The 57,671-nt window shown below is 46.5% G+C and carries 54 protein-coding genes (1 of these 54 running past the window's edge); 36 read left to right on the top strand and 18 right to left on the bottom strand.

Features of this window, described 5'->3' with window-relative positions:
• The 7 genes from sufD to AC1XTG_RS10795 form a co-directional block, all read left to right on the top strand.
• Positions 1-18, top strand: partial view of a Fe-S cluster assembly protein SufD gene (gene sufD, locus AC1XTG_RS10825; RefSeq protein ID WP_484842004.1) — the 3' portion only. 1,302 nt of this gene lie to the left of the window's left edge; 18 of the gene's 1,320 nt are visible here — the last part of the coding sequence; the start codon falls outside the window, past its left edge; its stop codon occupies positions 16-18.
• 81 nt (positions 19-99) lie between these two features.
• Complete coding sequence (locus AC1XTG_RS10820; RefSeq protein ID WP_484842003.1) at positions 100-1,326, top strand: SufS family cysteine desulfurase; 1,227 nt, start codon at positions 100-102, stop codon at positions 1,324-1,326.
• Positions 1,327-1,370: 44 nt separating this feature from the next.
• A complete protein-coding gene (locus tag AC1XTG_RS10815; RefSeq protein ID WP_484842002.1) occupies positions 1,371-1,751 on the top strand; it encodes a DUF5618 family protein in 381 nt (126 codons plus the stop codon).
• Between the two features lie 11 nt (positions 1,752-1,762).
• Positions 1,763-2,194 (top strand): SufE family protein, encoded by a 432-nt coding sequence (locus AC1XTG_RS10810; RefSeq protein WP_484842001.1) that lies wholly within the window; start codon positions 1,763-1,765, stop codon positions 2,192-2,194.
• 28 nt (positions 2,195-2,222) lie between these two features.
• Positions 2,223-2,534, top strand: a complete 312-nt coding sequence (locus AC1XTG_RS10805; protein WP_056282901.1) for an SUF system Fe-S cluster assembly protein — start codon at positions 2,223-2,225, stop codon at positions 2,532-2,534.
• 174 nt (positions 2,535-2,708) lie between these two features.
• Positions 2,709-3,137 carry a BrxA/BrxB family bacilliredoxin gene (locus AC1XTG_RS10800; RefSeq protein ID WP_056282904.1) on the top strand — a complete coding sequence of 143 codons (429 nt, stop codon included), beginning with the start codon at positions 2,709-2,711 and terminating at the stop codon, positions 3,135-3,137.
• 87 nt (positions 3,138-3,224) lie between these two features.
• Positions 3,225-4,334 carry a vWA domain-containing protein gene (locus AC1XTG_RS10795; protein ID WP_056282907.1) on the top strand — a complete coding sequence of 370 codons (1,110 nt, stop codon included), beginning with the start codon at positions 3,225-3,227 and terminating at the stop codon, positions 4,332-4,334.
• Positions 4,335-4,337: 3 nt separating this feature from the next.
• Here the strand turns inward: AC1XTG_RS10795 and AC1XTG_RS10790 are convergent, their stop codons facing one another.
• Together AC1XTG_RS10790 and AC1XTG_RS10785 are read right to left on the bottom strand one after the other, a co-directional pair.
• Entirely contained in the window at positions 4,338-6,812 is a 2,475-nt protein-coding gene (locus AC1XTG_RS10790; RefSeq protein WP_484842000.1) for a PIG-L family deacetylase, read from the bottom strand.
• A 29-nt stretch (positions 6,813-6,841) separates the two neighbouring features.
• Entirely contained in the window at positions 6,842-7,468 is a 627-nt protein-coding gene (locus AC1XTG_RS10785; protein WP_484841999.1) for a 4'-phosphopantetheinyl transferase family protein, read from the bottom strand.
• Between the two features lie 61 nt (positions 7,469-7,529).
• Here AC1XTG_RS10785 and AC1XTG_RS10780 point away from each other — a divergent pair, with 61 nt between their 5' ends.
• From AC1XTG_RS10780 to AC1XTG_RS10710, 15 genes are all read left to right on the top strand, one after another.
• Positions 7,530-9,212, top strand: a complete 1,683-nt coding sequence (locus tag AC1XTG_RS10780; protein ID WP_484841998.1) for a C45 family autoproteolytic acyltransferase/hydrolase — start codon at positions 7,530-7,532, stop codon at positions 9,210-9,212.
• Between the two features lie 26 nt (positions 9,213-9,238).
• Positions 9,239-10,501: a flexirubin biosynthesis putative acyl-CoA ligase FlxY gene (gene flxY / locus AC1XTG_RS10775; RefSeq protein WP_484841997.1), complete on the top strand. Its 1,263-nt coding sequence runs from the start codon at positions 9,239-9,241 to the stop codon at positions 10,499-10,501.
• 33 nt (positions 10,502-10,534) lie between these two features.
• Entirely contained in the window at positions 10,535-11,149 is a 615-nt protein-coding gene (locus tag AC1XTG_RS10770; protein WP_484841996.1) for a hypothetical protein, read from the top strand.
• Between the two features lie 23 nt (positions 11,150-11,172).
• A complete protein-coding gene (locus AC1XTG_RS10765) occupies positions 11,173-11,805 on the top strand; it encodes a hypothetical protein (protein ID WP_484841995.1) in 633 nt (210 codons plus the stop codon).
• 134 nt (positions 11,806-11,939) lie between these two features.
• Entirely contained in the window at positions 11,940-12,665 is a 726-nt protein-coding gene (locus AC1XTG_RS10760; RefSeq protein WP_484841994.1) for a YdcF family protein, read from the top strand.
• Between the two features lie 9 nt (positions 12,666-12,674).
• Complete coding sequence (locus tag AC1XTG_RS10755) at positions 12,675-13,739, top strand: methyltransferase (protein ID WP_484841993.1); 1,065 nt, start codon at positions 12,675-12,677, stop codon at positions 13,737-13,739.
• A 34-nt stretch (positions 13,740-13,773) separates the two neighbouring features.
• The gene (locus tag AC1XTG_RS10750; protein ID WP_484841992.1) at positions 13,774-14,256 is read left to right on the top strand and encodes a hypothetical protein; all 483 of its coding nucleotides are present in this window, start codon (positions 13,774-13,776) and stop codon (positions 14,254-14,256) included.
• A 25-nt stretch (positions 14,257-14,281) separates the two neighbouring features.
• Positions 14,282-15,193 carry a hypothetical protein gene (locus AC1XTG_RS10745; RefSeq protein ID WP_484841991.1) on the top strand — a complete coding sequence of 304 codons (912 nt, stop codon included), beginning with the start codon at positions 14,282-14,284 and terminating at the stop codon, positions 15,191-15,193.
• Positions 15,193-16,335 (top strand): dialkylresorcinol biosynthesis protein DarB, encoded by a 1,143-nt coding sequence (gene darB / locus AC1XTG_RS10740; protein ID WP_484841990.1) that lies wholly within the window; start codon positions 15,193-15,195, stop codon positions 16,333-16,335. The genes AC1XTG_RS10745 and darB overlap by 1 nt, the downstream gene beginning before the upstream one ends.
• Before the next feature lie 13 nt (positions 16,336-16,348).
• Positions 16,349-16,747 (top strand): flexirubin biosynthesis protein DarG, encoded by a 399-nt coding sequence (DarG, locus tag AC1XTG_RS10735; RefSeq protein WP_484841989.1) that lies wholly within the window; start codon positions 16,349-16,351, stop codon positions 16,745-16,747.
• 4 nt (positions 16,748-16,751) lie between these two features.
• Positions 16,752-17,783 carry a BtrH-related acyltransferase DarH gene (darH, locus tag AC1XTG_RS10730; RefSeq protein ID WP_484841988.1) on the top strand — a complete coding sequence of 344 codons (1,032 nt, stop codon included), beginning with the start codon at positions 16,752-16,754 and terminating at the stop codon, positions 17,781-17,783.
• A gap of 3 nt (positions 17,784-17,786) precedes the next feature.
• Positions 17,787-18,545 (top strand): ABC transporter ATP-binding protein, encoded by a 759-nt coding sequence (locus AC1XTG_RS10725; RefSeq protein ID WP_484841987.1) that lies wholly within the window; start codon positions 17,787-17,789, stop codon positions 18,543-18,545.
• Between the two features lies 1 nt (position 18,546).
• Positions 18,547-19,824 carry an ABC transporter permease gene (locus AC1XTG_RS10720; RefSeq protein WP_484841986.1) on the top strand — a complete coding sequence of 426 codons (1,278 nt, stop codon included), beginning with the start codon at positions 18,547-18,549 and terminating at the stop codon, positions 19,822-19,824.
• A gap of 35 nt (positions 19,825-19,859) precedes the next feature.
• A complete protein-coding gene (locus AC1XTG_RS10715) occupies positions 19,860-20,126 on the top strand; it encodes a phosphopantetheine-binding protein (RefSeq protein WP_056282955.1) in 267 nt (88 codons plus the stop codon).
• 1 nt (position 20,127) lies between these two features.
• Positions 20,128-21,324 (top strand): beta-ketoacyl-[acyl-carrier-protein] synthase family protein, encoded by a 1,197-nt coding sequence (locus AC1XTG_RS10710; protein ID WP_484841985.1) that lies wholly within the window; start codon positions 20,128-20,130, stop codon positions 21,322-21,324.
• On the opposite strand, the gene scpA is transcribed toward AC1XTG_RS10710, so the two are convergent.
• Positions 21,321-23,465, bottom strand: a complete 2,145-nt coding sequence (gene scpA / locus AC1XTG_RS10705; RefSeq protein WP_484841984.1) for a methylmalonyl-CoA mutase — start codon at positions 23,463-23,465, stop codon at positions 21,321-21,323. The genes AC1XTG_RS10710 and scpA overlap by 4 nt on opposite strands.
• Positions 23,462-24,850: a methylmalonyl-CoA mutase family protein gene (locus tag AC1XTG_RS10700; RefSeq protein WP_484841983.1), complete on the bottom strand. Its 1,389-nt coding sequence runs from the start codon at positions 24,848-24,850 to the stop codon at positions 23,462-23,464. The genes scpA and AC1XTG_RS10700 overlap by 4 nt, the downstream gene beginning before the upstream one ends.
• A 248-nt stretch (positions 24,851-25,098) precedes the next feature.
• Between AC1XTG_RS10700 and dnaA the strand changes: the two genes are divergently transcribed.
• Positions 25,099-26,526: a chromosomal replication initiator protein DnaA gene (gene dnaA, locus AC1XTG_RS10695; RefSeq protein ID WP_031527630.1), complete on the top strand. Its 1,428-nt coding sequence runs from the start codon at positions 25,099-25,101 to the stop codon at positions 26,524-26,526.
• Between the two features lie 44 nt (positions 26,527-26,570).
• Positions 26,571-27,548, top strand: a complete 978-nt coding sequence (locus tag AC1XTG_RS10690; protein WP_484841982.1) for a GNAT family N-acetyltransferase — start codon at positions 26,571-26,573, stop codon at positions 27,546-27,548.
• On the opposite strand, the gene AC1XTG_RS10685 is transcribed toward AC1XTG_RS10690, so the two are convergent.
• Entirely contained in the window at positions 27,535-28,302 is a 768-nt protein-coding gene (locus tag AC1XTG_RS10685; RefSeq protein WP_484841981.1) for a DUF3108 domain-containing protein, read from the bottom strand. The two genes, AC1XTG_RS10690 and AC1XTG_RS10685, sit on opposite strands and share 14 nt — an antisense overlap.
• 47 nt (positions 28,303-28,349) lie before the next feature.
• Positions 28,350-29,402 (bottom strand): aminopeptidase, encoded by a 1,053-nt coding sequence (locus tag AC1XTG_RS10680; protein ID WP_056283544.1) that lies wholly within the window; start codon positions 29,400-29,402, stop codon positions 28,350-28,352.
• 181 nt (positions 29,403-29,583) lie between these two features.
• Between AC1XTG_RS10680 and AC1XTG_RS10675 the strand changes: the two genes are divergently transcribed.
• Together AC1XTG_RS10675 and recA are read left to right on the top strand one after the other, a co-directional pair.
• Positions 29,584-31,083 carry a hypothetical protein gene (locus AC1XTG_RS10675; protein ID WP_484841980.1) on the top strand — a complete coding sequence of 500 codons (1,500 nt, stop codon included), beginning with the start codon at positions 29,584-29,586 and terminating at the stop codon, positions 31,081-31,083.
• Between the two features lie 213 nt (positions 31,084-31,296).
• Positions 31,297-32,367 (top strand): recombinase RecA, encoded by a 1,071-nt coding sequence (gene recA, locus AC1XTG_RS10670; RefSeq protein ID WP_056282976.1) that lies wholly within the window; start codon positions 31,297-31,299, stop codon positions 32,365-32,367.
• Positions 32,368-32,441: 74 nt separating this feature from the next.
• Here recA and AC1XTG_RS10665 read toward each other — a convergent pair whose 3' ends face one another.
• The 6 genes from AC1XTG_RS10665 to AC1XTG_RS10640 all read right to left on the bottom strand — a co-directional run bounded on the left by AC1XTG_RS10665 (position 32,442) and on the right by AC1XTG_RS10640 (position 39,580).
• Positions 32,442-33,977, bottom strand: a complete 1,536-nt coding sequence (locus AC1XTG_RS10665; protein WP_484841979.1) for a P-loop NTPase family protein — start codon at positions 33,975-33,977, stop codon at positions 32,442-32,444.
• Positions 33,978-33,992: 15 nt separating this feature from the next.
• Positions 33,993-35,564 carry a ribonuclease Y gene (gene rny, locus AC1XTG_RS10660; protein ID WP_056282982.1) on the bottom strand — a complete coding sequence of 524 codons (1,572 nt, stop codon included), beginning with the start codon at positions 35,562-35,564 and terminating at the stop codon, positions 33,993-33,995.
• 121 nt (positions 35,565-35,685) lie between these two features.
• The gene (gene zapA / locus AC1XTG_RS10655) at positions 35,686-35,997 is read right to left on the bottom strand and encodes a cell division protein ZapA (protein WP_031527638.1); all 312 of its coding nucleotides are present in this window, start codon (positions 35,995-35,997) and stop codon (positions 35,686-35,688) included.
• Positions 35,994-36,338, bottom strand: coding sequence for a hypothetical protein (locus tag AC1XTG_RS10650; protein ID WP_056282986.1), 345 nt, complete (start codon positions 36,336-36,338; stop codon positions 35,994-35,996). Before AC1XTG_RS10650 ends, zapA begins: the two co-directional genes overlap by 4 nt.
• Positions 36,339-36,382: 44 nt before the next feature.
• Entirely contained in the window at positions 36,383-38,812 is a 2,430-nt protein-coding gene (gene pheT / locus AC1XTG_RS10645) for a phenylalanine--tRNA ligase subunit beta (protein ID WP_484841978.1), read from the bottom strand.
• 123 nt (positions 38,813-38,935) lie between these two features.
• A complete protein-coding gene (locus AC1XTG_RS10640; RefSeq protein WP_056282991.1) occupies positions 38,936-39,580 on the bottom strand; it encodes a DUF1684 domain-containing protein in 645 nt (214 codons plus the stop codon).
• A 185-nt stretch (positions 39,581-39,765) separates the two neighbouring features.
• Between AC1XTG_RS10640 and AC1XTG_RS10635 the strand changes: the two genes are divergently transcribed.
• Both AC1XTG_RS10635 and AC1XTG_RS10630 read left to right on the top strand, forming a co-directional pair.
• Complete coding sequence (locus AC1XTG_RS10635; RefSeq protein WP_031527642.1) at positions 39,766-40,143, top strand: response regulator; 378 nt, start codon at positions 39,766-39,768, stop codon at positions 40,141-40,143.
• 6 nt (positions 40,144-40,149) lie between these two features.
• Positions 40,150-40,920 carry an MBL fold metallo-hydrolase gene (locus AC1XTG_RS10630; RefSeq protein WP_484841977.1) on the top strand — a complete coding sequence of 257 codons (771 nt, stop codon included), beginning with the start codon at positions 40,150-40,152 and terminating at the stop codon, positions 40,918-40,920.
• A gap of 11 nt (positions 40,921-40,931) precedes the next feature.
• Here AC1XTG_RS10630 and AC1XTG_RS10625 read toward each other — a convergent pair whose 3' ends face one another.
• On the bottom strand, positions 40,932-42,182 hold the full coding sequence (locus tag AC1XTG_RS10625) for a DUF819 family protein (protein ID WP_484841976.1): 1,251 nt from the start codon (positions 42,180-42,182) through the stop codon (positions 40,932-40,934).
• Positions 42,183-42,362: 180 nt separating this feature from the next.
• On the opposite strand from AC1XTG_RS10625, the gene AC1XTG_RS10620 reads away from it, so the two are divergent.
• Positions 42,363-42,854 carry a (2Fe-2S)-binding protein gene (locus AC1XTG_RS10620; RefSeq protein WP_484841975.1) on the top strand — a complete coding sequence of 164 codons (492 nt, stop codon included), beginning with the start codon at positions 42,363-42,365 and terminating at the stop codon, positions 42,852-42,854.
• 34 nt (positions 42,855-42,888) lie between these two features.
• Entirely contained in the window at positions 42,889-45,051 is a 2,163-nt protein-coding gene (locus AC1XTG_RS10615; RefSeq protein ID WP_484841974.1) for a xanthine dehydrogenase family protein molybdopterin-binding subunit, read from the top strand.
• A gap of 84 nt (positions 45,052-45,135) precedes the next feature.
• Here the strand turns inward: AC1XTG_RS10615 and AC1XTG_RS10610 are convergent, their stop codons facing one another.
• From AC1XTG_RS10610 to AC1XTG_RS10600, 3 genes are all read right to left on the bottom strand, one after another.
• On the bottom strand, positions 45,136-46,695 hold the full coding sequence (locus AC1XTG_RS10610; protein WP_056283009.1) for a vanadium-dependent haloperoxidase: 1,560 nt from the start codon (positions 46,693-46,695) through the stop codon (positions 45,136-45,138).
• Between the two features lie 10 nt (positions 46,696-46,705).
• Positions 46,706-47,548, bottom strand: coding sequence for a hypothetical protein (locus AC1XTG_RS10605; protein WP_484842319.1), 843 nt, complete (start codon positions 47,546-47,548; stop codon positions 46,706-46,708).
• Positions 47,549-47,727: 179 nt separating this feature from the next.
• On the bottom strand, positions 47,728-48,282 hold the full coding sequence (locus AC1XTG_RS10600) for a hypothetical protein (protein ID WP_484841973.1): 555 nt from the start codon (positions 48,280-48,282) through the stop codon (positions 47,728-47,730).
• Positions 48,283-48,470: 188 nt separating this feature from the next.
• On the opposite strand from AC1XTG_RS10600, the gene AC1XTG_RS10595 reads away from it, so the two are divergent.
• Positions 48,471-48,989, top strand: a complete 519-nt coding sequence (locus AC1XTG_RS10595; protein WP_056283016.1) for a DinB family protein — start codon at positions 48,471-48,473, stop codon at positions 48,987-48,989.
• Here the strand turns inward: AC1XTG_RS10595 and AC1XTG_RS10590 are convergent.
• Positions 48,984-51,002 (bottom strand): thioredoxin domain-containing protein, encoded by a 2,019-nt coding sequence (locus tag AC1XTG_RS10590; protein ID WP_484841972.1) that lies wholly within the window; start codon positions 51,000-51,002, stop codon positions 48,984-48,986. The genes AC1XTG_RS10595 and AC1XTG_RS10590 overlap by 6 nt on opposite strands.
• 9 nt (positions 51,003-51,011) lie before the next feature.
• Positions 51,012-52,643 carry a T9SS type A sorting domain-containing protein gene (locus AC1XTG_RS10585; protein WP_484841971.1) on the bottom strand — a complete coding sequence of 544 codons (1,632 nt, stop codon included), beginning with the start codon at positions 52,641-52,643 and terminating at the stop codon, positions 51,012-51,014.
• A 128-nt stretch (positions 52,644-52,771) separates the two neighbouring features.
• Here AC1XTG_RS10585 and AC1XTG_RS10580 point away from each other — a divergent pair, with 128 nt between their 5' ends.
• The 5 genes from AC1XTG_RS10580 (at position 52,772) to AC1XTG_RS10560 (ending at position 57,596) form a co-directional block, all read left to right on the top strand.
• Positions 52,772-53,227, top strand: coding sequence for a hypothetical protein (locus AC1XTG_RS10580; protein ID WP_484841970.1), 456 nt, complete (start codon positions 52,772-52,774; stop codon positions 53,225-53,227).
• Between the two features lie 80 nt (positions 53,228-53,307).
• Positions 53,308-54,621 (top strand): MFS transporter, encoded by a 1,314-nt coding sequence (locus tag AC1XTG_RS10575; RefSeq protein WP_484841969.1) that lies wholly within the window; start codon positions 53,308-53,310, stop codon positions 54,619-54,621.
• 186 nt (positions 54,622-54,807) lie between these two features.
• Entirely contained in the window at positions 54,808-56,625 is a 1,818-nt protein-coding gene (locus tag AC1XTG_RS10570) for a glycoside hydrolase family 2 protein (protein WP_056283550.1), read from the top strand.
• 96 nt (positions 56,626-56,721) lie between these two features.
• Complete coding sequence (locus AC1XTG_RS10565; protein WP_056283028.1) at positions 56,722-57,285, top strand: HD domain-containing protein; 564 nt, start codon at positions 56,722-56,724, stop codon at positions 57,283-57,285.
• A gap of 17 nt (positions 57,286-57,302) precedes the next feature.
• Positions 57,303-57,596: a hypothetical protein gene (locus AC1XTG_RS10560; RefSeq protein ID WP_484841968.1), complete on the top strand. Its 294-nt coding sequence runs from the start codon at positions 57,303-57,305 to the stop codon at positions 57,594-57,596.
• The last annotated feature ends 75 nt before the right edge of the window (positions 57,597-57,671 follow it).

Raw genomic sequence — 57,671 nt, 5'->3', positions numbered from 1 at the left:
AAGCTGGCTACCAAATAAACGTCCGCAATCAGACCGGACACAGCTTATTGTTGCCCAGCTCAATTTTTTGGGTTGGGTATTTTTCTTAAAAAACATCTCATGAATACTCCTTTTGATATATCATCCATCCGGAAAGATTTCCCGATCCTCAATGAGGTAGTAAATGGAAAGCAGCTTGTGTATTTCGATAATGCAGCCACAACGCAAAAGCCGCGGGCTGTACTGGATGCGATTTCAGGCTATTATGAGCACTACAACGCGAATATCCACCGCGGTATCCATCACCTGGCCGAGAAAGCGACTTCTGCATTCGAGCAATCCAGAACTCGTTTGCAGGCGTTTTTGAATGCGCAGTTTTCAGAGGAGATCATATTTACTTCCGGTACTACCGATGGGATCAATCTTGTTGCTGCTACTTATGGTCGCAAATTCCTGAAAGAAGGCGATGAAGTGATCATTTCAACAATGGAGCACCACTCCAACATTGTTCCCTGGCAAATGCTTTGCGAGGAGAAAGGCTGCATTCTCAAAGTGATCCCGATCAACGACGAGGGTGAATTACTGATGGATGAATATGAAAAGCTGCTTACGGAACGCACCAAGTTTGTATCAGTAGTGCACGTTTCCAATTCGCTGGGAACGATCAATCCGGTTAAAGAGATCATCGAAAAAGCACATGCGGTAGGAGCGAAGGTACTGCTCGATGGCGCGCAGGCGAGCTCGCACCTGCACCTGGATGTACAGGATCTTGATTGTGATTTTTATTCATTGTCCTTGCATAAGATCTATGGCCCCACGGGAATGGGGATTTTATATGGTAAAAGGGATTTGCTCAATGCAATGCCGCCTTACCGTGGTGGTGGCGAGATGATTAAGGAAGTAACATTTGAGAAAACAACCTATAATGAGCTTCCGTACAAGTTTGAAGCCGGTACACCGAACATTGCGGATGTAGTTGCCGCAAAATATGCGATCGATTATGTGGAGACATTGGGGAAAGCAAATATTGCTGCATACGAGAATGAGCTCCTGAAATATGCTACCGAGGCAGTACGTGAGATTGAAGGCTTAAAGATCATCGGACAAGCCAAAGAGAAGGTGAGCGTGCTTTCGTTTGTTATTGACGGTATTCACCACCAGGATATCGGCGTCTTGCTGGATCAGCAGGGAATTGCCGTGCGCACGGGCCACCACTGCACGCAGCCATTGATGAGCCGCTTCAACATTACCGGAACCTCCCGCGCATCTTTTGCTGTTTACAACACGAAAGAGGAGATCGACCTTCTGATAAAGGGTCTTCATAAGGTGAAAAGAATGCTTGGATAATGTTGTAGATTACTGCCTCATCAAATTTACAAATACACATATCTATGAAGAATTCAGTTCAGGAGGCAAAGCGTTACCTCGATAATGCGAAGGAAATTTTAAGGGAAAAAGCAAAGAAAGAGGATGGTTTTTACCAGGATAAGAAGTATGTGAAGTTGGCTGGACATGCCGCTTATACGGGAATACTGGTTGCGTTGGATGGATTACTCGGCGTGAAAGGAAAAGGGAGAAAGAGTATCGACTGGTATTTGCAGGAGATCGGGAAATTGGATAAGAAGGCGTTAACATCTTTTCATACCGCGTACGACACGCTCCATTTATCAATGGGCTATGATGGAAATCAGTCAGCCGATATTTCTGCAACTGGCTTGAAGCTGGCTGAATCGCTGATTAACTGGGTAGAGACCAAAACTGCTGCCGCGTAATAATATTTACAATGACGATAAACGAGATACAAGACGAACTAATTTCTGATTTTGAATTGTTTGATGATTGGGAAAGCAAATACGAGTATATCATCGATCTCGGAAAGCAATTCCCTCCTCTGGAAGAACAATACAAAACAGAGGATAATATCATTAAAGGTTGCCAGTCCAGGGTTTGGCTTAATGCTTACATGGAGGGCGATTTGTTGAAATTCGAGGCGGACAGTGATGCGATTATCGTGCGCGGTCTTGTTAGTATGCTGGTAAAAGTGCTTTCGGGACATACGCCGGAGGAAATCGCGAATGCTGATCTGTACTTTATGGAAAGGATCGGCTTACACCAGCACCTGGCGCAGACAAGATCCAATGGACTCGCGGCGATGTTGAAACAGATGAAAGCCTACGGATTCGCTTATCAGGCCAAGTCTGTCAATGCAGAATAATTGAAATCATCAGATAATAACAAAAACAATGTCAGATTCAGAATTGCGGGAAGAAGTAATTAGGGCTATTAAAACTGTTTATGACCCGGAAATTCCCGTGGATGTTTATGAACTCGGCCTGATTTACGATTTGAAAGTATTTCCGGTAAATAACGTGTTCGTTTCCATGACATTAACTTCTCCATCATGCCCCTCTGCAGGTACTTTGCCTGGTGAAGTGGAGCAGAAAATCCGCGAGGTGGAAGGTGTGAATGATGTTAGCGTAGAGCTGACTTTCGATCCGCCTTATACAACCGAAATGATGTCAGAAGAAGCAAAGTTGGAGCTGGGGTTTATGTAGGTTACTTCGGCCGTCGGCTTTGAAATTAAGGAAGAAACTGACCGTCTGTTCTCGGCTTTAATAAAGTAATAAATTGGAAACAGCTATTGTTGCTGACATTAAAATAAAAGAAAAGTGGCTGACAGCCGACAGCTGAAAGCCGAAGTCAAAAAATAACCATAAAAATTAAAGAATATGTATCCACCGCAATTAGTGGCCCCAATGAAAGCCGAACTCGTAAACGTTGGCTTTCAGGATCTTACAAGTGCTGAAGAAGTAGACAACTTCATGCAAAACACAAAAGGAACTGCACTTGTAGTGATTAACTCAGTGTGTGGCTGTGCAGCAGGTGCTGCTCGTCCTGGTGTGAGAGCGGCATTGTCTCGCAGCGAAATCAAGCCTGACCATCTTGCAACTGTATTTGCAGGAGCAGATTTGGAAGCAACTGCGAAAATGCGCGAATATACATTGCCTTATCCGCCATCATCGCCGGCAGTGGCGTTGTTCAAAGACGGAGAGCTGATCCACTTTGTAGAGCGTCACCACATTGAAGGCCGCTCTGCTGAGATGATCGCTCAGCATTTGCAAATGGCGTTCGAAGAGTTTTGTGCTGAGGAAGCATAGTTAAGAAGATCAGAACATTGACATTCGGCTACTTTCAATTAACTTGGAAGTAGCCGAATCTTTTACAGCCTTTTTATTTTTACAATCATGCGCGGACATCGTTTTTCCAAGTTCATACCCGCCGAGCAAGGTGCTAACAGCAAGTTCGAGCAGCTTTTCGACATTTTTCAGCAACTGTTACTCATGACTTCGGGTGACGTAAGCGAAGCTATGTCGTGGCTCAGCGAGCTTGACAGGCAATATAATCTGACGAACGATTCTTACGGAATCGGCGACTTTTTTGACGATCTGAAAAAGAAAGGCTACATCACCGAAGAGCGGCAGGAAGGTGAAAACAAGCTGATCATGACGCCGAAGGCTGAAAAGAGCATTCGGAAAAGTGCATTGGACGAGATATTCGGCAAACTAAAACGGTCGAAATCGGGCGGTAACCACCATACCCCGCATTTGGGAGTGGGGGATGAACTTAGCAGCGACGTGCGCCAGTTTCAGTTTGGTGACACACTTGATCAGATTGCAATGACGGAGTCGATCAAAAACGCACAGGTGAACCACGGAATCGGCGATTTTATGCTGATGGAAAATGACCTGGAAGTAGTGGAGCGCGAGCAGAAAACTACGACAGCGACTGTGGTCATGATCGATATCAGTCACTCTATGATCCTTTATGGTGAAGACCGTATTACGCCAGCCAAAAAAGTCGCATTGGCGCTCGCTGAGTTGATCAGAAGCAAATACCCGAAAGATTCGCTGGACATTATTGTCTTCGGAAATGATGCCTGGCAGATCCAGATCAAAGATTTACCTTATCTCGAAGTCGGGCCTTACCACACCAATACAGTTGCAGGCCTTGAACTCGCAATGGATATTCTGCGCCGCAAAAAGACACGGAATAAGCAGATTTTCATGATTACCGACGGAAAGCCAACTTGCCTCAAAGAAGGAATCCGGTATTATAAAAATAGCTTCGGACTAGACCGTAAGATCATCAACAAGACACTTACGCTGGCTGCGCAATGTCGCAGGCTGGATATCCCCGTTACTACTTTTATGATCGCCACCGATCCTTACCTCAAACAGTTTGTTCAAAATTTTACGCAGGTCAACAATGGCCGTGCTTATTACAGCAACCTGCAAGGACTGGGAGGATTTGTACTCGAAGATTTCCAGCGTAACCGCCGCAAAAACGTGAAATAGTACCTATTTTTTGCCAACTGAAATCATATTTGCGAACAGGCGGTAAGCGCCGGTTACACCCGCAGGAAGTTCACGGAAAAAGGAAAGGCCAGTATAAATGTAGTGGCCTTTTCCATATTGCGCATAAAGCAGGCTGCCTTCTTTCGCACTCTCGGTTTCATCATTGGCCGAAAACAATGCCTTATAATTCTGCTTGTCCCAATCCTGGGCAAAATACAGACCGCGTTCCTGGATCCAGCCTTCAAAATCCTGTTTAGTAATCTTATTAGGGAAGTTCAGAATTGGACTGTCTGGCTGTAAAAACCGCATTTCTGCATCTTCTTCTGTTACCCGCTCGCGCCCAAGCTCAATTTTGAACGGACCGATTTCTTTAACTTTCTGTCCGGGTATAGTGTATTGTACTACCATTGTACCTCCATTCTTCACGTACTCCATCAGTTTGCCCTGGTAATTCGTGAGGTAATCTTCGGTATTGTATGCACGTACACCAACAACGATCGCGTCAAACACACTCAGGTCTTTCGACAGTCCATTTGCATTCAGCATCGTGACCTGGCAATCCATCTGGCGCAATGCGGTAGGAACATCGTCGCCAGCCCCTGCAATGTAGCCGATGTTTTTGGCAGTTGTTTTTACGTCAATTTTCGCCAGTTTGGCCTCTGAACCAGGGAAAATCGTTTGTGACGGAATGTGACGGTACGCGATCGTGCGGATAGATTTATCAAAAGTCTCGCCATTTACTGTTGCAACAGCTTTCAGCGAAACTTCCTGGTTAATGATCGGCGGCGTGATGATAAATGAAAAGTATTGCTGCTGGTACTTATTGCTCAATGTAAAAGTGGCAGATTCAGGTACAGACTTCCACCCAGCTGGTATCTGCGGTTTGAGTACCCCGCTCACATTGCTTTTCTGTGCCTCCACTACCATTGTTACCGTTTTTGGCTCGGCCGAAGCAAAGATGTACACTGGCTCTGCAATCGTCGTGGTAACTGCCGGCCGGATTTCGAATGGACGGTAAATTTCTCCTTCTGCCGGATCGGCAAACTTGTAAATCCAGGGCCGTGGAATGGAAAAGAGCTGGCCGCCGATTTCGAATGTAAAAGTGGTAACTGTCTCAGGCCGGTTCTCCGGGAAGCCAATATCTTCTTGTTTGTCAATCTGGAAAACTCCCTTTTCAATGGGTTTTTCAAGCCAGTACGGCTGACTGAGTTTCAGTGTCTCGGGCAACTTTGTTTTTATCCCAAAATTATTAAGCTCATTTTCATTCAGCGAAAGGTTCAGCAGGCTGTCTTTGTCTTTGCCGATCCAATTCATTGAAACCAGCTTAACAGGGTAATCAGATCTTTTGATCACGGATACATTTACCGCAGCTACGTCGCCCGCAACTGCTGAAAAGTCGGCCGGATTAGATTCAAACCAAAGTCCGGCACACTGAATGATCAGTTCACGTATTTCTTCCTTTTTCGTTTTTACGTAAATATTTGAAGTGTCCAGCTTGTTCAGCTCTGCATTGATTTTCAACAGGTCAGGAATGGAAGCAGAAGGTTTGTTGACTGCAAAATTTCGGATTGTCTGTGTTAACAGTGCCTGCACTTTTTCACTTCCCTTCACTCTTTTCCAACTGATATCCACATCGTCGAAAAGTGATTTCTGAGCGGGCTGACCTACTTTATGAAGGAAAAAATCAATGCGCTCGCCCCGCTGAGGCGAGCTGCCGAAGCCCTGGCTCTTGTGCTGACTTCTGCTTTCCGCAGCGATTTCGGTATAAGATTTTCCCAAAACCGGATTGTAACCACCGATTTCAATGGAAATAAACGGGCTTTTTTCACCCGTAGGTTGCTGGTTAGTAAAGCCGGGCGTATAGGTATTCCAAACCAGGCGCTTTGTCTGCCAGGTTTTTACAAATTTCAGCTGATCGGGATATGCATTCGGGTCGGCTGCCAGTTTGAAACCTTCCTCGGCGAGGTAAGCGGAAGTCTGGTGGTGCCCGTGGCCAGCCCGTGGGTCAGGTGGAAACCGGGTAATAATGACGTCGGGACGAAATTTCCTGATCATCCAAACCACATCTCCCTGCACTTTTTTAGCATCCCAGAAATTTAAGGTTTCATCCCGCGTTTTGGAAAAACCAAAATCGTAAGCTCTGGAAAAAAACTGCTGTGCGCCGTCAATGCGCCTTGCTCCGAGTAATTCCTGCGTTCTGATCACACCGATATTGTAGCCCTGCTCTGCACCTATGAGGTTTTGTCCGCCGTCGCCCCGCGTTAAAGACAGGTACCCGGTTCGCACCATCTGATCTTTGGACAGATAAGAGAGCATCAATGTATTCTCATCGTCGGGGTGGGCCGCAATGTAAAGTACGGAGCCAAGTACATTGAGCTTTTTGATATTCTGGAAAATCTCGCTGGAAGAGAGGGTGGGGTTTTGAGCAGAGACTGTAAAGAAGGTAAATGCAAGAACAATCGTAAAAAATCGGCGCATAGATGGTTATGTTAAGGCTTGGGTCCGGATTATAGTGTCCAGGTCAGTACGTAATCTTCAAAGGTATCGTAAGCTACTGGAAGTGTCTGGTATGTACCTTTACTTGCAAGCAAAACTTCAAATCTGCCATTTTGGTTGCTTTTGAAAGGCTTTATCGTAATGTGTTTTTTCAAATCGAGCTCTGCGTCGCCGGCATACTTGAATGCGGATTCCTTGGCTGACCAGATCAGGTGCAGCAAAAGATTGTCAGCTGCATTGATCCATTGTTGCTCTTCTTCATTCAAAAAATAGTCAATTCCTTTTGAAATGGAAGGTTTCATTCGCTGGATATCTGTACCAACCAATTGTTCGTCAGCCAGATATATAGCTGCAAAATCACCTGAATGCGACATTGACAGCTGGTAAGAACTATCTGGGATATGCGGTTTCCTGTTGGTATCGTACCTGACAACCGGCGGCCGCGAAGTAAGTTCCTGGATCAACATGCGGCAGGCGAGCCACTCTTGCTTTCTTTTGTCTTTTGAAATGCTTTTAAGTTGTGCAAATGCCTCCTCGGGAAGGTTAACCAGGCTCCGAAGCTCCTGCCAGGTTTCGGTCATGTGCCAAAGTCCAAGCCGGGCTTTCGGTGAAATGGTTTTTATACAACAAATTGGCATTAATCGTTAATTTTGATCATAAAACAACTGCGTATCTATTGTCTACGCATTGCATTTCCTTATGTGGCCTAAAAACAAAATAGCCAGATCCGTTCTTAAAGCGCTTTCCATTTTCCTATTGGTGATCGGAATATTATTCGGGCTCTTCCTGTGGCGGATCAATCTTCCTGCCCCAAAAATTGAAAGTAATAAAACTCCTGAAAGTTACAAACGTATACAGCTCGGGAAGGACCATTATGCAGTAGGTAACTGCTGGCTGAAAAAGAATAAGCACGGGATTTGGGAAATGTACCTGGAAGGTGCGCCTTACGAACGCGGACTGATTTACGGCGTGCTTGCAAAGGAGTTAATGGAAAAACAAGAAGTGCATTTTGTAGGACAGATCAAGGAATTGATCCCGAGTTCCATGTTTTTGCAGGTACTGAAAGGATTTGTAGGCTGGTTTAACCGGGACATTTATAAATACATTCCCGAGGAGAATCAGCAGGAGATTTACGGAGTATCCCAGTCGTTTTCGGATAAGTTCAACTACATAGCTCCCAAATATTACAGAATTATGAACTACCACGCGGCGCATGATATCGGTCACGCGCTGGCAGACATGAATGTGGTAGTAGGCTGTACTTCTTTTGCGGTCAAAAATGGTTTGTCAAGTGACTCGACTTTGTTGATCGCGCGCAACTTTGACTTTTATATGGGAGATGCATTTGCCGAGGACAAGCTGATCGTCTTTATGAAGCCGGATAAAGGATATAAATTCGCCTCTTACTCCTGGGCCGGGTTGACGGGGGTAGTATCCGGAATGAATGAAAAAGGGGTGACTGTTACATTGAATGCATCCAAATCGGATGTTCCATTTACTGCTAAAGAACCTATCTCCATTCTGGCGCGGGAAATCCTGCAATATGCTTCCAATATTGAAGAAGCAACGAAAATTGCTCAGCGAAGTGAAACGTTCGTTTCGGAGTCGCTGCTGATCGGTTCCGCGGCTGACAAGAAGGCGGTTATTATTGAAAAATCGCCCCAGAAAATGGATGTATATGAATCAGGAAAAGACTACCTCGTTTGCGCCAACCATTATCAGGGCAGCACATTTACCAGCGATTCGGTAAACATCCAGAACATTGCTACCTCAGATTCCAAGGCGCGGTTTGATCGTATGACACAGTTAATGGAACGTTCTTATCCGCTGGACGTGAATGAGGCCGCGGCTATTTTGCGGGACAAGAACGGGATTGATGACAAGTTTATCGGATATGGAAATGCAAAATCGCTCAATCAGCTGATCGCACACCACGGTATCCTTTTCAAACCCGAACAAAAAGAAATGTGGATCTCAACGCCGCCTTACCAGCTCGGTGCGTTCATCCATTACAATCTGAATGATGTTTTTGCAGGCAGGATCAACGTGGAAAGTGCACAGATGATCAGTGAAGACCCATTCCTGAATTCACCGGAATACCGCAAATTTGAAGCATTTAAAGAAACACGGCAGAAGATCACGAAGTTTGTGATGATGGGGATCCCATTTGAGCTGACACCTGCTGCGGAGAAAAGTTTCATAGCGAGTAACCCTAAAAGCTATGTAACCTATGTAGCCCTGGGCGATTATTTTAAAGCCAAAGAAGAAAATAAGAAGGCAGTAAGCTACTATCGGCAGGCGCTTACAATGGACGTGGCTTCGATCCGCGAAGAACATGGCATTGAGCAAAAAATATCGGAATGCAAAAAAAGCAAGCGATAAGGGTTCTATTATAAAAGAGATAGTTAATGAGTCAAATAGCATACCGTGAGGCGCAGGATAACCGCCTGAAATATTTGTTGTCTTACGTAAGTGACCATTCCCCTTATTACCAGCGGGTTTTTCGGGAGCACGGTGTTGATATTGAAGCTGTGTTTAAAATTGCAGATCTTTCTTCACTTCCATTCACAACGAAAGATGATCTGGCGGCTGCAAATGATGATTTCCTTTGTGTACCTAAAAGCAGGATAGCGGATTATGTAACAACCTCCGGTACGCTTAGCGATCCGGTCGCATTTTACCTGACAGATTCGGATATTGAAAGATTGGCTACAAACGAAGCGGAGTCTTTCAGATGCGCAGGTGGGAGTGAGCGCGATATTTACCAGTTAATGACCACAATCGACCGCCGGTTTATGGCCGGGCTCGCCTACTGGATGGGGGCGCGGAAAATGGGAGCGGGTATGATCCGCGTCGGGCCGGGTGCACCTTACCTGCAATGGGAGTCAATTCAGCGGTTTTCTCCAACCGTTATCATTGCGATACCTTCGTTTATTCCAAGGTTAATAGATTATGCACTTGCCAACGGGATTGATTTTCAATCTTCAAGTATTCAGTCGATCATTTGCATTGGCGAGCCAATCCGCAATCCTGATTTTACATATAATGAACTGGGAAAAAGGATCACTTCTCAATGGAATGTTAACTTGTTCTCTACCTATGCATCCACAGAAATGGGTGCCGCATTTACGGAATGTGGCGAAGGAAAAGGCGGGCATTTAAATCCGGACCTGCTAATTCTTGAAGTAGTGGATGAGCAGGGTAAGGCAGTGGAGGAGGGTGAACTAGGGGAAGTAGTTGTTACAACCCTGGGCGTGGAAGGTATGCCGCTGTTACGTTATAAAACGGGAGATCTTTGTCATGTATATTATAGTCCGTGCGCATGTGGCCGCACCAGTCCGCGGCTTGGCCCTGTTGTGGGCAGGAAGCAGCAGATGATCAAATTCAAGGGTACAACCATTTTTCCGCCCGCTATTTTCGATGTCCTTGATATGGTCAGGGAAATAGAGCTGTACCAGGTTGTGGTATCTAAAAACGAGTTTGGGAATGATGAGATAACTGTACTGCTGGCCATGCATTTACACACGCCGGCGTTCCGTGAAATGCTCCATTCCTTATTTAAATCGCGGCTCAGGGTAACGCCCGTTTTTGAGTTTATAACCGCTGAAGAACTCTCCTTCCGAATCTTCCGCCAGGAAAAACGCAAACCTGAAAAATTGATATATATTTGATCCTCTATTATTTAAATATACATCAATCAGTCCATGAAAAAGTTCGTTTTTGCATCCGTAGTCGCTATGGTTGCCCTGAGTTCCAATGCTTCAATCGCCCAGAGAGTAGAGGCGCGTTCCGGAGATGTTGCCGTTTTATCGGGACAAAAAATTGTTAATATAGAGTACGATTATTCCAGCTTCGGAGTAGGGAAGTTTGCCACTGAGCAGGAATATCTTGATAAAAAAGCCGCTGAGTACAATGCGAAGGAGTCGGGTAAGGGAGATGCCTGGAAAAAAGCCTGGGTGGACGACCGGAAAAACCGCTTTGAGCCTAAGTTTGAAGAACTGTTTAACAAAGGAATGGAAGACAAAGGTTTGCAGGTTGTACAATCCCGTCCTGACGCGGCGTATACTATGATCGTGCGTACCAAGTTTGTAGAGCCCGGCTTCAATGTGGGTGTAATGCGCAGGAATGCATATATCGATTATGAAATTGACGTAGTGGAATCCAATAACAAGTCTGGCAAGGTTGCTGAGCTGGCGATGAGGAATGTACCAGGCGCTGTGGCTTTCGGAATGGACTTCGATACCGGCGCACGTTTGGCTGAATCCTACGCCAAAGCAGGAAAATCGCTGGCTGCATTTCTTGAAAAGAAACTTAAGTAGTTATTCACTCAATATCTCAGGTTATGAAGAAGTTAGTACTTTTCGCGTTGCTGTTGTGCAATGCCGCCGCTGCTTGGGCCGATCATACCATGGCGGAGCTTTTTGCGGGGAAAGCAAAAGTCGTTTTTCTCGGACTTGATTTTACGCAGGCCAAGTACGTGGGTTCGGTAGGTTTCACAGATCCAACGGCGATCCAGAACCAGCACATCGTGAGCTGGAACAATCTGATCGAAATGGAGCCGAAAAAATTCTCGCTTCAAAAAGCATTCAATCTGAATGACGGTCAGTATGTTTCCAAGGTTGAGGATATGGTGAAGTTCAACAAGTCAGTAAATGTGGCTGAGAACATTACCGAGACAGCGAACAGTATCACAGAAGATCAGGTCAGAAAATCGGTGGCCAAATACGCGCTCAGCGAGAACGACGGCATTGGTATTGTGTACGTTGTCGAAAATCTGAGCAAGACTGCCGAGAAAATGACCGCCTGGGTTACATTCATTGATCTGAGCACAAAAAAGGTGCTTTATACCGAGCACGTTGAAGGAAAAGCAGGCGGTTTCGGGTTCAGGAATTACTGGGCCGGCGCCGTTTACAAGATCAACCAGGAAATTGACTCCAAGCTGTACAAGAAGTGGAGCAAGACTTTTAAAGGCTGAGAAATAAATAGAATTGCTTATTTTTAAAGCTCAGAATTCAATACCGACACCATAATGTTACCTGATAAGCTGTGATTTGTTTGCCGGTTTTGGTGAACTTTTCACAGCTTAATGCTTAATTTACAATACAACTTGTGAGAATATCAACCTTGATCCTTACGGTGCTACTTTCCATATTATTGTCAGGATGTGGCAAAATGCTGTACCGCTCTGCGGAGAGGGCATTTCAGGAAGGTTTAAAGGATCAGCCCTATGACGCGATCATTGTCCCCGGCTATCCGTTCAACGGACAGAAATGGGATATGATTTTACAGTTGAGGATCCACTGGGCGCATTATCTCTATGCAAAGGGCTATACAAAGAATATCATCTTCTCAGGCTCGGCTGTGGCGACAGAGTATATAGAAAGCCGTGTGATGGCCAACTATGCAGAAGCACTTGGCGTGCCACGTGAAAACCTGTTCACAGAAGAGAAGGCCCAGCACACGACCGAGAATATCTACTATTCGTACCGGCTTGCCAAAGACCTGGGATTTGAAAAAATCGCATTGTCTACGGATCCCATTCAGACCAGCTATATGCGCCGGTTTATAAAAAGGTATGAGCTTCCGGTCGGTCTGCTTCCGACGGTGATTGACACAATTAAAGTGTTGAATCTGTACGAGCCTAAGATCAACCTGGAAAACACAACAAGAGCGAATTTTCAAAAGCTGTCGGACAGGGAGAATTTCTTTCAACGGTTTAAAGGCACCATGGGCAAGTACATTGTGTGGCAGGAGGAGGATCTTAAAAAGAAAAAATACATAAGGAAGTTTAAAGACCGGACGATCCCCTCTTCTTCGGTAAGTAAGGAACCATAAATGCATATAATGAAAAAAGAATTATCTGCCATTGAGGCGAAGTATGAAGCACAGAAAATAGCGTTCGGGCCGATTTATTTTCAATCGGTAGTCGCATTAAGGGAGTTGGGTATTCTGCAGTTTATCGGTGAGCACCGCCGGGGCGTTACCGTGGATGCCATTCTTGAAAAGCTCGACGTTTCGGAGTATAGTGTTCATCTGCTTCTGGAGGCGGCTGAGGTCCTCGGAGTTGTTGATATAGAAAGTGACATCGTGAGGATCAGCAAGGTAGGCTTTTTTCTTTTGAAGGATGAAATGACGCGGGTCAACATCAATTTTATGAATGATGTATGTTACCTCGGCGCGAAAAATATGACCGAAAGCTTCGTGAAAGGGAAGCCGGAGGGGTTGAAAGTGTTGGGCGACTGGCCAACCATTTATGAGGGACTTTCAGTACTACCGGAACCAGCCAAAACATCGTGGTTTGAATTCGACCATTACTACTCGGACAATGCATTTCCGGACGCATTGAAAATTGTGTTCAGGAAAAAGCCCGGGCTGATTTTTGACATTGGCGGGAATACAGGTAAATGGTCTTTTGCCTGCTGTGCGCATGATCCCGACGTCCGCATTAAAATACTTGACTTACCCGTGCAGCTGAAAGTAGCCAAAGCAAATGCAGCTGCTAAAAATCTGCTGGATCGCATTGATTTCCACGAGATAGATCTGCTCGACGCTGCCCAAAAAATTCCTCAGGGTGCGGATGTAATCTGGATGAGCCAGTTTCTCGATTGCTTTTCAAAAGAGCAAATTGTCCAGATTCTTGAAAATGCTTACCAGGCAGCCTCTCCCGAGACAACGCTTTACATTCTGGAACCATTTTTTGATAACCAGAATTATCCTGCTGCGCATTACAGCCTGGTAGCAACATCTTTGTATTTCACAATCATGGCCAACGGAAACAGTAAAATGTACCGCATCGGCGTGATGAAAGAATTAGTCGATCAAGCTGGTTTCGAAGTGATTGAAACTTATCCATTGATCGGGGATAGCTACCATACGATTCTGGAATGCAGGAAAAAGCGGCAGGCTTAATCCGTTTTGAAACAGACAGCGTAAATTTATAGAGATGAGAAAAACACTGGTTGCTTACCTGATGCTCGGTCTGGCGTTTACAGCATTTGCCGCGACCCAAGTTGAGAGGAGTGTTTTTTATAAATCCCTGTCTTCGGGCGACGAATCCACGATAGATAAAATGATTGCCGGACTTGAATCCGAAAAGTCGACGTCTCGCAACAAAGCTTATATCGCTGCGTTGACGATGAAAAAAGCGGGTTTTGTGAAGGGGGCAGGGGAGAAGTTGAAGGTATTTAAAAAAGGGGCGCATATACTGGAAGAAGAAATAAAAAGTCAGCCGGATAATGCAGAGTACCGGTTTTTACGACTTACGATCCAGGAACACGCGCCTAAAATCCTGAAATATAACAAGCAGGTCGACGAGGATAAACGGGCAGTTGTGGCAGCGTACAGCAAGCTGCATCCGAGTGTGCAGAGCGCGGTTGCTGACTATGCAAAAAACTCAAAGGTACTCAGCCCGTCTGATCTGAAATAATGCTTAAATTGGATTAAAAAATTAAATGGGAAACATACTTGTCGTAAACTATTCGCAGACGGGACAACTGAACGAAATTATCGACCACTTTTTACTCCCATTTGACCAGGCTGACATTGAGCGTGTAATTGTAGAACCGGCAAAACCCTTTGTTTTTCCGTGGACTACCGACGAGTTTTTTGATAAAATGCCAGAATGCGTGCTGGAAGAAACCATAGAGCTGGAACCCTTTCATTTTGCCTCGCCGCATTACGATCTGATTGTACTTGGTTACCAACCCTGGTTCCTTTCGCCTTCGCTACCATTTACATCCCTGTTGAAATCGCCTGCATTCAAGGCTGTCATGAACGGAACTCCTGTGGTTACGATTATTGGTGGCCGGAATATGTGGCTTAACTCGCAGGAAAGCGTAAAGAAGCTAATTGCCGCAGGCGGCGGGAGGCTGGTAGGGAACATCCCGTTTATGGACCGGACTTCCAACCTGATCAGTGCATTCACGATTTTGCATTGGATGCTGACCGGACGAAAAGATAAAAAGTGGGGCGTTTTTCCAATGCCGGGAGTCAGTCAGAAGGATATCGAAAGTGGTGCGCAGTTCGGCCGGATTGTGCGTATTGCTCATGAAAAGCAGGAATACGGAAATTTGCAGCACGACATTCTCGCAACGGGTTTGATCGACATCCCGACAGATATCCTTTTTATCGAGCAACGCGCCAAAAAGCTGTTCAGGATCTGGGCAAACCTGATCAAAACAAAGGGTACCACGCCGGCTAAACGGAAAAGGCTAGTTGGATTTTTCAAATATTACCTGCTGGTAGCTCTATTTATGGTAGCACCGGTCATACTTTTTTTGTACAATTTGTTTGTAGCGCCTTTTACCGAAAATACGATTAAGAAGAAAAAACAATACTTTTGTGGGGTTGAAATCAAATCATAATGTCAGAAGCATACATTACAAGAATTGCCAAGTTTTTGCCCAATGAGTCCGTTTCGAATGAAGAAATGGAAGAATATCTAGGATACATCAACGGTAAGCCATCGAAATCAAAAGCAATCGTTTTACGTAATAACGGGATAAAAAGCAGGTATTACGCACTGACCCGGGATGGCGCTGTTACGCACACCAATGCAGAAATGGCGGCCCAGGCTGTGAGAGGATTGTTCAAAAATAATCCGGGCGAGATCGCAGAAATGGATCTCCTGAGCTGCGCTACTTCCAGTCCCGACCAGCTAATGCCCTCGCACGGTTCTATGGTGCACGGAAGTTTGCCGGAAACGGCGTCTGTCGAGGTGGTATCTCCGTCGGGCGTTTGTTGTGCAGGTATGCATGCGCTCAAATACGCTTACATGTCGGTAAAGGTTGGAGACAAGCAAAAAGCAGTCTCCTGCGCATCCGAGAGGCTTTCTTCGGTTTTAAAGGCTGATCAGTTTGCGGAAGAAATCAGCCAGCTGCAACGATTGGAGCAGAATCCATACATCTCTTTTGAAAAGGATTTTTTAAGATGGATGCTTTCAGACGGCGCAGGGGCATTCCTGGTAGAACCTCAGCCGAATGCAGAGGGAATTTCCCTTAAAATCGACTGGCTTGAAGGTTGTTCATACGCAAATGAATACGAAGCCTGTATGTATATGGGCGCCGACAAACTTGAAGACGGGACTTTGCAGAGTTATAAAGACTACGCTGCAGAAGAAATACAAGACCGTTCGGTATTCAGTATCAAGCAGGATGTGAAGCTATTAGGCGAGAAAATCGTTAAATTAGGCTTTGCGAAATTGAAGGATATACTTCAAAAGAAAAATATGAGCGTGGATGAAATCAGCTACTTTTTGCCGCATTTATCCAGCTACTTTTTTGAAAATAAAATTGACGATTTCCTGAAAATAAACGGAATGGGCATACCTAAGGAAAAATGGTATACCAATTTGGTGAATAAAGGAAATGTGGGTGCCGCCTCTATCTATATGATGCTTGAAGAAGTATTCCATAGCGGCGCATTGAAAAAAGGAGAGAAGATTTTACTCGCTGTTCCTGAAAGTTCGAGATTCTCTTACATGTTCTGTTTGCTGACTGTTTGTTAAAACCAGTTTCAAAATGAAAAAGGAAGATCTGCCACAAGATACAGGCGCTCTCGAGAAGTTTACGAGGGAAGTATGCTACGTCAAAAATGAGGACGGAAAGTACGAAACAGCGCTGAGTAAGGGTTGGGAGGTCAAGAAATTTGCATTGGACAGCGCCTGGGAGGATGTGAATGCGCGAGTGGAAGAAGCCAGGCAGGCAGTAATAAGAGGAGAAAAAAGCCCGATCTATTATTTTATGGAATTGCGCCTGATGGACCTGCCCGTACTTTCGGGGTACACAGGTATCTTCTCTTTTTTCATCAAAAGACATTTAAAACCTGCTGTATTTAAGAAGCTGAGCGAGCGTAAACTTGAAAAATATGCCCGCGCGTTTGATATCACAGTTGATAGTTTGAAAAATTTTAAAGGTTAAGCCAGTGAATGTTGATAGTCAAACGGATGAATTTCACCACGTCCAAACGGCGCATTGTGAGAATGGCGTAACAACGGCTTTGCTGCGTTACCACGGACTGGATTTCATGACCGAGCCACTTGCATTCGGAATGGGATCGGGTCTTTTTTATATACAAATCCCTTTTCTGACAGTCAATAACGGCCCTGCAATTTCTTTCAGGACCATGCCCGGCGCTATTTTTAAGCGTACCTGCAAGTCGCTGGGTGTTGATGTGACTAGAAAGAAATTCTCGAACCCGCTTGCCGCCGAAGCATTTTTAAATCAGAAAGTAAAAGAAGGAGTACCTGTCGGCTGCCAGGTCGGCGTATTTCACCTGACCTACTTCCCAAAAGAGTATCGCTTCCATTTCAATGCACACAACCTGATCGTTTTTGGTCAGGAAAACGACCGCTATCTGATCAGCGACCCGGTAATGGAGGATGTAACCTCACTATCGCGGGAAGAACTATCGCGTGTCCGCTTCGCACAGGGCCCGCTTGCACCGAAGGGACATATTTACTTTCCGGAAAGTGTAAAGCCAATTTCTGACGATCTGATCAGAAAAGGAATTGGAAAAGGTATCCGCCGCAATGTGCGCGATATGCTGCGCATTCCCGGCAACTTTGCTGGTGTAGACGGAATCAGGCACACTTCCAATCATGTTCGCAAGTGGCGCGACAAGCTCGGGCTGCGGAAAGCGAGCCTGTACCTGGGGCAGATCGTTCGGATGCAGGAAGAGATCGGGACAGGCGGCGGTGGTTTTCGCTTTCTTTATGGTGCATTTCTTGAAGAGGCTTCTGCTTATATGCAGGATGACAGGCTCTCGCAGGTTTCCGAAGATTTTACCAAAGCGGGAGATCTGTGGCGGGCAAGCGCTATCAAAATGGCAGGAGTGTACAAAGGCAGGTTGACCGAGCAAAAGGATTTCGATGAAATCGCGGATATCATGCTGGACATACGTTCAGTTGAAAAAGAAGCCTTCGAAAAACTTTCCAGACTTAATTTAGGAAAGTAGCGCATGGAAGACATTTCAGATCCTGTATGCATTCAGATCCGGCACGTTTCTAAAAAATATAAATCTGCGCAGGAAAATAGCCTCACCGATGTTTCTCTCGATATTGTCAGGTCAGATGTTTTTGGCTTGTTAGGTCCGAATGGAGCCGGGAAAACGACACTGATCTCCATTCTATGCGGGATAATTCCGCCTTCCGAAGGCGAGGCGGAATTCATTATTGATGGTAAAGTACTATCTCCCATTGAGCGGAAAAGCAGAATCGGGTTTGTGCCGCAGGAATATGCATTTTATCAGGAGCTCACACCGCGCCAAAACCTAGACTACTTCGGTGCGATGTATAACATTCCTAAAAACGAGCTGCTTGAAAGAAGAGAATATTTGTTAAATGTGCTTGGTCTTTCGAAGTCGGTGGACGATAAGGTTGAAACGTTTTCCGGTGGTATGAAGCGGCGCGTAAACCTGGCGATCGGAATTATTCACAAGCCGGATATCCTTTTTCTGGACGAGCCTACCGTAGGTGTGGATGTACAAAGCCGCAATGCGATTATCCGCTATTTACAATCCATCAATGAGGCAGGGACGACCATTATCTACACTTCTCACCACATGTCGGAGGCTGAGGAATTTTGCAAGAACATCGCGCTGATAGATCATGGTAAGGTTATTGCTGAAGGGGATATACAGGATTTGAAAACCCAGCACAACGTTCCAAACCTGCAATCACTATTTATCAATCTGACCGGCGAAGCGTACAGGGACTAGGATGTTCAAAATATTTTCCTCACTTCGAAAAGAGTTCTTACTGCTCATCAATGACAAGACCGGCCTTGCGCTGCTCTTCTTAATGCCGCTGCTCCTCGTTTTTATCATCACCATTATTCAGGATAGTGCGTACAAAATGGTCAACGAAAACCAGATCGCATTGTTAGTCGTAAATAAGGATTCGGGAAAGGAAGGAGGAAAGCTGGTGAATACTTTGAAAGAATCGGGTCTTTTCAGGATCGATTCACAAGATCAGATCGAGCAAAGTGCATTAAAAAAGGAATTGCTGGCGCGGGGAAAGTTGATCGCGCTGTTTATTCCACCCACATTTTCAGCGGGTCTGGAAAGTAATGCGCAAGATGTTAGCAATATATTAATGCAGGACCTCGGGCTGGAAAGTGATTCCACAACGCAGGAAAAGGTGGATATGCCGAGGCTCGCTTTTTATCACGACCCGGTTTTGCAGGAGAATTACAGCCAGTCGGTCATGGGGATAATACAGTCTTACATGGGTATGATTGAAAACTCGCTGATGATCGACAGAATGTACGCGAGTATGGACCTTGGTAATAAATCAGAAGTACTGAAAGAGAAGATGATATCGAACCGCGTGAAAATCGATCCGATCATAGCAAGCAACAATAACTCAACAGTACTGCCTAATTCGACGCAGCATAACGTACCTGCCTGGACCATTTTTGCGATGTTTTTTATGGTGGTATCCCTGGGCAGCAACATTGTAAAAGAACGGATAAACGGAAGCTTCCTTAGGTTGAAGACGATGCCGACCACATTTATGCTGGTGATGTTCAGCAAAATGGCCATTTACGTTACGGTGGCTGTGGTGCAGGTTGCACTCACATTTTCAATGGGAATATGGATTTTGCCCCGGCTGGGATTACCGCAGCTTACCGTTCCTGAAAATCTGATCGCACTCCTGGCCGTAACCTTCGTGAGCAGTATGGCGGCAGTAAGCTATGCATTGATGATCGGCGCATTTGCCAGAACTGAGCAGCAGGCGAATGGATTCGGCGCCATTTCCATTATTATTTTTGGTGCAATAGGCGGGATCCTGGTACCTACGTTTGTGATGCCCGCATTCATGCAGACAGCCAGCAATTTTTCGCCGCTGCACTGGTGTCTCGAAGGCTTTTATGTATTGTTCCTGAAAGGCGGCAGCTGGCGCGAGCTCGGACTGGTTTTTTCATTTTTAGGTATTTTTATACTGATTTGTCAGCTGGCGACATATTTTAAACTTCGGATCGAAAGAATTCTTTAAGTTTGGCTAGCGTAGCAGCGCATTTAACTATTTATATGGACATAGAAAGCTTGAAGCCCATTTTGAAGGGCCAAATTGTACAGTATTTGAATTTACTAGACGTTAATCCTCAGGATATCAAAGATGACGAACCACTTTTCGGCGGCGATCTCGGCCTTGATTCCATTGACTCGCTTGAATTGGTAGTACTTCTTGAAAGAGAATACGGGATCAAGATCACCAACCCGGCTGAGGGAAGGAAAATACTTGTAGACGTAAACCGAATGGCGGAATATATTCTTGCCAACACGAAAACCGCCTGATATGAGGAAAGTGCTGGTTACGGGAATGGGAGTTATTTCGGCGATAGGGGAGAACCTGCATGAAAATCATCAAAGCCTGCGCGCAGGTGTTACCGGAATAGGTAAAGCTGCCCGGTTTGAATCACAGTACGCCGCATTGCTGCCTTTTGGAGAATGCAAAACGAGTAATGAATCTTTAAAAGCAATGCTCGGGCTTGAAAATAGCCTGGGATATACACGTACCTGCCTGCTCGCCAGCAAAGCTTTTGATGAGGCGGTAAATGATGCGGGCTTAACACAAGAACAGCTTTCTGACTTTACTACTGCATTTATATCAGCCAGTACAGTAGGCGGAATGTGCCTCACAGACCAGCTTTATGACGATGCTAACCTGAAATCCAGCGGCTCCGAATACCTTGACGCTTACAGCTGTGCTTCGCATACGCTTAAAATTATTGATCATTACAAAATCAGGGGATTTACCGATACGATCAATACGGCTTGTTCTTCCTCTGCTAATGCCATTATGCTCGGAGCGCGGCTGATTCGCTCCGGCCGGGCGACCCGCGTGATCGTCGGCGGGGTAGATAGTCTCGCCAAATACACTGTCAACGGCTTCAATGCATTGAAAATCCTGTCCGGCTCTGCCTGTAAGCCTTTTGACGAAAACCGGGATGGTTTGAACCTCGGGGAGGGAGCGGCGTATCTGGTACTTGAAACCGCAGAGAGCGCAGCAGGTAAAAAGGTGTATGCAGAGGTAGCAGGTTATGGCAATGCAAACGACGCGCACCATCCTTCTGCAATGTCTGACGAAGCTACTGGTGCAATCCGCTGCATGCGTGAGGCTGTGGAGACTGCGGGTATCGCATTTGAGCAGATCAATTATGTGAATGCGCACGGTACGGGCACGAAAAACAACGACGACGTAGAGTTGTTCGGTCTGCATCAGCTTTTTGAGCAAATCCCGCCTTACAGTTCTACAAAATCTTTCACGGGACATACTCTGGGCGCAGCCGGCGCGCTGGAAGCAATTTTTAGTATCCTGAGCATTGTTCACTCCGAACTTTATCCAAGTCTGAGCATTGAGGTGCCGGTTACTACTTACGACCGGGTCCCCATTCTAAGTTTTGAAGAGGGGCAGCAGATCAATTATGTGCTTTCCAATTCTTTTGGTTTCGGCGGCAATTGTACTTCCCTGGTTTTCGGAAGCGCCAATTAATGGGCTTCCATCAGTGTACTAAGGATTTTTTGCGCAGCTACCGAAATGATAGTTCCCGGCCCGAAAACACCTTTTACTCCTGCATTATATAAAAACTGGTAATCCTGCGGAGGAATTACTCCACCCGCAATTACCATAATATCCGGCCGGCCGATTGCCTCCAATGCATTGATCAATTCCGGGATCAATGTTTTATGCCCGGCTGCAAGGCTCGATGCGCCTATGATGTGCACGTCATTTTCTGCTGCCTGCATTGCTACCTCTTGCGGAGTTTGAAAGAGAGGCCCGATATCCACATCGAAACCCAGGTCAGCGAAACTGGTAGCAATAACCTTTGCACCTCTGTCGTGACCATCCTGTCCCATTTTTGCCACCAGGATTCTCGGCCGGCGACCTTCCATTTCGGCAAACTGATCGGAGAGCTGGCGGGCGAGGCGGAAGTTTTCGTCATCTGAAACTTCTGCGCTGTACACACCTGATATAGACCGGATGGTGGATTTATATCTTCCAAAATGATTTTCCATAGCTTCTGAAATTTCGCCCAATGTAGCCCGTTTGCGCGCCGCGTCTACTGCCAGTGCCAGCAGGTTTGCGCTCATATCTTTTCCCCCCGGCTGTGTGCAGGCGAGTGTGATTGCTTCCAATGCTGACTGAACTTCCTCCTGGTTCCGGTTTGCCCGGAGTTTGTTCAATGCATTGATCTGCGCCTCTCTGACAGCCTGGTTGTCTATTTCAAGCAGCTCAATGCTGTTCTGCTCTGTTGACTGAAATTTGTTCACACCTACAATAATATCCTTGCCCGAATCGATGCGAGCCTGCTTTCTTGCCGCAGCTTCTTCAATCCGCATCTTTGGTAGCCCGGTCTCGATTGCGCGTGTCATGCCGCCTATTGATTCCACTTCTTGGATAAGTTGCCACGCTTTTTCAGCCAGCTCGCCGGTAAGATACTCCACATAGTACGAGCCGCCCCATGGATCGACGGACTTGCAGATATCAGTTTCATATTGGATAAACAGTTGCGTATTTCGCGCGATTCTCGCTGAGAAGTCGGTAGGGAGCGCCATTGCTTCGTCCAGCGAATTGGTATGTAGCGACTGTGTGTGCCCCATCACTGCCGCCATAGCTTCAATGGTCGTGCGGGTGACATTGTTAAATGGATCCTGCTCGGTAAGACTGTACCCGCTTGTTTGGCAGTGCGTGCGCAGCGCCATTGATTTTTCTTTCGCCGGGTTGAAGCCCTTCACAATTTTTGACCACAATAATCTTCCCGCGCGCATCTTGGCGATTTCCATAAAGTGGTTCATGCCAATTCCCCAGAAGAACGACAGCCGCGGCGCAAAATCGTCGACCGGAATACCCGCAGCAATACCTGTTCTGATGTATTCAAGTCCGTCCGCGAGTGTGTATGCGAGTTCAAGGTGTGCAGGTGCGCCAGCTTCGTGCATGTGGTACCCGCTGATGCTGATTGAATTGAACTTTGGCATAAAGCGTGACGTATACGCAAATATGTCCCCTACAATCCGCATGGATGCAGCGGGCGGATATATATAGGTATTGCGTACCATAAACTCTTTCAAAATGTCATTCTGAATGGTTCCAGAGAGCTTTTCAGGAGAAACACCCTGCTCTTCGGCAGCGACAATAAAAAACGCCATAATAGGAATTACCGCGCCATTCATGGTCATCGATACAGACATTTGATCCAGCGGGATCTGATCAAAAAGCGCCTTCATATCTTCAACTGAATCAATCGCAACTCCGGCTTTACCCACGTCGCCCGTCACTCTTGGATGGTCAGAATCGTAACCCCGGTGCGTTGCCAGGTCAAATGCAACTGATAGTCCCTTTTGTCCGGCCGCCAGATTACGTCTGTAAAATGCATTCGACTCGGCTGCTGTGGAAAAGCCTGCATACTGGCGGACTGTCGAGGGGCGGTCGAGATACATGCTCGCGTAAGGTCCGCGCAGGAAAGGAGCTTTCCCCGCTCCGAAATGCAGGTGACCAGCCGATGCAGTATCTCCTGCATTAAAATAGGAGGCGAGCCGGATTCCCTCGCGCGTGGTACCTGTTTTATCCTGCGTTACTACGGGAGCTGCATTGCCTGTATGTTGATCCGAAACTTTTCTAAAATCAGGTTTCATAGCGTTTTCCGTTGATTTTGGAACATTTCAGATAAAGAAGTATCACGAAGCAGGCGCAGTTTTGCAGGATTACTTTCGGATGTTTGTGCTGCCTCAACCGGGTTGGATTCAGGTTCGGTAAAACGATTTACACCGATCATTACCCCGCCGTTTTCCAGCATATCAAGTTTCTTTTTTGCCGAATCGCGCAGCAGATCCTGTATATACCCCTCCTGAAAGCACTTGATCAATCCGCCTTTGTCTTCCATTTCAACAAAAAGCGCCCAGGCTGCATTTGACAATGCAATGGACATTTGTTCAATCGCATAGGAACCACCAGCCGGGTCAGCCACGACATTCAGGCCACTTTCATAGGAAAGAACGGACGATATGTTTCGCGCAATCCGGGAAGAAAGTTCGGTTTCTTTGGTAAGGTGACTATCAAATCCCTCAATCGTTAATGCATCGCAGCCACCTGTCACGGCGCTCATCACCTCGCTGCTTGCACGGATGATATTGGTGTAGCTGGCAGTAGCTGAATGGTAAAAAGAGGAAGTTTTTGCGTGTATAAGCGGCTTTGTTTTTTCAAAAGAAAGATCATAGGCTGCGGCAACTTTCCGAAGCAAATATCGCAAAGCTCTCAGCTTGGCTATCTCTGTCAAATATTGGGTACCTATGGAAACGGAGCAGAAAACGCTGTTAAATGCTTTTATAGGTGAAATACCAGCTTCGGTAAGCAAGTCCATGTAGGTGACCAGCGCGCCAAGCGTACATGCGAGCTCCTGCACCGGATCAGCGCCATTGTTATGGTAAATGTGCGATTCCACCATCAATGGACGGAATTCGCCTCCTTCTTTGGTTTGGCAAAACGAAATTACCGGCTTCATTGCTTCTGCCAGGTTAGACCCGGTACGCATCCAGCATGCGATGGGATCGTGGGCTATACCGCCCTTGACGAGATACCCGGTGTTATTGGTAATTGCATTGAAAAGCAGTGTTACGGGCTGGGTTGTTTGAAAGTAAACCGGATTGTCATTCAGTTTAACATGATGCAGCAGCCGCGCGATTTCGGCAGTATCCGGTTGTGTATTCTGAAAGTCGATGATAATACCGTCTGCGCCCTGACTCAAAGCCTCCCTTATTCTTGCATTGGTTTCCGCCGGAGTAGCAAGTTTAAGTCGCGGAAGATTAAGCCAGCCGGGTACCAGCTTCTGGCAGTTCCGCATTTGTTCAACCTCCTCCGGGTTCAGGATATCTGCGGTTGCATATGCATTTGTGGATACGCCGGGTGCCAGCGACCAGTGCTTCAAGATATCAAATTTTGCACCGAGCTCTGCCTCAGCCTGCTTTGTCCAGCTGTCGTAGCCAGTTGGTTCAAATTCTGAAAAAAGTGAAGCTGGATTCATCGTGCAACCGGAATGAAGAGAAACGGACCAGGGCAAAACTAAACAATTGAGCCAATATTTTGTGCCTCAAACACCTACGGAATTAAGCGCGTGCAGCTCCGATTTTAAATGCGAGGTTTTTATCCATTGGCTTGGAGTTCGGTCATATTGATACTAAATTGAACCCTGGACCAATCTTGACAGATCAGGTATTTTTATATCTTTGCCGTCCCTTAAACAAGAACATCTGAGTTTTGGTTAGTTACACATTGGAAAGAGTAAAAGCAAATACAGAAGTAGACCATGTCTGGGATGCCTGCCTGAGGATTGTTCAGCAGCATGTTCCGGAGGAAAGTTTCAAGACGTGGTTCGAGCCTATCCGACCACTGCGGCTGTATGGAAAAGTACTTACGATCCAGGTTCCGAGCCAGTTTTTTTACGAATGGCTGGAAGATAACTACGTTAATCTGCTCAGAAAAGCGCTTGATTACGCAATTGGACGCGACGGAATGCTTGAATACTCCATTATCGTTGATAAAGGAAATGAAAAGCACCAGCCGCTGACCATGAATGTGTCGACGCCCAAGTCGCCTAACTACTCAAAGCCGGACAACTTCGTTACAGATCCCCGGCTGGGTTCTAACCATAAGGAAAAGGACCAGGATTCCATGAACCTGGATACTTACCTGAACCCCAATTATTCATTCGATAATTTTATCGAGGGAGATTGTAACCGCCTTGCACGCTCGGCGGGATTTGCAGTAGCGCAGCGTCCCGGATTGACTTCTTTCAACCCACTGATGATGTACGGAGGTGTGGGATTGGGTAAAACGCACCTGGTACAGGCGATCGGGAACTACATTATGAACCACTATGAGAATAAGCTGGTACTGTATGTTTCCTCCGAAAAATTTACCAATCAGTTTATCAACTCGATCAAAAACAATACGTTGCAGGATTTTACGGACTTTTATATGAAAGTCGATGTACTTGCAATTGACGACGTGCAGTTTTTGTCAGGTAAAGAAAAAACGCAGGATACCTTTTTCCATATATTCAACCACCTGCACCAGCTCGGCAAGCAGATCATTATGACGAGTGACCGTCCGCCGAGGGAATTACAAGGTTTGCAGGACCGTCTGCTTTCGCGTTTTAAATGGGGTTTGACAGCCGATTTACAGGCGCCTGACTACGAAACAAGGATTGCGATTATCCAGAAGAAAATCCAGTCGGAAGGAATTTACATTGACTATGATGTGATTGAATACATCGCCCACAGCGTGAATTCCAACGTAAGGGAGCTGGAAGGTGTGATCGTATCGTTGATGGCACAGGCTTCTTTGACCAGGCGCGAGATTGATGTGGAACTTGCCAAGAATACGCTCAAAAACATCGTCATGAATGAGAGCAAGGAGGTTACCATCGACACAATTCAGGAGGTAATCGCCGACTTCTTCCAGGTTACCATTGCAGATTTGAAAAGCAAGAGCAGGAAGAAGGAAGTTGTATATCCGCGTCAGCTGGCTATGTTTCTTGCCAAAGAGTATACAGATCTTCCATTGAAATCCATTGGGTACCATTTTGGGGGCCGCGATCACTCTACGGTGATCCACTCCATTCAAAGTATTAATCTCCTGATGGACGAAACACCGGACGTGGAAGAAACTTTACAGAAGCTCCGCAGTTACTTTAAGTAGAAACCGACGTCTAAAGGACAGATATTTCATTTGATCCTTTATCGATGTCACCCATCCTGTTTACCCGCACTCAAATTGACAATGCCGCCTGGAATGCGTTAATTCAGGATTCTTCGCAATGCGTCATTTACGCTTTTACCTACTATCTCGATATTATCTGCCTGGATTGGAAGGCGCTGGTTTACTCTGATAACCGGGGATACCAGGCCATTATGCCGCTTCCGGTCAGAAAAAGTTTCGGTGTTGAAATCCTGTATCAACCCCTTTTCTGTCAGTACCTGGGCATTTTCTCACGCGAACCACTTACAAGCGAACAAGCTGAGGTTTTCCTGAAAGCAGTATCCCGTGAGTACAGTTACATATCGGCTTATCATTTTAATCCCGAAAATGAACCGCTGTTGCGCGGGCTCTCGGATCGTTTCCCCGAGTTTTGCATTCATTCAAATACCACGCACTGGCTTGATCTCAATCAGCGTTACAGCGAACTCACGGCGGCCTTTAAAAAGGATAGCAGGAGGAATTTGAGAAAAGCCTGGGAAGCACAATGGAAACTTGTTGTAAGTACCAATATTCACCCACTTATCTACCTTTTTGTTTCTAATCATTCCAGAAAAATCCCAGGCGGAGTTAACCCAAATGCATATAATCTGCTTGAAGCATTGTATCAGGCACTCAACGTGCGTGCGCAGGCTGAACTTTGGTATGCAGCCAGGGAAGGCAAAATACACGCAGGCATTTTGCTTGTGAAAAGTGGGGGTAGGGTGATTTATCTGTTCAATGCGGCTGACGAAACAGGCCGGCGGGAGCACGCGAGGACTTTCCTGCTGGATCAGTACTTTCGGGAATTTTGCCCGGGTAGTCAGGTTTTAGACTTTGAGAGTCCGGAGGTGGATTCTGTTGCTTCTTTTTACAAAAGTTTTGGAAGCAAGGAGATACCTTTTCCTGCTATACGCAAAAACAAGCTTCCATTCCCATTGCGGCAAGTTCAGGAATGGAGACGAAACAGACTTAAAACCACTTGATCTCCTGTTTCAGTCCGCGGTAGGATTTCAAATCCATTTCAAGCGAACCGATTTTGAGTTCTACTTCTGCTTTCAATGGAATTTTATTCACATCATCAGTCACCCAAAGTCGCATTGCGCCTTCGTCTTTGAAGAATTTGTTGGTGGGGATCAATGGATTGATCCGCAACGCTTTTGCTCTTCCGAACTTGGTTTTGACCACATCCTTGCCTACATACCGCACACGCAGCTTGTAAACCTCTCCATCGAAAAATGTAGGCACTTCGATAATCTCACCCTCATTCACTTTATCAAAGTTGATCGTACGCAGAAAGTAATACCCGCTAATGATATCGTGGATGTTATTAGGAACAGTAAAAGTTTTCGTTTCTTCTTTCACACTTGCAATTGCCTGATCGCGGTTGTGGTTGAAGATAACCTTCTCGTCTTTCCGGTACTTGTTTTCCTGGATCTGCCGCTCAAACATCTGGGGAAGAATCGCCGTAGTATCAATGTAAGAACGCCAGGTATCACGGACTTTGGAAATCAGGTCAAATGCGCCGACTGTCCGACCCGTCACATTCACCCGGTAACAGGGCCGGTTATTGATCATCGAAATGTTCTTTCCGACTTCCACTTTTGCTTCGGCTGCATTAATAAACCCGTAATGGACGCGGTACTCAACGCGTTCTCCCATTCCGAAGCTTTTGTTCGCTACCACGCGCATATCTGCGGCTTTGTCTTCCAGCTGGCTGAAAGAGAAAAATAGTAGCATTGTCAATATGGCTAATAAACAACTGGCTTTCTTCATTTTACAGACAATTACATAGAGGGGTATGTTTTCTTCAGGTGCTGCAAATAGCTTTTCAAATCGCTTCCGAACTTATTTTGAAATTCCTGTAAAAACATATTTTGCTTCGATTTATAGGTCAGGTAACTTATAAAATAGGCATTGTTAGGAATCTGCTTGTCGGTCAGCCGCGTTTTGGTTGTTAACGCTTGTGAGCCCGAGAGAAGTGTATCCGCGTCTTCCACAATCTGCACGATCATTGCTTTCTTGAGCGAATCCTTCCTCTTGTCAGGTTCCTGTTTTCCGTCAAATGTCTTGTAAAGGTTATTGAGCTTCATAGCTCCACGCAGCATATGTGCCGAATAAGCCTCATTGTATTTTCTGGAAAACTGATAATTCCGAAGCTCAACCGATTCTGGTCCGTATTTGTATTTCAAAAACCGGATCGCTCCCTGGTCACCAACAAAGCTGGCCAGATTCTCATTGAGTTCGAGATTGCTTTTAACAAAAAGTGTACCATGCGTCAGTTCATGCAGGATCAGGTTAGCCAGGCTCCCCGGTTTGCGTTTAAGCATACTCGATAGAATGGGGTCTCTGAGGTACCCTAATGTCGACCATGCAGATACGTCTCCAATGTCGGTATCAAGTCCCTGCGCGATCAGCGCCTTTTCTTCTGCAACTGCTTTCGTCGAGTCGAAATAGCCTTTGTAGGGGAATGTACCTACGATTGGAAAGTGCCATTGGTGGGGAGCTATCCGGTATCTTTCAGATGCAGTTATAAGCCAGATCAGCGGTCTGCCATGCTGGTCATAAAAAGTCGTGTAGTTTTTGGACGGGTTCAGCCCCAGGGAATCGGTACCAAACTTCTTAATTTCCTGGATCAGCCTGATCTGTGCTTTCAGCGAATCCGGAAAGGCAGGATCTGCCATTACTTCTTCCACATCCTGCACATGCATCAGAATGCCGATTTGCCCCTTCGCCTGCAGAAAACCATATCCGATCACATCGCGGTAAATGATCCCTACAACCAGCACGACGAAAAGTAACAGGAGAAGTATTTTCTTGAAAACGGATAAGTTATTCACGCTTAACACTAAAAGGTACCGGAAGCAAATCTATGTAAAAATGGCCACTCCCGATGTTGAAAGCTGCTTAATTGAGGAAAAGGAATTATGCATCAAGAAAACAGCCGCTTAGTAACCGTTCGGTGAAATATGAAGATAATGTAAGCTGGCATTGATATATTTGTTCTTACATCCATTCTCCATGAAAGTAAAATTACTCAGGTCTTTAACGATCGGCTATTTACTGGTGCCGAACCTGCTCTATTATTTCTTTTGGACGAAAACCGCCATCGCGGCCGTCTGGATCCTCTTACTTCTGGCAGCTTTCGCAACGGTCCTCATGTCCGGCAACTTCAATTCAGATGCACGTCCCGCGCTGATTATCAAAGATCTGGGTGTGTTAACGGCCATTGCATTACTGATCACCTTCGTCTCCGGTGCGGCAGGATTGTCATACCAAACCTTTGACTATTGGTGCCATAATACCAAATTCTACGAACTCTTTAAATACGAATGGCCGATCCGCATTCCACAGGACGGACCGGTTATCTCCTATTACTATGGCTATTATGTGGTACCCGCGCTGATTTTCAAGTGGCTCGGCGGCATCAATGAGACAGTTATTTTTGTCTGGACTGCATTGGGCTTTTTCCTGGGTATTGCCTGGGTATACCTCGCCTTGAACAAGAACATCATTTTTACATTGCTCGCCACCGCTGTGGGCGATACGCCGCACGTGATCAAAACTGTTTTTTACAAATTCACGCACATGTGGTATCAAATGGGCGACTTTGGTCTTGAATCCTGGTCCAATTTCGAAAATCTGCTGTGGGTACCTAATCAGGTGATCCCGACTTTGATGATCGGCGGTATGTTTGTTTACCTGCTTAAAAACAAGCTGGGTGTAGAGTACATTGTACTTCCCATTGCACTCACATTCTGGTGGGCGGTTTTCCCGGCTTTCACGAGCGGACTGCTGGCGGCCATCGTAATTGTCCGCAAATGGCTCCTCGCAGGCTTGCGGCTTGACTGGGCACTGGTTTTCAGGCACGTGATCCTGCCATTTCTTTGCTGCCTGCCCATGCTGTTATTCCTGACCTCACACGAAGAGCCGCCTATTTCAGGATTTATCTGGCAGTTTCCGGATAGTATGCCGAGCAGAGTGATTGAGTACATTGTCAACATTGGTATCAACCTGGTAGTCTTTTTCTTCAGCTACCGGTATTTCAGCACGCGGCAAACTTCGCCGATGGACGCATTCCCATTCTACCTGATCCTGTTCTTTTTCATGGTATTCCCGATTTACAGGGTAGGTAAGGTGAATGATTTCCTGTTCCGGGGATTGATGCCGTACCTGATCATCACCGGTATTTACGTATTCTATCCTTTCACAGTGGTTCCCTGGCAGGATTCCTGGCGAATGTTGCGTAAATCGTTTTTACAGCTGGCCTTCTTTGCAGTTATGGCTTCCTGCTCTTTCATCGCCATCGGCAGGGTAGTACGTTCGTTGCGGGTGAATGTAGTGACAAAACAGTACTTTCCTGATCGTGTCGTTTTTGATCCCATTCCCTATGATGCTTACCCCAACATTTATGAGGTACTCCGGGACAAATGGTCGCAGCGCGAAGCAGACCAGTACCTGGGTAAGAAGGACTCATTTTACGAGCTGAAAATGGCTCCGTCGAATCCCTCTGATAACTGAAACGATCCATTTGAACATTCAGGTTGCACGTCCGTTTTCATAAATCTTTAAAACTGGAATTTGAGGCTATTTTCTTGAATTAACCACATTAAGCGGGTTGGAATTATTACAAATTTTTGGTATTTTTACATGAAAGACAACCCCTTTTGATTGCAGTTTTTGTTCTTCAAGAACTTGCAGTTTTTACACAAACTAAATTCTGTTTACCATTTTATGGCACAACCAAACACAACAGATAAGGACAACAAACTGAAAGCATTGCAAACCACGCTGGAAAAGCTTGATAAAGCTTACGGTAAAGGCACAGTTATGCGCCTGAGCGACAGCAAGGTTTTAGATATTCCTGTCATCTCTACCGGTTCTCTCGGGCTCGACCTGGCACTAGGTGTTGGCGGTGTTCCCCGCGGCCGTGTGGTAGAAATTTATGGCCCTGAATCATCGGGTAAAACCACTTTGTCAATGCATTGCATTGCAGAGGCTCAGAAAAAAGGTGGTCTGGCAGCTTTTATAGATGCAGAGCACGCTTTTGACCGTTCTTACGCTGAAAAATTAGGTATAGATACCAGTAACCTGTTGATTTCCCAGCCTGACAGCGGTGAGCAGGCGCTTGAAATTGCTGAGCACCTGATCAGCAGCGGCGCGGTAGATATCATCGTGATTGACTCCGTTGCTGCATTAGTTCCGCGCGCTGAGCTGGAAGGCGAAATGGGTGACAGTAAAATGGGTCTGCAGGCGAGATTAATGTCGCAGGCACTTCGTAAGCTGACCGGGGTAATTAACAAAACCGGCTGCTGCTGTATATTCATTAACCAGTTGAGAGAGAAAATCGGCGTGATGTTCGGTAACCCGGAAACAACGACGGGTGGTAATGCGCTTAAATACTACGCTTCGGTACGTTTAGACATTCGTCGTGTAGGGCAGATCAAAGAAAGTGCCGATGCGATTTTGGGTAACCGTACAAGAGTGAAGGTGGTGAAAAATAAAGTAGCGCCTCCATTCAAAGTTGTCGAATTCGATATCATGTATGGTGAAGGAATTTCGAAAGTAGGAGAGGTGATTGATCTGGCCGTGGAACTGGACATCGTGAAGAAAGCCGGTTCATGGTTTAGCTACGATGGAAATCGGCTCGGACAAGGCAGGGACGCGGTTAAGTCGCTCCTGAAAGACAATCCCGAACTATTGGAAGAACTCGAGGCAAAAGTGCGTGGAAAAGTGAATAACGATCCCGATTCTCTGATAGATACAAGTGAGCCTAACGTCGTTGACGACGGAGCTCCGCTATAAGTCTAAAAGTTAATGTAAATGAAAAATGCCCTGTTTGTAGCAGGGCATTTTTGTTGTTATCCGTTTTATCTGAATCAGAAAGGCTTCCGATCGTCGTCATCTTCATCAAAGTCATAATCCTCATCTTCGGGACCGGAGAACATGCTGCTTACAAGGTCCTGGAACTTCATACCTTGATCCAACGATTGTTTTCCGATAAGAGAAAACTCCGCCATACCGTGCAATGCGAATTCCATCATAAACAGTTTTTCCTCTGCACTTGAATATGCACTCAGCATATCAACAAAATCATCCAGACCGTCAATGGTTTTTAACCTCGCTACGTATTCCCTGCCGGTCATGTCGCCTGGCATTTCCATTTCATTGCCGGCACCAAACCATTCGATCACCTTGGCGTAAGGATTGATCTTGCTTTTTTTCGTTTTTTCAGGATCGGGAAAAAAGTTAAGGAATTGCGTCCGTATTGCCTTTCCGATCAGGTTTTGCGCAACGATTACAGGTCCTTCCACTTCGCCTTCATAAACCAGCTCTACTTTCCCGCAAATGGCCGAAACAACTCCATACAGATCTGAAATGCGTACGTAAGTCGAAGTTTCGCCATTGATCAATGCACGACGCTCGGCAGTACTCAGCAGACTTTCATAAGCTGAAATCGTCAAACGTGCCGAAACGCCACTTTTGCTATCTACGTACTCGCTTTCACGTGCTTCAAATGCAATCTGCTCGATCAGCGTCTTTGCAAGCTCATTGATTTGAACGAGTGTCTTCTGCTCTTCTTTTACAATCGCTTCCTGCTCGGTAATTTTCTTGCCGGTTTCGATGGTTTTAGGATAGTGCGTTACAATCTGGCTTTCAATGCGATCTTTCAGCGGGGTTACAATGCTTCCGCGATTGGTGTAATCCTCAGGGTTAGCTGTAAATACAAACTGAATATCAAGGGGCAGCCGCAGCTTGAAACCGCGGATCTGAATATCGCCTTCCTGCAAAATGTTGAACAATGCAACCTGAATCCGCGCCTGCAAGTCAGGCAGCTCATTAATTACGAAAATACCCCTGTGTGAGCGGGGAATCAGACCAAAATGGATCACGCGCTCGTCAGAATAAGGCAATTTCAGCGTCGCTGCTTTGATAGGATCCACGTCGCCGATCAAATCTGCAACAGATACGTCAGGTGTCGCGAGTTTTTCTGTATAGCGGTCGCTTCTGTGCAGCCACTCTATTTCAGTATGATCGCCATGCTCGGTAATCAGATCTTTGGCGTGGCGGCTCAATGGTGCAAAAGGATCGTCGTGCAGGTCTGAACCTTTCACAAACGGGATAAATTCATCGAGCAAATCGACCATCATACGCGCAATGCGCGTTTTTGCCTGACCGCGTAAACCCAGGAAGTTGATGTTATGCATCGACAAAATGGCGCGCTCCACATCAGGAATGACCGTTTCCTCGTAACCCCAGATCCCCGGGAAAATATGTTCTTTATTTCTGATTTTCGCAATCAGATTATCTCTTAACTCCTGCTTAATGGAACGTGATTGATAACCTGCTTTTTTAAGTTCTCCGAGCGTGTGGATTCCCAAACGTTCTGAACTGGTAAGCTGTGAGTAATTCATGTATGAGAATCTAAGTTAGCGCGCATAGGCAACCGAACGCATTTCGCGGATCACCGTGATCTTGATTTGTCCGGGGTACTGCATTTCTTTTTCAATTTTTTGAGATATATCAAATGAAAGCATTCCGGCTTTTTCATCTGATACATTTTCTGCGTCAATAATCACCCTTAACTCGCGGCCGGCCTGGATTGCGTAGCATTTTTCCACTCCGTCAAACGACAATGCCATGTTTTCCAGATCACGCAAACGCTGGATGTAAGATTCCATCATTTCGCGGCGGGCACCCGGGCGCGAGCCTGAAATGGCGTCACAGACCTGGATAATAGGGGAGAGAATGCTCGTCATTTCAATCTCATCGTGGTGAGCGCCGATCGCATTACATACCTCCGGATTTTCCTTGTACTTTTTAGCCAGTTCCATACCCAGAATTGCGTGGGGCAGATCTGACTCCTCCGGCCAAACTTTACCAATATCGTGCAGCAAGCCTGCGCGTTTGGCCAGTTTCGTATTCAGACCAAGTTCAGAAGCCATTGTTGCGCAAAGTTTCGCCACTTCACGGGAGTGTTGCAGCAGGTTCTGGCCGTAAGAAGAGCGGAAACGCATTCTTCCTATCATTTTTACCAGCTCAGGGTGCAAGCCGTGAATACCCATATCAATGACAGTGCGCTCGCCGATTTCCACGATCTCGTCGTCGATATTCTTACGCGTCTTGGCTACTACTTCTTCAATTCTGGCCGGGTGAATCCTGCCGTCCTGAACGAGTCTGTGCAACGATAGTCTTGCAATTTCCCTTCTTACAGGATCAAATCCCGAGATAACGATCGCCTCAGGTGTATCATCAACAATGATTTCAACACCGGTTGCAGCTTCCAATGCACGGATATTACGTCCTTCACGACCAATGATCTTCCCTTTTATATCATCATTTTCAATGTTGAAAACAGACACACAGTTTTCAATGGCGTGTTCGGCAGCAGTTCTTTGGATGGTTTCAATGACAATTTTCTTGGCTTCCTTGGTAGCAGTAAGCCTAGCTTCCTCCATGGCGCTTTTTACATAAGATCCGGCCCTGGTATCGGCTTCGGCTTTCAATGCGTCGATCAGTTGCTCGCGCGCTTGTTCGGCTGTGAGGTTGGCAATTTTTTCAAGCTGTGCTACTTGTTGCTGCAGCGATTTTTCAGCTTCTTCCTTACGCTTGGTCGCAGTTTCCAGCTGCTGGTTAAGGTTATTTTTGAGCGCTTCCAGTTCGTTCTCGCGACGTTTGTTCTGCTCGACAGACTGGTTCAGGCTTTGTTCGCGCTGTTTGAGTTTTTGCTCGTTGCTTTGAAGAATGCTCCTTTTTTTGTTGGCATCTTCTTCAAATTCTGATTTCAAGCGCAGGTACTTTTCTTTTGCTTCCAGGATACGGTCCTTTTTAATATTCTCGGCAGCACTTTCTGCATTGCGGAGAATTTCTGCCGCTCTTTCCTGAGCTTCCTTTTCCTTTTGATCAAATGACCGCTGGAAAATGTACTTACCTGCGAAAATACCCACGCCGACAGCAATAATGTCGGACAGGACTACGATGAAAAACAAAGAATTTGACATTTCAATAAAGGTTTTATATATAGTTGGTTTTACCGACTACACCAATGCTAAAATGCCGAAAGTGAAGGATTTGAAGGAAATATCAGAAGATTCTCAAAATAAAAGGTCGGTTGTATAAAGGTTAGCTCTCGATGGCGCCGGATATTACTTCATCCAGCTTTTCAACTCTGTTCTTAAAAGCCAGAACCAGGTCATCCATTTGCTCCTGATTCCGCTGTAATGCCACCAGGCATTCAATAGAAGTCAGCGCGATGGCCTCAATATCTCCGTATACTTTTCCTCTTAATTTATGCTGTTGCACGCGATGCAAGAACACCTCATACCCATCCCTGTAGAATTTCTCCTGATCCGCCGGAACGCTCAGTTTGAAACCTCTGTCCAGCAGTTTTATAAAGACAGAAACGTCTGGATTAGGTATGCTATTTTTTTTCATAAGGTCTCTTCAAGCAATTCTATGCACTTATCAATCTCCTGGATATATCTTTCAACTGATTCTTTCAGCTCGGCAATTCCGCTTGTTGGTGTCAGTTTACTAGTGACAATTTTAGCGAAAGTTTTGGACTTATTAAAGTCTTTTTCCAAACTCCCGCTTTTTTTCTTCAATTCCTTTGCGTCCTCTTTTAGTTTGATATTGGCTTGCCGGAGCTCCGCATTTTCACGCTGAAGCTCGGCAATTGTCCAGCTCATTTTCTCTTTTGTATTGATCAAAAATTCGAGTTTTCTCTCAAGATCAGACAGTTTATGTTCGATAATGCGCTCGATGCTTCTTTCCATTGCCCAGCCTAATGAATGTTGATCAACACAATTTTAAAATTGATTTACTTCCTGATCACGGCTTCAAATTCCTTTTCATAAGCTGCAATCAAACGCTGCATCGACTTGTCGATTACTTTGTCTGTAAGTGTCTGCTGATCATCCTGAAGAATGAAGCTGATAGAATAGGATTTTTTCCCTTCCAGGTTAGCGCCCTCGTATACATCAAACACATTCACCGCGCGAAGCAACTGCCGCTCGGTCCGATAAGCGAGTTGTTTTAGCTCTTCAAATGTGGTCTTCTTGCTGACAACCAGCGAAAGGTCCCTGCGTACTTCCGGGAATTTGGAAACTTCCTTGTACTGCACCGCCGCATCATACTGACGCAACGGGTATTCCCAGTCAAAGTCAGCAAAATAAACGGGCACCTTGATATCCAGCTTTTTGGCAACGGCAGGTTGAAGTAAGCCCAGTGTAGCCACCGGTTTTTTGTTCACAAACAATGTAAGACCGCTTTTGAAAATGGCTTTTTCAGCTTCCTGCTTTTCCACTTCACGGATTTTCATTGCGCTGAGTACCTGGCTAGCAATTCCGGCAAGATCATGAAAAGTAACTTCACGGGACTTTTGCACCCAGCTTTCCTGCTGAATATTGCCTGTCAGAAAAACGGAAAGCCTTTCCTTCTCAATGTACTTTTCTGCTGACTTATGATAAGTTTTACCAAATTCAAACAACTTAAGATCCCGCTGGCGGCGGTTGATATTATAGCCGATCACTTCGAGTCCAGAGAAAAGGAGTGTTTGCCGCATCACAGATAAATCCTCGCTCAGATAGTTCAGGATCTTAACAGGTTCACCCAACAGACTATCTTTTAGAGACTCCTGGTACTCCGGCTTGGTCAGCGAATTGTTGATCATTTCATTGAACCCATTGCCGGCAAGCAGCTCGGAAATACGTAGACGGAGCTTTTCGGGATCATTAACTGGGAAGTCGGAAAGGAAATCAGAGCTCATTGCTTCTGATAGCTCCACTTGTCCGAACCCGTAGATCCGCAGAATTTCTTCGATCACATCAGCTTCGCGCTGCACATCTACGCGGTAGGGTGGTACAATGGCAGTGAATGTGCTTTCTGTTTCGTTTTCAATGGTAATGTCCAATGCGGCAAGAATGCGGCTGATCTCCGCTTTTTCCACCTCTTTTCCGATCAGCCTGTTGATATTGCGGTACTTCATTTCGACTTTGAAGTCGCCGACAGGCTGAGGATATACATCGACGATTTCAGACGAAACCTGTCCGCCTGCTACCTGCTGGATCAGCAATGCAGCCCGCTTTAATGCAAAAACCGGCATATTCGGGTCAGTACCGCGCTCAAAGCGGAAAGAAGAATCCGTTTTCAAGCTGAATCTCTGAGCCGTTTTCCGCACTGAGGCAGGTGAGAAATAAGCGGATTCCAGAAAAATAGAAGTGGTTTCCGCAGAGACTCCCGAAGTAAGTCCGCCGAAAACACCTGCAATGCACATCGGTTCCGGCGTGTTACCGTCGCCTGCATTACAAACCATCAGGTCAGTAGCAGCCAGCTTTCTTTCAACGCCGTCGAGGGTTACGAAAGGAGTTCCTTCTGCAAGTGTCGTCACAATTACTTTGCGGCCTTTTATTTTGTCAGCATCATAAGCGTGCATAGGCTGACCCAGTTCGTGGCACACATAATTAGTAATATCCACGATATTGTTGATAGACCTGATCCCGATCGTCTGCAAACGGGTTTTGAGCCAATCAGGTGATTCGCCCACCTGAATGCCTGTAATAGTCAATCCTGTAAAACGCGGCGCCGCTTCCGGGTTTCTTATTTCCACCGGAATGGACCAAGATTGATTCGCAACAGCGAAGTCTTCGACAGAAGGAAGCGTTATGGGCCTGTTTAGAACAGCTTTCAAATCTCTTGCAACTCCATAATGAGAAGCAGCGTCAGCTCTGTTGGGGGTAAGCCCGATTTCGATCAGGTAGTCGGATGAAATGCCGAAGTATTCGCTCGCAGGCGTACCGTTTGGCAAATCAGTGTCCAGCACCAGGATACCATCGTGGGAAGTGCCGGTTCCAAGCTCATCTTCCGCGCAGATCATTCCTTCGGACAATGCACCACGGATTTTTGATTTTTTCAAAACCAGAGGTTGGTCACTGCCGGCAGGGTAAAGTACTGCGCCTACTGTGGCTACAATCACCTTTTGTCCCGCAGCTACATTCGGCGCGCCGCATACAATGGAAAGCGGATTTTCACCACCCACATCCACGGTTGTTAGGCTCAGCCTGTCTGCTTCCGGGTGTTTTTCGCAAGTCAGTACTTCACCGACAACGACGCCCTGCAAACCGCCTTTGATCGATTCGATCTCTTCTATTGCTTCTACTTCCAGCCCGGTGGCCGTAAGCAGTTTACCGATTTCTTCGGGAGTTTCACTAATTTCAACGAGGTCTTTAAGCCACTTATAAGAGATCTTCATGCGATTACTATAATGATAATAAAAGCGGCCAATTCGTCAGACCGCCTTTATGCAAAAATAATGATTTAGTTGGAACAGGTGCCGCTCGAATGCGTTCTGCTGCACTTTTATGCGGTTAAGCTGTTATTCATGAACGGAGCTTTCGAGCAGCTCTCCGGCCTCGATCGGTATGGTAAGCTTGTTTTCAGCAGGCGGCACCGGGCAGGCGTAACTTTCCTGGTATACACAATATGGATTATACGCCTTGTTGAAATCGAGTACAATCACGTTGTTTTTGACATTAGCTACGGGGTAATCAATGTAGCGGCCGCCGCCGTAGGTCTGCTTTCCGCTTGTAGCATCCTGAAATAGCACCGAAATGGTTCCGTCATTTTCAAGTAACAGCAGCTTCTGATCCTGGCCCATGATCTTGAAGTTGGCATAGCCATATTTCTGGTACTTCTCGGTTGTACCATCTGTATATTTCACGACCATTTCCTTATCATCATTCATATAGGGGGAAACAGTGGCCGGTACCCGGTAGGTCAGGTTTGGCTCGAAGTAATGCAAGCCGTGAAAGCCTTTCTTATCGGCGATGGGGGAATCTTCGGAAGTTCTGAATTGCTCATCTTTTGCAGCTCTTTCTTCGACGAGCTGGGTTTTGTATTGCTGCGGGTTCACTGCGGCGAGTGGATCGTTGCCGGTGTTGAAATTCTCGATCACGAAGTAGGCTATAATTGCAATGAACATCGCAATTGTGCTGTAACGGATCAGTTTATTTTTAAACATAACTAAAACGGTAATGGTAAACGGTTTGCAAACTTACAGCTAATGTGAGCTCCGAAAAAGTATCGGGAGTTTATTTACTTTTTTATGATATTTTTCAAATTTCGCATAAAGCTGGTTTGTGTTGTTGATTGAAATATACCTAAATTGACCTGGCAAATAATTAAAACCAATACCTGGCCCATCATATGTCATACACAAAGAGAGTACTCATTGCCGAAGACAGTTCAGTAATTCAAAATCTGGCAAGGAAAATACTGGAATTCCAACATTATGAAATCACTTCGGTGAAAAATGGAGAACAAGTATTGCAATTGCTTGAAAAAGAGGATTTCGATATCATTTTGCTGGATATCAATATGCCTGTGATGGATGGAATGGAGTGCGCGAGAAGTATCCGCAAATTGCCGAACGAGCAAAAAGCGAAGACGCCGATTGTGGCGATCACAGGAAACGCAAAGAATTATTCAGAAGAAGATTTCAAAGAAGCAGGATTTGACGATGCGCTTATGAAACCTTTAAATTTTGACCGCCTGGTTGAAGTAGTGGCGCATCTGACAGAATAAAAAAGAATGAGGATCACATTTTTAGGGACCGGCACATCACAGGGAATACCAGTTATCGCCTGTGAATGTGCCGTTTGCCGTTCTAGTGACCAGCATAACAAACGTTTGCGGGCATCCGTTTTCATCGAAACCCGGGGAAAAGCCATGGTAATCGATACCGGCCCCGACTTTCGGCAGCAAATGCTCCGGGCAGATATCAAGCACCTAGACGCTGCTATTTTCACCCATCAGCACAAGGACCATACCGCCGGACTCGACGATATCCGTGCATTCAATCACAAGCAGCAAAAGGATATGCCGCTCTACGGCCGGCAGGAAGTGCTTAACCAGATCCGAAATGAATTTGCTTACGCATTTTCGGAAACAAGATACCCCGGCGTGCCGCATTTCGAAATGCATTCCATTGATAACAAGCCTTTTGATGTAGCAGGTATCCGCGTGATCCCCATTGAAGTAATGCACCATAAACTGCCGGTTTACGGATTCCGCTTTGGCGACTTTACTTACATTACAGATGCCAACTTTATCTCCGAAGAAGAGCAGGCTAAAATAAAAGGTACCCAGGTGTTGGTACTTGATACCTTGCAAAAGGAGCCGCATTTATCTCACTTTACGCTTTCGCAGGCGCTCGCATTGATTGAAAAGCTGCAAGTACCGCAGGCATATCTCACCCACATCAGTCACAAGCTTGGTCTTCACGCGGACATCGAAAAGGAGCTTCCGCCCAATGTGCATTTGGCATATGACGGTTTGATCCTGAACCTGGAAGACTTCTGAATACCTCGATTTTACATTTGAAATCCCGCCATATTAGAAACCATCTGCATGAGTAGTGCAGTAAGATAGCCGCCGTAAGTCCCGATCGCATAGCCCAGAATAGCAAGCAAAACGCCCACCGGCGCAAGTGAAGGGTGAAATGCCGCCGCCACAACCGAGGCCGAAGCTGAGCCGCCTACATTCGCCTGACTGCCGACTGCCAGAAAGAAGAACGGGATTTTCAGCCATTTGCAAACCAGAATGAGGATAATGCCGTGAACAGATATCCAGATCAGACCGATCGCAAAAAGGCCGGGATTATCAGCTACTGCCCCTAAGTCCATTTGCATTCCGATGGTCGCGATGAGTACGTACAGGAACACAGAGCCCAGTTTGGAAGCGCCGGCGTGTTCCAGTTTGCGAGCGGGAGTTACCGACAATGCGATACCGATCAGTGTCGCAATGCTGATTACCCAAAAGAAATTGGAGGTAAGGCTGTATTTTTCAAGTTCCGGATAGTTACTCGCCAGGAATGGGGTAATAACCTCCGCAAGCGCGTGTGAAATGCCGGTTGCACCAAATCCTACGGCCGCCATCATGATATAATCCGGAACTTTCGGAATTCGCTCATTTACCTGATTTTCAGTGTCAAGATGCATTTTCACATCTTCTACGATGCTGCTATCAGCGCCGAGTAAGCGATCTATCCGGGCTGCTATCCCTGCTCCGTATATCAAAACGGCCATCCAGAGTTCAGCAACCAGCACATCTACCGCTACCATTTGCGAGAACAGCATATCACTGGGCTGGAAAACCTCCCTCAATGCAGTCTGATTGGCGCCGCCGCCGATCCAGCTTCCGGCTATGGTAGCAAGTCCGCGCCAGACTTCATTGTTACCCTGCCCCGCCACAGTCGCCGGGCTGATGCTCCCTACAATCCAGAGTGCCAGCGGGCCGCCGATCATAATTCCGGCTGTGCCTGCAAGCATTGCAATCAAAGCCTTGGGACCCAAACGTGCAAGTGATTTCCAGTCCATTCCAATGGTGAAAAACACAAGACAAGCGGGGAGAAAGTATTTGGAAACAACCGGATAGAGCTGAGAACCAGCACCATCTACAATGCCGAATGAATTTAAAAGTCCGGGAATGAAGTAGCATAGCAACAATGGGGGAATAATGCTGTAAAAGCGTTTCCAGCCTCTGCTTTCAAGCGAAGCTGTCAGGAAGACAGCCCCCAAAATCAGCGTCAGTATCCCAAGTACTACTGCATCGTTTTCTATCATTTTATAGCCTAAGGTTCGGTTTGAGGGTAAAAATAGCTTTGTTTTCGATAACTCAGCTGCTTTGGCATTCCTGGCGGCTCATTTCATGCTCGGGTATCAAGCGCCAGTTTTGCATTACTGTATTTTTTAGAATAATTTAGATACTGATCAGCAGCGAAGTGCTGGCATTATTGACTTACTATGGCGATTTATAATTTATCAGTGAATGGAAAAAAGGTAAAGGTTGATGTCGATCCCGATATGCCTTTACTCTGGGTTGTCAGGGATTTTGTCGGGCTGAAAGGAACCAAGTTCGGCTGCGGAATGGCGCAATGCGGCGCGTGCACGGTACATTTAAATGGTGCACCTGCACGGTCTTGCCAGACTTCGATATCTACCTTAACCAAAACAGACCAGATCACCACGATCGAAGGGATTGGTGATGGAAAGTTGCACGCCATTCAGAAAGCGTGGATTGAAGAGCAGGTACCTCAATGCGGTTACTGCCAATCGGGCCAGATCATGTCGGCTGTGGCCTTGTTGAAATCAAATCCTAAACCAACTGACGCAGATATCGACGTTGCAATGAGCGGTAATCTGTGCCGTTGCGGCACTTACGACCGGATCCGGAAAGCAATACACCGGGCCGCAGAGGAGGTAAAGGTTGCGGAAAGTGGCATTGGAAAGATGTAGGGCACGCAGTTATTAAATTTAGTCAAACAAGATCTTGGAAAATATACAACCATCACGCCGCAGCTTTTTGAAAGCGGGCAGCCTTGCTTCTGTGGGATTAGCGCTTGGAATTTCAGGCTTCACCAGAGATGCGGCAGTAAAAAAGATCAGTCCGGCGGTCATTAAGCTGGAAATCAATCCTTTTATCATCATTGATACGGCGGGTAATATTACATTGGTGAATCCCCGGCCGGATATGGGACAGGGTTCAACGCAGGCGGTACCCTCGCTTTTGGCAGAAGAGCTGGAAGTGAGCCTGGAAAAGGTGTTGATCGTGCAGAGCGACGGAAGCGGTAAATACGGAAGCCAGACCTCAGGTGGCAGCAGTTCTGTACGTGAGCTATGGATGCCGATCCGTAAGGCAGGGGCGGCAGCCAGGGAAATGCTGACTACCACAGCCGCCAAACGCTGGAATGTGCCGGTATCCGAATGCAAGGCCGAAGATGGGAAAATTGTTCACCCGGGCAGCGGCAGGAGCTTTACCTATGGTGAACTCGCCGACGATGCTTCCAAACTTGAAATTCCAAAGGCTCCTAAGTTGAAGGATTCCAGCGATTTTAAGATCATCGGAAAATACAACAAACGCCTTGACGTACCTGAAAGAGTAACAGGTAAAGCTATTTACGGGATTGATGTGGAAGTACCTGGAATGGTGTACGCGAGCATTTTGCATTCGCCTGTAATCCACGGTAAGATACTTGCTATTGATGATTCGGAAACCAAAAAGGTAAAGGGTGTTTTAAAGGTGATCAAAACCGAGCGTACCATGCCGCACCGGACTTCCGAGGCTGTTGCAGTGGTGGCAACGAATTACTGGGCTGCATTGAAGGGTAAAAAAGCGCTGAAAGTCACCTGGGATAATGCTGAGTTTGAGAAAACACTGAATACCGCCGACTACTATAAGGCAACTGCGCAGGCAGCTACCAAGCCTGGTGTCAACTTTGAAGAAAAGGGAGATTTTGCAGCGAAGTACGCCAAAGCGCAGGAGAAGCTTGAAGCCAATTACCAGACACCATTTCTCGCGCACGCGCCCATTGAACCTGAGAATGCAATTGCGCACGTGAAAGAGGATGGAAGCGTCGAGATCTGGGGACCGGTACAGGGACCGGACTGGACGTTGAGAGATGTTTGTGGTTATATGAAAGTGAAGCCCGAGCAGGTCAAGATTAACGTGGCATTACTTGGAGGCGCATTTGGCCGGAAAGCTTACCACGATTTTGTGCTGGAAGCATGCCACATCTCGCGCGAAGTCAAAAAGCCAGTCAAAGTGATATGGAGCAGGGAAGATGATATTTCTCAGGGTCCGTACCGGCCGGGTATGCTCAGCCACATGCAAGGCTTTGTTGAGAATGGAAAAATTACCGGATTTCATCACCATACCATTGGTGAGTCGATTCTAGGTCAGGTTTTCAAAGGGTTGAAAGAGGATGAAGCCGACTCCTGGATTGGTGGCGAGCTAAGTTCGGAAAACAGCAAATACCAGTTCGACTCCGCTTCTAAAATCAGCTGGACCAATGTAAATACCGATATACCCATTGTTTGGTGGCGTTCTGTGTATGCATCCAACTTCGGTTGGGGGCAGGAATGTTTTGTTGATGAGCTTGCACACCTGGCAAAAAAAGATCCTCTTCAGGCAAGATTGGATATATTACCAGATCCACGTTTTCAAAAGGTTCTTAAAACCCTGGCTGAAATAGCAAACTGGGACGAGAAGCTGCCGGAAGGAAGTGGAAAAGGACTGGCTGTTTTCAAATCTTTCGGAAGCATATCAGCATGTTGCATTACTGTTTCGAAGAAGGATCAGGGAGTGCACATTGATAAGGTTGTTTCCGTCATAGATTGCGGCCATTATGTCAATCCCGACAATGTGAAAGCACAGACCGAGGGTAATATCGTAATGGGACTTACTGCCGCGATCAAGGATGGAATTACATTCACAAATGGTAAATGCGACCAGAGCAATTTCCATGAATACAATATTCTTCGTCTGAATGAAATGCCGAAGATCGAGGTGCACATCATAGACAGCGATGAAGTACCTGGCGGTGTTGGCGAACCAGGTTTACCGCCTATTGCGCCGGCGCTGGGCAATGCAGTCTTTGCTGCCACAGGTAAAAGAATGCGTACCCTCCCATTTGATATTCATAATCTTGGATAGAAGGTAGCAAGATTTGATTTTCCGGATACAAAAAATAGCAGCACCTGAGTGCTGCTATTTTTGTTGATGTTGACGTTACCCGGACTATTCGGCTCCGTCTGCTTTCGCTCTTGCTACCGCAAATTCACCAACTTTATGACCTGCTTCCAGGCCAGCCTCACAATCGAAGCGGTAATGTATTAATCCGTAAATCCTTGAAACAGAAGCTTCATTCGCCATAGCGTCCAGCTTTTGTTTTTCAGACGGGAAAATGTAAGCGAGTAATTCTGCAGCTGCTCCCGAGAAGGTGGAATGTCCGGATGTATACGATGGAAAGTTAGGCAAGCCCACAGAGGTTTTTACCTTTTTGTCCATCTGGTTCGGGCGCGGATAATAGTAGTAGTATTTAGCATCCCAGCAGCAAATACCCGCATCCTGCAAAGTAGTACCTACCAGTGCCAATGTTCGCGCCGTACGCACTTCGCTAAACTTGTTCTGGTGACAAAGGTTGGCTGCGCGCCTGTGCCAGTGACCTGGCGGCGTATAGCTGCCCACGCCATCTGACCAGAAGCTGGCAATGCGCGCCTGCTCGCGGGTTTGGCTTTTAGCTATTTTGGTCAGTTCTTCCATGTTTTTCTTAAACTCTTCGCTGCCAATTGCCGGTGGAGGAGAAGGTCGCATGGTAGCAACTGTCTGCCTGTCGAAGTTCCAGGGCATAACCGTTCCATAGGTGGGCAACATAGCCGGGCGGGCCGGAACTTCCTGGCTCACCCAGGGTTCAGTAATACCGATTGCCTTCGCATTTGCAATCATTTCAGGTGTTTTTGCCTGATTGTTTGCTGCGCCCATTCCATCTGTTTTGGCGCGGGCCATCGCTTTTTCGCCTACTGCTTTTCCTAATGCAGCTCCCGCTTCAATGTCGCTTTTTACATTCATTCCTGCCCAAAGCCTGCTTTCCTTATGTTCCTGCAACTTCGCTTCCAGGTAGGGTACCTCGCCCGGGAACATTGCTTTCAGGATCTGAAAGGAAGCTTCCGCCACAACCGCGTCCTCGGAAGGATAGGAGGGAAGATCAGTGACCGGAAGCAGAGTCTTGATCTCACTGTCGGACTTGGACGGAGCAGGACGTTTGTACTTAAACTTGTAATTCCAGGCTGCAACCAGCGCGTCGTACTGCGCTACACTGAGATAGGCGAGTGCTCTTGCGGTGTAAGGCGGGTTGGCGAATGGAAACTTGGGATCTGCCAGCGGATTTGCCGCGTCTGGTACAGGGTACTTTCCGTCCTGGTTGGAAGCCGGCGGGGTATTGTACCTTGCTGCAAGCTCGCGCCCGATCTCATTCCAGCGGAAAACAGCCCCGGCTCCCCAGTAATTTACCTGCTCCTTCTGGTGGGGAGTAAGTGCATTTACAACTTCTTTGAGCTTGAGCAGCTCGGTTTTGTAATATTCGCTCGTTGTCTCAGTTGGCGCTGCCACTGGTATTTCCGAGGATGATGTCAGAACGTACGTCTTCCAGTTGCCAGCATTCTGGTCGAGGCTGGAAGGATCGTTGATGCCCACGGTTGGTTCCTCTACGACTTTGCTGCAAGAAACAGCAACAACGCCCAGGAGAAGCAACAATGCGGATTTATTAAATATATGTTGGAAAGAATAGCTGCGTTTCATTGGAGAAAGATCAAAGTTGTTTGTCCGCTTTGGCATAACGGAACTGATAAAGAATGCCTGCCGAGAATGCCGTGCTTTGCCCCACGTTGGAACCACTTACCACGTGTGCCGCCCTCGCATTCACTCCAATGTTTTTGGGTTGATATTTGGCATAAACCCCCACAGTGGTAGATTTCATATTATTGGTTGGAAACGGCATATCGTTTCTACGGATAAAATCACCGCCTGCACATGCGCCATATTCTGCGTAAGCTTCTGCCTGAATACCTTTTTTAAGATAACCCAGACGAGCGGCTGCATCGTAAGCATTCGGTACGCGAACCTGATCAGAATCGTAGAGTTTATCGTCGGCCTGGTAAGTATCCCGGTCGATTTTGATGTTGCTACGAAAGATATAGCTTCCGTGCACAGTCAGGTAAACGCCCGATTGATGGCGGTAATTGACCAGGAGCCGCGCAGTAGCGGTTTTGCACCGTATTCCGATCGACATCGGTAAGAAGTCGGGAATGTAGTTGGTCACCGGGATTGAACCGCCTGCAATGGCATGGAGGCTGAAACCTGCCACATTCACAAAGCGGTATTTAAGCCAGCCGGATGCATCCTGAAAGCCCTTTTGCCACATCAGGTTGCCGGCACTTGCCTGTGTCCATATATAAGGAACTGCGGCGATCACGTTAAAATTTTTGGTTATACCCACTGCGAGCATCGGCATTACACTTTGTGTGGTGTGCGTCCCTATGTTCAGGTTTTCGCGGCGGAGGGAATTTTCCCAGTACTTATCCCAGGAATTATGCGAATAAGTCACGGCCAGACAGGCTGTTTTCTTCGACATATAGATTGCGTCGTTAGGCATTTGAGCAAAAACCTGAGACGCGTTAATGGTAATCAAAAACCAGAAAGCGAGTGAAGCCCACCTGGTCAATGGTAAAGATTTGTTCATATTATAAATGGTTTTTACAGCAACCCCGCAGCGTATTGCGCTGACAGCGGATGCTATGGAAGCAAAGCTTTTGAAAAAAGGAAAGTGGCGCGCTATGAAAGTCGCTCGGGTGGTGGGTTGCTGACCAGTACGGACACCGCAGGATAGCTCCGGCTATAAGCAAGCGGGAGGCGGTTACTTTCACTTGCGGGTAGTGGCGGAGAAATGCGGAAATCCTGCTTGTTTCCGGGTACATAGGTTTTGATCAGCTCAGAAAGCAGCTTTAATGCTTTGCTACCTGGATGATCGGCAGCATCGCCAGGCTGGTTGCTGAGCATTTGCATGGCAGCGGTCAGCTCAAAAAAGCGGTCGCGTGCGGCCTGGTTACTTTGCAGGGTAATGTATAATGTATCGTTGGAATGCTGCACCTGAACCGGATTGTAGAACTGATTTTCGTGTCGGATCAATGCTTCGATCCGGCCTGGTATTTCCAAATCCGCGGAGTAGGGCAGGGAAGGAAGATAGACTTTCAGTAATTGCTGTTCGGAAACAGCCTCTGTCGAAGGGGCAAGCAGGTAATCTTCTTCAAAAAAGATCACAGCAACGCTGAGCCCGAACGTATTGCAGAGCAACAAAACCAATAAAGCTATCGGCGCTAAACTTTTCAATTTTGAGAGGATTATACTCAAAGTAATCAAATTGATTGCATATATACAAGATCTATTATCATACTTTAATGTAAATAACTTCCTCTAAATAAGTAACCTTAGGTTATATACTTTTGAGCAGCTTCTGAGTTGGTTTGAAGGTGATCAATCTGTATTTTGGCATATCCAACTCAGCAATTTTAATATCCATGAAAAAATCAGACATCATTCCAATGCCGCCCTTTTTTGATCGCTACATCAATCTTTGTGATAATGTTGAGCTGATGGAAGGATTTGAAAAATACACCCCGGCTTCAATCTATCATGACGTGGAAAAGTTGAAGGCGCTGGGAAGTAAGGTATATGCGCCTGGGAAGTGGACGGTTAACGATACTTTACAGCACGTGATCGATAATGAGCGCATTATGGGTTATCGGGCACTGCGGTTCTCAAGAGGGGACAATACTGCATTGGCGGGATATGACGAAAACATCCTCGCGCCGAATACCACCGCGAATGAGCGTACCCTGGAAGACCTTCTTGCTGAGTTTGACCTCGTGCGGGCAGCAAGTATTGCCTTATTCAGGAATATGAATGGGGTAATGCTGCAACGGACAGGCAGCGCAGATGGTAAGCAGATTACGCCGCTTGCATTGGGATTTGTTATTCTGGGCCACCCCGTTCACCACATGAATATCCTCGCCGAGCGGTACTTTCCGCTGCTATAATCCGCCGGAAAGTTGTTGCAGGGCTTCTTCTACATTGGTGACGGGGAGCTGGCAGGTTTTATCGTAGCAAATGTAAATCGCAGTCTGACTGTTGATCTCGGTCCGATTTTGTAGCAATGGCAGCTCTGAGGATGTGGTAGTGCCCATGACCACTTTATTTGGCACAAAGAAGCGGTCGAAATCTTTACGGAGCTGATCGGCTTGTGCGCCTACGATAGCTACTTCCGCTGTGGGCACTGCGCGCTGGCAATACAGAGCTGCCCAGTTAGTAACCCATTGCACATCCGTAAGCACAAGCCGACCGATTTTCGAAAGCATTTTGTCGGCGACTTCCAGGTACTCGCTCTTATCTGTCATCAGGGAGAGCGTGTACAGGTTATGTGCCATGATGGAATTGGAACCGGGGATTACATTGTCAAAAAGCTCCTTTTTTCTCGCGATCAAAGCTTCTCCATACACATCGGTGAAATTGAAGAATCCTTCCTGCGAATCATAAAAATTGCTCAGCGTATAGGAAGTAAGTTCTTCTGCCTTGCGGATCCAGTGTTCCTCGAATGTAATCTGGTAGAGGGAAAGACAGGCTCCGATCACCGCGGCATAATCTTCCAGGAAACCGGTTACCGAAGCTTTTCCATTCTTGTAGCTATGGAGCAGCCGCTCTTCGGCACTCATTTTATCAAAAATAAAACGGCCTGCAGAAACTGCCATTTCCCTGATCTTTTCATCGCCGAGCGCACGGTATGCAGCGGCCAGTCCGGTAATCAGCAGGCCATTCCACGAAGCAAGTATCTTATCATCCAATCCGGGGCGCACGCGCTCAGCACGATTGTCAAAAAGTTTTTGTAATGCGCCGCGGTAATTTATTTCAAACTCGTCAATGTAAATACCGGCAGCCTTTGCAGTATGAACGGGAGCTTCTGTAAGATGCAGATGGTTGAAACCGTGCTCCCAGTTCCCGTGACCTAAAATGTTATATAATTTGGAAAACCAATTGAAATCGTCACCCAGTACTTCACGCAGCTCAGCTTCTGTCCAGATGTAAAATTTACCTTCCACACCTTCGCTATCAGCGTCCAGAGCAGAGTAAAAGCCGCCTTCCGCATGCCGCATCTCACGATCAAGCCAGCCGATCGTTTGCTGAATTCTGTCAGCATACAAAGGATTTTGGGTAAGCGAATAGGCTTCCGAAAAGACTTCCAGCAGCTGCGCATTATCATATAGCATCTTCTCGAAATGCGGAATAAACCACTGATCATCGACAGAGTACCGCGCCCACCCGCCGCCAACGTGATCGTAAATCCCGCCGAGTGCAATCCGGTTTACTGTAAGCTCAATCTGTCGCAGTGCTTCCGGGTTCTGACTGATATCATAGTAACGGAGCAGGAATTTGTAAATGGAAGGCATGGGAAACTTGGGTGCCCGGTCCATTCCACCGTTGTGGGTATCAAAGTTTTTTTGAAGCTGCTCAAACATCGAGTCCAGGTGCGCTACTTCAAACTCACTCTGCTGGCCTGTCAGTCCATATTTCTCAGAATCGGGGATCGACATATTTTCCACAAAACCTTCGGCTGATTTTGCCAGCTCATCGAAGTGGTTTTTGAATGCATTATCAATGCTTTTGAGCAGCTGTACCCAGTTCTGCGGCGGCAGGTAAGTTACCCCATAGAACGGTTTACTGTCGGGCAGCAGGAACACATTCAGCGGCCAGCCGCCTCTTACACCCATTGCCTGTACTGCGTCCATATAAACTGCGTCGACGTCCGGCCGTTCTTCACGGTCGACTTTAATGCACACAAAATGCGCATTCATCACTGCCGCGATATCCGCTTTCTCAAAACACTCGCGCTCCATAACGTGGCACCAGTGACAAGCAGAGTAGCCGATACTGACCAGAATTGGCTTATTTTCCTCCCGGGCTTTTTCAAGTGCCTCATTTCCCCAGGGATACCAGTCTACCGGGTTATGGGCGTGTTGAAGTAAATACGGGCTGGTTTCCTGTGCAAGACGGTTCATAATGCTGGCTTAATGATTTACAACTACCTTTTTGGTAATTGTTTGATGCGGCGTGTCGAAACGGACAAAATATATGCCAGAAGAGAGGTAAGGAAGCGGAATCGTGTGCCTGGCTTCCCCCGCCCGCGATTTCAGCTGCTTTTGATAAAAGGTCTGTCCTTTCGTATTCAGTATCGTCATATTCACATTAGTGCCGCCATTTACGCCTGTAAGTACCACATTGATCTCGCTTGAAATAATGTACGGGTAAACGTAAGCGTCTGAAAGTGGCTGCTCAACCGAAGTCACAGAATCGTTCAGGTCAAACTTGCAGAGGAACACCTGCTTTCCATTCAATGTGATATTCCGTGTCCATTTCTGATGGGAGACTGCAATAGTGGTTTGCTGGTTGTCGGCTGCGTAAGGGTTTTGAGCCGCAATCAGAATTTGCCCATTTTTAACAACACCTCTCCAAACCGGATTTCGTAGTTCCATATGATCCCGGGCAGATTGCGGTATCACAAGCTGGTAGGTACCCTCAAACATATTCCGGAACTCCGAGAGCCGGTACAAACCGTAAATGAAATGTTCGTAAGGCGCATAGTTTTCCAGGCGGTTACCCGGGAAAAACGGGTTTTCCCAAAGCCATAATCCCTTTGCACCTGAAAAGAATGGAAAAATAGCTGTCGCCTGCGCCTGGAAATTGTCAATCAATGGCGTATTCGGATCGTAGCTGTCGTGGATTCTTAGCCATACAAACGGAATAACCGGTTTGCTGCTCCAAGCTGCATTGGCTTCAATGTTGAACAGCAAGTAAGAGAGATAATCCTTCCCGATCGGGTTGGCATACCCATAATAGTAGTAAGGCGAAGGCGATTGAAAATCAAGCGAATTGAAAAAATTTCCCCCGATTTTACCACTGTTATCCTGTGCCAGATAATGGGTGCGGGCGAGGTTGGTTGTCCAGTCCTGCCAGGAATTGGATGTGATATTCAGCCAGGTATTGCGAACAGGCACGTCGCTGTAACTGGTGATTTTGGCAGTCACACCTTTGGCGCGCAGCCGGTTGACAGCCTCGGCGTACCACCAGCGCATATCGCGTTTGTATGTATTTAAAAAGTCCTGGTCGGAAAGGCTGCGGTAATTTTGCGGGATTTGATTATTTGTTTTTAATGCAAGGATATCACGGTCTTCGCGCTGCATTCTTTCAATGTCCAGGCAAACAATGTCCACGTCTGTCACGCTGCCCGCAAAGTTATCCCAGTAACTCCGGTAAGCCGCTGTATCATTTCCCCACGGACTTCTCAATGTATTGTCAGCCCAGGGTTGATTGCCGCTTGACGTCGCAACTCCGTACCAAAGCACTGCTCTTTGCTGGCGGGTAAGTGAGCCAGGTTCATTACCCGAGAACGAAGCCAGATGACTAAATCCGTGTTGTAGTGGCTGCGACTGGGTATCACCAAAGCGAGGGCCGCTGTAAATGATATCAAATGGAAGAGAAAATTTAGGGAATTTGCCCCATTCTATTGTGTTGTTACCGTTTACCGGATTTAGTACAAATGCGGGCTGACAGTCCTGGCCGAAGCAATTGGACCAGGCAAATAGCAAGACGAAAAGTGTTGTGTAAAATTTCTTGAAATAGATTTTAGAAGATTGAATCATAAGAATGGCCAGACAAATTCGTTACTTTTGCGATGTGTATAATGTTGTTTTTCCGGGAAAAGCGATGGTGTGAACAATGCTTCGACTTACTCGGTTACCGGCCTGAAAAATTTAAATCCAGAAGAATTATGAAAAAATTATTGCTACTCGCCAGCCTTGTTCTGGGCCTATTTATGGTCGCTTGTGACAAAGACAAAGATAAGAACGAAAAGCCGCAGCCCACAGAAAAGGATAAAATACTCGTCAACTATCCATGGCGCATGTCAAAGGTGACTGACTTGTCCGGCAAGGATATTCCCATTAACCTGCTCAACACGCAGACACAGGCTATCAAGCAGGTGATGGATATTCAGTTTATGCAAAACAATGTGACCAAAGCGATCGACCAGCGCTCAAAGCAGGTGATCAACGGCGGTACCTGGTACCTGATTGATGAAGGAGCCACGCTGGATATCTCTATTTCCGGATTTGCCGGCAAGTTTGGGGTTGAAGAACTTACAAACAGCAGAATGAGGCTTAAAAGCACAATGCCGGTAGATGGTGTTGATCAGGAAACGATCATGGTTTTCGAGCCGGTGATCTAAGGAGTTATTTCGAGAATATATATGAATGGAGCGGCGGATTATATCTGCCGCTTTTCTTATTTTGTACCAAACATATTTGAATGAAAAAGAATAACCCTTCCATTATCAATGCGTGGTGTATGTACGACTGGGCCAACTCGGTTCATGCGCTTGTCATTGTGTCGAGCATCTTTCCGGTTTATTTCAGTGCAACTGCGCTCAGCGCCTCTGGGCGCCCGGAAGTTGATTTTTTCGGGTTTTCAATCAAAAGTTCAGTGCTTTTTTCCTATACGGTATCAGTCTCCTTTCTGATCACCGCCATGCTCGTTCCCGTTTGTACAGCAATCGCTGACTATACCGGGAAAAAGAAGCGCTTTATGCAATTCTTCTGCTACACGGGTGCATTGAGCTGCATGCTTCTTTACTTTTTTACAAAAGATACCCTCATCGCATCCATCTTCCTTTTCGGGCTGAGCCTGATAGGTTGGAGCGGGAGCATTGTTTTTTACGACTCCTATCTGCCTGAAATAGCTACTGAAGATAATTTTGACAGGTACAGCGCACGCGGTTTTTCGCTGGGTTACCTTGGCAGCTGTCTGCTGTTGCTGTTCAACCTGAGCATGGTGCTGTTTCCGCAGTTTTACGGCATTACCCAAAAGGCACTGCCAGCCCGGATATCGTTTTTCACTGTCGGTCTATGGTGGATTTTATTTGCGCAAATCCCTTTTCACTACCTGCCGGAGGGAAGAATTGACAAGCAAAAAGGCGGTAGCTGGATTTTGAATGGGTTCAAAGAGTTGGGTAAAGTGTATGGTAACCTGCGTGAGCAGCCTTATCTGGCCAGGTTCCTGGCTGCATTCTTCATCTATACAATGGGGCTGCGCACGGTGATGTATGTTGCTACGATATTTGGCGCGAGCGAGCTGAAATTACCTTCTCAAAGTCTGATCATAACCGTCTTATTGATCCAGCTGGTGGGGATTGCCGGCTCTTACACCTTTGCCTGGCTTTCTGCCCAGATCGGCAATATATATGCATTGATGATCGGTGTTGTGATCTGGATAGGCATTTGTACCGGTGCATACTACACCACCGAGGCGATGGAATTTTACATGATTGCGTGTACAGTGGGAATGGTAATGGGAGGCATTCAATCACTTTCACGCTCGACCTACTCGAAGCTGATCCCCGAAAATGTGAGCGATACCGCTTCTTATTTCAGTTTTTATGACGTGACCGAAAAACTGGCCATTGTGATCGGTACCTTCATTTATGGGATCGTAGAGCATCTCACCGGCAGTATGCGCAACAGCATTCTCGCCTTGCTTGTCATTTTTGTGCTCGGACTTGTACTACTCTCCCGCATTCCTTCACTTAAAATTTACCGGTTGGAGTTGGACAAGCGAAAAAGCTGAGTCGGCCTGCATTTTGGTGATCTGATGTGCATTTCAGCTTAGTTTGTCCGTTATTCTTTGCAATCTATCATGTAAAGCTGGCACAGTTCTTATCGAATCTGGCTGACTTCTTGGTTACATATATTTGCAGAAGAAGTAGAGCTGCACGCGAGTTCGGCTGCATTTGAACATCAAAACCGGGTAAAAATGCAAAACCACACCAATTACGGGTCTTCCAAAAGCAGGGAAGCGTCCTTTGACACAGAAGCTTTTCGGGATGATCTTCCCCGCGCTGTCCTCAGACCAAATGAATACATTTTACTCGATGGCGAGTGGAAATTCGCGGTTGACGCAGAGGACAGGGGACTGGTTGAAAGTTGGTATGTACAGCATGATTTTACACGAACTGCCAACTGGCCGGGCAGCGTGGAGCAGCATTTAGCTGTATCTCAAAATGCGAGTGCTTCCTGGCAGGATAAGATCGTAGTTTGGTACGAAAGAAATTTTGAACTGCCGGCACAAGCTGCTGTCACGGTGGACAGTGATACCATTCTTCAACTCACTTTTGGTGCCTGCGGCTACGCAACAATGGTGTGGCTTAATGGACACCTGCTTTCCACTATAGAAGGCGACCAGGTGCATACCGGCGAGTATACTTCCTTTTCTTACGAGCTTGAAATGCTTAAACCAGTCAACCGGCTTACAGTGCGGGTGGCCAGCAGTATGGATGCGGATATACCCCGTGGTAAACAGGAATCACATGTTTATAAACGGGGCGGGATCTGGTACCAGACGTTTACGGGCGCCGTCCGCAGTGTGTGGCTTGAAAAAGTGGAGCGAAACCGGTTACGGTCGCGTGTGGGTGTGGTCAGTATTATTGAAGATAATCTGGTAAGGTTTACATTAACAACCCGCATTCATGACCCGGGCAAGTATAAAATAAAGCTGTTTATTTTTCCTGTTGAAAGCGAAGAGCTTGTAGCCGAAGATGAATTTGAGCTGGTACTGGAAGCGGGACAAAAGTCGCAGCGCCTCGTTGTCGATTTACCCGATGCATTGCTTTGGTCCGTAGAATCGCCAAACCTATACCGGCTGGTAGCGCAGCTCATTGATGAAGAGGGCGCCATTTCAGAAATTGAGACGAAGTTTGGTTTGAGGAAGTTTGAGGCCAGAGGTAACAAACTTTATTTAAACAACAAGCCCATTTACCTGGACGGTATCCTTTACCAGCCGGGAAATTCAACATACCATCAGATCAAAAAGCATTTGCTTGCGATGAAGGAGCTGGGCTGCAATCTTGTCCGGATCCACATTGCCGGTGTAGATCCCCGCATTTACAAGCTTGCTGATAAGATCGGGATATTGCTCTGGGTTGAGGTACCTAGTCCGCATCAATCCACTTTTCAAAGCAGAGAGAACCACCGCGCCGAGCTTAGAAGAATGGTCGCATTGATTGGTACTCACCCTTCCGTGGTAATATGGAGCTTATATAATGAAGACTGGGGTGTTCAGGACATTGCGCATAATGTTGAAACACAGCAATACATTATTGAAATGTATCATTTTATGCAAATTGCTTACCCACAGTTTCTGGTGGTGGACAATGATGGCTGGCAACACATTTCCCTCGAAGGAAGGCTAAAATCAGATCTTTTAACTGCTCACTTATACACTCCCAACCTGGAAGACTGGAAGAGAATGCTTGACGATCTGACGGAAGGGAAGTTTGAGAAAGTAGCCGCATTTCCGCTTGTCGTAGGCGATCCGTTTTTTTACCGCAAGCAGGTCCCGCTGATCGTTAGTGAATGGGGCGGGTTCGGTTTCAAGGATTATGGCGGCCCGCAGGATGATGCCTCACGCGCCAATCAAATTGCCCTATACAAAGCAGAATTGCGAAAACGGGACATTTCAGGTGATGTTTATACCCAGGCAACCAACATCGAAGATGAGAAAAACGGATTGATTGACCCTGAGACAGGCGAGCTGAATGTTCCCGCAGGGTTGCTGGCTTCCAGACGGGAATAAGCAAGATATACCTACCAAGGTGATAATTGCTTGTTAGTTTGGGCAATGGGGGATATAATACAAAAACTTACGCTCAACTCGCATTAAAGAAAAGGTATGGAACTTACGGAGAGGCAGTGGCTGCTGTTTGATTTTGTCAAAGAAATGCACGGAACGCAGGTGCGGAAATATTCCGGCGAACCCTATTATACACACTTGCTGAGCGTAGCGGATAAGGTGACTCAATACGGCAGTGATAATTGTGAAACCGAAATCGCGCTTTGCCACGACCTTATTGAAGATACGCCATGTTCCCTGGCTACGCTTTCGGGCTTATTGATCAGGCTGGGTTACAGCGTTCAGGAAGATGCGCAGATACTTTCCGCAGTGGATGATCTCACTGACAAGTACACGAGTGCAAAATATCCTCAGCTTAACCGGGCTCATCGAAAACAACTGGAAGCTTCGCGCATTATTTCTTCCAAACCCGTTTCACAAACTGTCAAGTATGCGGATATCATAGATAATATCGGCTCCATTGCTAAAAGCGACCCGGGTTTTGCGCGAGTTTATCTCAGGGAAATCGACCGATATCTTTGGCGGCTTAATAAAGGCAATCCTGATTTGTACCAGGAATGCTGCGCCGTTTTCACACAGACACTCAAAACTGTTTCCATTTAATACCTAACAACTGTTCTATGAATTCTTCCGAGCAAAAAGATTTTGAACACGCGACACCGACGGATGATGAGGTAAATGATATGATCCGTCGTTTACAGGAAAAGCTGGCGGACGCAGGAACCGGGAATGAACTGGCAGAAGCTTACGAAAAAGCAATTCGCATTTTAAAAGGGAGAGAAATTGAGTATAACGACTTAATGGATGATTCTTCTCCTGCCGCTTCCAGAACAATAGCTGCATTGGCTCTCCGCTATCTGAATGGGGAAACAGGCGCTGATGTGTTGCTCAACTATCCTCCTATAAAACAATGAGGCTGTCTCAAATGAGGCAGTCTTTTTTTGTTTGTAGCGGTTGTGCAAATTTTCCGGATTGATTATCTTTAGGTA

The sequence above is a fragment of the Dyadobacter sp. HNCC25DJ183 genome (genome assembly GCF_056895175.1).
This window is presented reverse-complemented; position numbering and strand designations above follow the sequence as displayed.

Bases quoted from the DNA above. Each gene is read 5' to 3' on its own strand.
- AC1XTG_RS10820 (WP_484842003.1), top strand. From the start codon at position 100: ATGAATACTCCTTTTGATATATCATCCATCCGGAAAGATTTCCCGATC.
- AC1XTG_RS10815 (WP_484842002.1), top strand. From the start codon at position 1,371: ATGAAGAATTCAGTTCAGGAGGCAAAGCGTTACCTCGATAATGCGAAG.
- AC1XTG_RS10810 (WP_484842001.1), top strand. From the start codon at position 1,763: ATGACGATAAACGAGATACAAGACGAACTAATTTCTGATTTTGAATTG.
- AC1XTG_RS10805 (WP_056282901.1), top strand. From the start codon at position 2,223: ATGTCAGATTCAGAATTGCGGGAAGAAGTAATTAGGGCTATTAAAACT.
- AC1XTG_RS10800 (WP_056282904.1), top strand. From the start codon at position 2,709: ATGTATCCACCGCAATTAGTGGCCCCAATGAAAGCCGAACTCGTAAAC.
- AC1XTG_RS10795 (WP_056282907.1), top strand. From the start codon at position 3,225: ATGCGCGGACATCGTTTTTCCAAGTTCATACCCGCCGAGCAAGGTGCT.
- AC1XTG_RS10790 (WP_484842000.1), bottom strand. From the start codon at position 6,812: ATGCGCCGATTTTTTACGATTGTTCTTGCATTTACCTTCTTTACAGTC.
- AC1XTG_RS10785 (WP_484841999.1), bottom strand. From the start codon at position 7,468: ATGCCAATTTGTTGTATAAAAACCATTTCACCGAAAGCCCGGCTTGGA.
- AC1XTG_RS10780 (WP_484841998.1), top strand. From the start codon at position 7,530: ATGTGGCCTAAAAACAAAATAGCCAGATCCGTTCTTAAAGCGCTTTCC.
- flxY (WP_484841997.1), top strand. From the start codon at position 9,239: ATGAGTCAAATAGCATACCGTGAGGCGCAGGATAACCGCCTGAAATAT.
- AC1XTG_RS10770 (WP_484841996.1), top strand. From the start codon at position 10,535: ATGAAAAAGTTCGTTTTTGCATCCGTAGTCGCTATGGTTGCCCTGAGT.
- AC1XTG_RS10765 (WP_484841995.1), top strand. From the start codon at position 11,173: ATGAAGAAGTTAGTACTTTTCGCGTTGCTGTTGTGCAATGCCGCCGCT.
- AC1XTG_RS10755 (WP_484841993.1), top strand. From the start codon at position 12,675: ATGAAAAAAGAATTATCTGCCATTGAGGCGAAGTATGAAGCACAGAAA.
- AC1XTG_RS10750 (WP_484841992.1), top strand. From the start codon at position 13,774: ATGAGAAAAACACTGGTTGCTTACCTGATGCTCGGTCTGGCGTTTACA.
- AC1XTG_RS10745 (WP_484841991.1), top strand. From the start codon at position 14,282: ATGGGAAACATACTTGTCGTAAACTATTCGCAGACGGGACAACTGAAC.
- darB (WP_484841990.1), top strand. From the start codon at position 15,193: ATGTCAGAAGCATACATTACAAGAATTGCCAAGTTTTTGCCCAATGAG.
- DarG (WP_484841989.1), top strand. From the start codon at position 16,349: ATGAAAAAGGAAGATCTGCCACAAGATACAGGCGCTCTCGAGAAGTTT.
- AC1XTG_RS10725 (WP_484841987.1), top strand. From the start codon at position 17,787: ATGGAAGACATTTCAGATCCTGTATGCATTCAGATCCGGCACGTTTCT.
- AC1XTG_RS10720 (WP_484841986.1), top strand. From the start codon at position 18,547: ATGTTCAAAATATTTTCCTCACTTCGAAAAGAGTTCTTACTGCTCATC.
- AC1XTG_RS10715 (WP_056282955.1), top strand. From the start codon at position 19,860: ATGGACATAGAAAGCTTGAAGCCCATTTTGAAGGGCCAAATTGTACAG.
- AC1XTG_RS10710 (WP_484841985.1), top strand. From the start codon at position 20,128: ATGAGGAAAGTGCTGGTTACGGGAATGGGAGTTATTTCGGCGATAGGG.
- scpA (WP_484841984.1), bottom strand. From the start codon at position 23,465: ATGAAACCTGATTTTAGAAAAGTTTCGGATCAACATACAGGCAATGCA.
- AC1XTG_RS10700 (WP_484841983.1), bottom strand. From the start codon at position 24,850: ATGAATCCAGCTTCACTTTTTTCAGAATTTGAACCAACTGGCTACGAC.
- AC1XTG_RS10690 (WP_484841982.1), top strand. From the start codon at position 26,571: ATGTCACCCATCCTGTTTACCCGCACTCAAATTGACAATGCCGCCTGG.
- AC1XTG_RS10685 (WP_484841981.1), bottom strand. From the start codon at position 28,302: ATGCTACTATTTTTCTCTTTCAGCCAGCTGGAAGACAAAGCCGCAGAT.
- AC1XTG_RS10675 (WP_484841980.1), top strand. From the start codon at position 29,584: ATGAAAGTAAAATTACTCAGGTCTTTAACGATCGGCTATTTACTGGTG.
- recA (WP_056282976.1), top strand. From the start codon at position 31,297: ATGGCACAACCAAACACAACAGATAAGGACAACAAACTGAAAGCATTG.
- AC1XTG_RS10665 (WP_484841979.1), bottom strand. From the start codon at position 33,977: ATGAATTACTCACAGCTTACCAGTTCAGAACGTTTGGGAATCCACACG.
- rny (WP_056282982.1), bottom strand. From the start codon at position 35,564: ATGTCAAATTCTTTGTTTTTCATCGTAGTCCTGTCCGACATTATTGCT.
- zapA (WP_031527638.1), bottom strand. From the start codon at position 35,997: ATGAAAAAAAATAGCATACCTAATCCAGACGTTTCTGTCTTTATAAAA.
- AC1XTG_RS10650 (WP_056282986.1), bottom strand. From the start codon at position 36,338: ATGGAAAGAAGCATCGAGCGCATTATCGAACATAAACTGTCTGATCTT.
- pheT (WP_484841978.1), bottom strand. From the start codon at position 38,812: ATGAAGATCTCTTATAAGTGGCTTAAAGACCTCGTTGAAATTAGTGAA.
- AC1XTG_RS10640 (WP_056282991.1), bottom strand. From the start codon at position 39,580: ATGTTTAAAAATAAACTGATCCGTTACAGCACAATTGCGATGTTCATT.
- AC1XTG_RS10635 (WP_031527642.1), top strand. From the start codon at position 39,766: ATGTCATACACAAAGAGAGTACTCATTGCCGAAGACAGTTCAGTAATT.
- AC1XTG_RS10630 (WP_484841977.1), top strand. From the start codon at position 40,150: ATGAGGATCACATTTTTAGGGACCGGCACATCACAGGGAATACCAGTT.
- AC1XTG_RS10625 (WP_484841976.1), bottom strand. From the start codon at position 42,182: ATGATAGAAAACGATGCAGTAGTACTTGGGATACTGACGCTGATTTTG.
- AC1XTG_RS10620 (WP_484841975.1), top strand. From the start codon at position 42,363: ATGGCGATTTATAATTTATCAGTGAATGGAAAAAAGGTAAAGGTTGAT.
- AC1XTG_RS10610 (WP_056283009.1), bottom strand. From the start codon at position 46,695: ATGAAACGCAGCTATTCTTTCCAACATATATTTAATAAATCCGCATTG.
- AC1XTG_RS10605 (WP_484842319.1), bottom strand. From the start codon at position 47,548: ATGCCTAACGACGCAATCTATATGTCGAAGAAAACAGCCTGTCTGGCC.
- AC1XTG_RS10595 (WP_056283016.1), top strand. From the start codon at position 48,471: ATGAAAAAATCAGACATCATTCCAATGCCGCCCTTTTTTGATCGCTAC.
- AC1XTG_RS10590 (WP_484841972.1), bottom strand. From the start codon at position 51,002: ATGAACCGTCTTGCACAGGAAACCAGCCCGTATTTACTTCAACACGCC.
- AC1XTG_RS10585 (WP_484841971.1), bottom strand. From the start codon at position 52,643: ATGATTCAATCTTCTAAAATCTATTTCAAGAAATTTTACACAACACTT.
- AC1XTG_RS10580 (WP_484841970.1), top strand. From the start codon at position 52,772: ATGAAAAAATTATTGCTACTCGCCAGCCTTGTTCTGGGCCTATTTATG.
- AC1XTG_RS10575 (WP_484841969.1), top strand. From the start codon at position 53,308: ATGAAAAAGAATAACCCTTCCATTATCAATGCGTGGTGTATGTACGAC.
- AC1XTG_RS10570 (WP_056283550.1), top strand. From the start codon at position 54,808: ATGCAAAACCACACCAATTACGGGTCTTCCAAAAGCAGGGAAGCGTCC.
- AC1XTG_RS10565 (WP_056283028.1), top strand. From the start codon at position 56,722: ATGGAACTTACGGAGAGGCAGTGGCTGCTGTTTGATTTTGTCAAAGAA.
- AC1XTG_RS10560 (WP_484841968.1), top strand. From the start codon at position 57,303: ATGAATTCTTCCGAGCAAAAAGATTTTGAACACGCGACACCGACGGAT.